This window comes from Gemmatimonadota bacterium (assembly GCA_026706845.1).
Lineage (GTDB): Bacteria > Latescibacterota > UBA2968 > UBA2968 > UBA2968 > VXRD01.
Genome location: JAPOXY010000135.1, coordinates 1 through 57,671 on the forward strand (window position 1 = coordinate 1; position 57,671 = coordinate 57,671).

A 57,671-nucleotide genomic window follows, 5' to 3' on the forward strand; every position below is an offset into this window, starting at 1 on the left:
CCGACCCAATTTGCCCTCCTGGATGCGCACGGCTCGCCGCAGTTCGGTCATAAATCCGGTCAGTACGTCGGCCCGGTACTGAAACCACGTCCGGTACTGCTCGAAGTCGTCCGAGTCGATTTCGCGCGGATCCATTCCCGTCTCCGCCATAAACGGCTCGACCAGCGCCGGGTGGTATAGCAGCATTGGCATCTGCCGGCAGAAGTCGAGCACCAGCCCATCGACGCCGATTCTCTGGCACTCGAGCAAAATATCGATTCGCTCGCGCCGCACTTCCGCCAGCGCGTAGCACAGCCGGCTGGCATCCTCGTTGCCCGGCCTGGTCACCTCCCTGAAGGCCGGATTGTCCAGCGCGAATTTGGACGTGACCCCTATCCAGTCTGCCCGGCCATAGTGGCGGTTCATCCCCAGGCGGCCCCACAGTTGCGCCCCACGATCGCGGCACAGCGCCAGCGCGTGCCGCAGCGGACACACCTCGTCCATCACCTTGCGAACAAAGCTCCAGGATATGCCTCCGACCTGGTCGCCATTTTCGCACATCCGCGTGATATGGGGCAACTCGGACCAGTAGTCCACCACCGAACGTCCCAGATTCCACACCAGATGGTCGCAGCCCGCTTGCAGGTGCAGATCGACGCACTCGTCCAGTGCTTTAGGCCCCGGGCACGGCTTGTCGTAGTTGGCGTAGTAGCACATCCACTCCGAGATGCCGAACACCGGTTTTTCGTTGCCGCTTGCCTCGCGCAATTCGAGTTGCTCTTGTGCCATCTAAGGTGCCCTCCTGATCGGGTGTATTTATTGAAAGCATTAAGCGGACCATCGCGCGGTGCCGATGGCGTAATACTTGTGTACAAAAGGTGGTTTGGTGCGCGAAGCGTACCACAGGCGCAGGGAGCCGTCGGCCAGGCGCAAGAGCGAATGGCTGGTGGTAAAGTGCGATTCCCAGGACCGCGAAGGGTCGGGGCCGAAGATCGGATTGTGAGGGCTTTTAGTCCAGTTGAGGCCGTCTTTGCTGATGGCAAATCCGATGGAGGTTTTCATGACCTCGGGCGGATAGCTGCTATAGCTGCCGTACCACATCAGATAATAACCGTCTTCTTTGAGAACGGCTGGATAGACCAGACGCTGGAACTCCCATTCCTGGTCCAATTCCAACACCGGCTGAGGATGGACTTGCCACTCAAAGCCGTCGTCGCTGGTGGCGGCGCGTATGGTCCAGGGGTCGGCGGTCACATCGGTGTACCACAGGCGGTAGCGGTCGTCTTCCCAAAACAGGGTGGGGGCGTAGGCGTTTTCCAATAGGGGAGTGGAGGGCGTCTCCCAGCGAAGCCCGTCGTCGCTGGTCATGGCGTGCAGGGTGTGGCGTGTGTCGCCAGAGGGAAAATCGGTCGAGGAAAAAAACATACGCAGCTTGCCCGCCTCGCGCCGCAGGGAGCCGTCCGGGTAGCGTACCAGGGTGGGGGTGAGGATGGAGTGGTCGGTCATCAGGGTGCAAACCGGGGAGGCGGGGTGTCGTGTAAAATGCAGGCCGTCGTCGCTGGTGGCCAGCCCCAGAGCAAAAACCCGCAGATCTACTTCGCCGCGCGAGCCGCTGTACCACATGTAATAGCGCCCGTTTTCCAAAGCGACACAGGGAGCAAAAATGTGGGTGTCGTCAAATTGACCGGCTGCGCCCAGGGACAGACAAGGTGCATCAATGTCTCGCTCCCAGGGTTGTGGATCCAGCCATTGGTTTTTGTCCATGATCTATTTCCTCATTTCACCTCGCCGTATAATCCCCCTCCAAAATACAGGGGAGACCATCGCGGGCCATCAGTGCAATTCGCGCCAACCCATGCTGTAAAAAACTCGGTCCCATCTGCGACTCATACCAATCAATTCCCGATGCACCCCTCGGCAGATCGCCGTCCATATAAATGGCCATAAGCTTATCGGCAAGGGCCATGCCCCCGTCCAGCCACCTGGTTTCTCCCGTCAGATCATATAAATCTGCCAATAGCTCCAACCCCAATCCGGCATCCATCGCCGGTACGGCAATGTCATCCGGGAAATCGGTTTCCAAATAGCTCTTTCCAACCGCGACGGCCCACTCAAAAAGCCCTTGATGGGGCCGAATGCGATGGCCACACAGGGCAAATAGTGCGGCATAACAAGCGGGCCAGTTTCCATATACGCTGCCCCAAATCGGCATCGTTCCTTTCGCTTCGTTGGAACCCCGGTGAAAGGAATTCACATAAATACCCCGTTCCAGATCGTGGGGGGCTTTTAAAAATCCGTCGATATAAACGGCGGCCCGTTCTCTCATGCGAGTGGCCAGATCTGGTAACGCACCTGCAATCAACTCGGCGGATTCAAGCAGGCTCACCCCCAGGGAGAGCGTCTGCCCAGGCGCATTGATTTGATAAAAATCCACATCGTCCTCGGGCGATCTGCTCTCCGTTTGCAGCAGGCCCAGGTCGTCCCGTTTCTCCCACCAGTAGTCCAGCATGGTTTCGATCTGTTGTACAAAATCCGTTCGACCCGTCTTCAAGTAGGCAAATGCCCAATCGAAAATGTAAAATCCCCCGTGCCTCGGGAAATCGCAGGACCGCTCGCCCCGGGCATAGGGGAGTTTCTCATCGATATATGCATGCCGGATGTATTCCAGCGGCTCTCCTTCGGTCCAATGTCCGTTGATCCCCTCGGCAAAGCGCTCGACGCATGGCGGATTGAAGACATATAGTTTTTCCCATAGCCAGAGCGGTGCCTGTCGCAGGTGATCGTGTGTCGTCTTACTGGGGCTTGCTCCTTCCCGCAACTGATAGCTGTCTGCCACCCGATCTTCCAATAGGTGCCAGTACGCGTGTTCTCCCCAGGGGAAAATACCCGTTATTGTATCTGTACAGTGGGTCGCAAACCGCTGCAAATACCGGTCTGCCGCCTGTGCATAATCCGGGCGGTCCAGCGCCTCGGCAAGCGCGTACATCGTCTTTAGCGCCGCCTGATCGTGGATCAGGTTGCTGCCCAGATGTGACCGATCACCGTCCCGCTGTCCCGCAATTCCCGGTGGCATTTCCGTCATCATCTGATGGGTCGATCGATCGATAATCGAGGGGAACAACCCCTCATAGGTCGCTCCCAATGCGACCAGAATATCCAGCGATCGGCATACCTTCTCAAGCATGGTTTCGGGGTTCATCAGCGTCCTCCGGTCTAAAAAAAGAATTATATAGGGTCTTTCAGGGGTCAGGTCAAGCGGTGTAAGGTGCGGTTGGAGCGGCCTTACCTGGCCAGACCCCCCTCGACCTTCTGCTCAAATTCGCGCATCTGATCCGCCCCATCTAACACGCCGATTTCCATGTTGAACTCGCGCACCTCGCCCGGTTCAATGTACTGCAAGGTTCCGTGCTTGCGGTTCCAGGCGCGACCGAGTACCGAGCAGTTGCCCGGTTCAATGCCGGTGACATAGGTGCCTTTGTGGAAGTGCTGCCATTGGTTGACGATGGGGATCTCGCTGCGCTTGAACTGCCAATACAATCCCAGGCCGAGCTTTTCGTTGAGCAGGCCGATGTGGACGCGTCCCCGGCGGTCGGTGTGGGGCCGATGCACGTACACATCGTCGTGGGCGCGCGGTTGCGGCCCTTTGGCCACGGTGTAGTCTTCGGGGCCGACGGGGCGGTCCTCGGTCCACTCGGTACTCTCGCGGCTGTGGAGGACGAGGCGCGTTCCTTCGTCGAGGAGGGGGAAGCCGGGGTTGCAGTGATACACGAACATGAGGGGCGAACGGTCAACGGCGAGGTTTTCGATGCGGTCGCGGATGTGGATGCTCCGCTCGCCGAGCACGGTCGAAATCTCACGCGATAGTTCTAAATTCTCGGCAAAGACCTCGGATTGACGCATTTGGCCGCGGATGCGCACGACGTAATCTGCGCCCTCCCAGCCCGTCTCAATGCCGACGTTCTTCGCGGGTATGTACGAGAGGCGACCGTGCAGTGGCATCTCGATGTTTTCTTCTTCGGGATCAACTTCTGGGTGGCCGACAAAGTCGAGGCCGCAAGAGGTTACCAGTCCGCCGAACCAGCCGCGTCCCCATTTGAAGCCCTCTGGCTCGTAGAAGGCCGGCCCGACGTCTCCGGGGCCGGAGCGGAAGCACAGCGACTGGCCCTTGTAGTGGGCCGAGGCAATGTCGAGGGCGCGGCCGGGCAAGACGGAAAACCCCAGGCCCGAAGCGTTGAATACGTCGATGAGGTCGGCGCCGCGCTCGAATCCTTCGCTTCGCTCGGCGCGGCGGGCGTACATGAGTTGGCTGATGTCGCCGACGCGGTTGAGCAGTTGGCGGCGAGTGAAGTTGCGGCCAAAGAGCCTGGGCATGGGGGACCTCCTGTAGCAAATGCTAATCGGTTGTTAATGATCAAGGATCTGAAATTCGACCTGAACCGGTTTATGGTCGGATGGATAAACACCGTTGACATTGTAGTCCACGACCTCATACGAGCGGACCTCAACGTCCCCTCTGAACAAAATCCAGTCGATTCCGTTGCCGCCTTCTATACTGTCTTTCAGTACGCCAGGCTCTCCCGAGCCTTTATCCCCGACAAATGTTCTATAGACATCGCTCCCCGGTCTTGCGTTGAAATCTGCCAACAGAAATACAGGGCGCGGCCTGGTCCACTCACCAAACCGGTCGAGCGCACGGATCCGCTCGACGATTAGTCTTGCACTGTTCAGTCTTGCCAGAGCCATTCCCTCGCCTGGGGCCAGATGCGTGTTGAAGACATACAACTCCTGAGTATTTTCCCAGTGCCCCCTGTAGTCCATTGGGTAGGGACTCGTTTCTCTATCTGCCGGTCTGTTGATGATCGCGAGGCGGGCCCATGTGACCATACGAGGATTGTTAGCAGGGCCGCTACCGATGACTTCCGGCGTTTCCGATAGCTGAAAACTGCCCATTTCCCTGAGTCGGAATCTATCGCGCTTGAAGAAGATGGCCATATGCTCGTCATCATCCCCTCCTTTTCGGCCTTCTCCGATGACCACGTATTCAGGCAAATGATCCATCAGATAGTCGATCTGCTCTTTCAAGCCTTCCTGGGTACCAATGATGTCGGGATTGTGTTTGCGAATCAGTGCCACTTGCATATCGCGCCGCACTTCCCAGGGCGGCTCAAACGTGGGACTGGCATATTTCAGGTTGTAAGTCATAAATTTGATTGTCTTCTCGTCGGCCATCGGATTTCCTCATTTAGTTTTCGATTAGCACGGTGTCCATCGCCGGGACATTGATTGATCGGCCCGCCAGTTCTATGGACTCGGACACGGTTGTGAAGTTCGCAACGGCGATCACGTCGCCGGTGCGGGACCGAAAGCGATAGGCTCTGATCCCGTTCTGGTCTATTTGCAGTCTCTCCATGCCATGGCCTATGCGGCGCGCTCCAGCACGTCCCTGGCGTATGACACATGCGTAGTCTCGGGCGGTTCCACCGCTCACTTCAGGACGCAGGAATACGCGATCCTGGAGCAAGTTTTTCCACCGCTCGGGCGTATTTCTCTCCGAGGCATCTTCATACAGAAGCTGCTCGCCACACGTCTCGATCCCCAAACATCCCGCGATCTTGATCCAGGTCGAGCCGGTTTCAATCACTCGTGTACGTCCGCCGACGCCTCGTATGGTGCGACGACCGCCTTCGAAGGAGATCGGGACCCGGTTGCCGTTCAGGAAATCGTTCATGATATAGACGCCAAATCCCTCGTTCAGCGAGAGCTCGACATCCGCGACGGTCCAGTCTATCACGAGCGAAGTTTCCCCGTCTTCGAGCGCGACGACGGCGATTGATTGTCGAATGCGGCCATCCGCGTACTCGATTGCGCCCGTGGTTGTGAAGCCTTTCTCCGATGTGTGATCGCTGTGATAGAGCGGTGTGGGAATCAGACGCTCGCCGTTGATTTCGAAACGTCCTATGAAGGCGTCCTGATCCGATCCCAGCGTGTCCTCTCCGCCGGCTGGTACGACCATCCCCATCACGCTGTGTGATAGGGATCGCCAGGCGAATGAGAACAGGCCCTGCTTGCTGCGGCGAACCTGTAGCCAGACATAGGGATAGGTCTCAGTTCCGACCTGATCGCGTCTGAATTCCTCGACGGGTATCGGCGAGACATCGGGTACGCCGGCAATCACGAGAGTGCCCAGCTGCCCCATGACGCCCGTTTCGAACTGGAAGTAGCGACCACCAGCCGCGTGTGGCATTCGGGCGTTGAATCGGCCGTCTTCTGCGTCCCGCATCGATCCGTCCAGATACACGAGGTTCTGCCACAGCATATGACCTGCAAATCGGTCGCCGAATTCCTCGAACATGACGGCGTGCTGGTAGTTGATGTCGGGTTCGTGGTAGGTCCAGTCCTGGCCGGATGGATAGGCCGTAAATCCGTTGTAGAGAAAGAAACGCCTCAGCACCTTCCAGGCGTCGTGGACGCGGTGCAGGTAGTGGGGGGGAGGTGTCTTGCCCGTCAGTGTGAAGGCGAGGCGCCCCATCATCAGGAGGACGCCACAGGCGAGGTACCCCGGATGGAAGGAGCCGTGGTTCTCCACGGTGAGGTCGGGGTGGGCTGTTTGCGTGCAGACCCAGTCTTTCAGCGGACGACCGTCGAAGAGTCGCGTATCGACCCGATCGAGGTCGGTGGTGAAGGTGTTGATGGCGAATAGCTTGCCCCGGTAGAGCCATTCGTCCGCGTGGGGGTGGTCGGGAAGGAGGCAATGCGCCCAGGCGAGAAGATAGCTGTCCCAAGCGTTTTCCTCCTCCTTCGTGTCGTGCCAGCGTCCGTCCGGGGGATCGACACCGAGAAATCGGTCCGCTTCAAAGGCGAGCACGCGGTGGACGGCTTCGAGCACGTCCGGTTCCAGTTCGTCCGCAACGTGGTTGGCTGCCATTGCGATGTCCGCGATCCAGAGGGACGATTCCCAGTCGTCGCCCCACTGGCCATTCCATTCGAGCGGCTCCGTTTTTCGCGATCCGCTCAGGTGATGCGCACAGATCCAGCGGAGGCATCGGTTTAATCGATCGAGCAGGACGGGTTTCTCGATTCCGGCGAGCGACGGATCGAAGAACGCGCTTTGATGGAGGGCCGCGTAGCCTCGAAGCTCATCGCCCAGGGATCGGATGATCATTTCGTTGATCGGTCCGCCCGGGGGCTGAAATTCGTTCACATCGAGGGAGCCAAAGTAGCCGTGTTTCTCATCCTCATCGACCCAGTACTGCTCGATGTAGGGCACGTGCCGACACATCAGGTGAACGAGGTCGGCCTCGGACGGAAAAGTCGGCGCGCTCGTGTCGAGTGGGGGGTAGTCGATCATGCAGACGCTCCTGGCTCTACGGTTTCGTGTGGTTCGTCGCAGCGAAAAACGACGAGTTTGCCGCCGTCGATGCGGTTTTTCACATCCCGCACGAATTCACGGGCGAGATTGGTGTCGTAGAGTACCAGAGCGCCCGGTGACTGTGTGTGGGTTTGGAGGCGTTCCGATTTTTCACGCCAGGTCGATTGAAGCGTGTCAGATGCATCTCCTTCTGCGATAAGTATGACGTATGCCATGTGGCCTCTCCCTGTTGTAGAGAATCCCCACTGGACAACCTATCCAGTGGGGATCTGTATTTGGGACCAGTCGCAACCTAACAAGATAATTCCGTTTAGCAATCAGACAAATGAATTTTCTAATCGGAAAGGTCTTCTGTTTTTTAAAACCCGTCCGCCGAACGGCTCAAACTGTACCGGGCATTTGTGACCAGAGAGACAACATCCTCCAGAATCATATACAGACAGGGCACTAACAAAAGAATTATAGACGTCGCGAAAACAATACCAAATCCGAGAGAGATTGCCATAGGAATGAGATAATAAGCCTGGCGGGATGTCTCCAAAATAATCGGTGTCAAACCACCGAACGTTGTCAACGTCGTCAAAATAATAGGCTTGAAGCGCCGAAGCCCAGCAGTGTGAATCGCCTCAAAAGCCGAACTATGGGCACGCCTTTTATTTGCATAATCGATCATAATCAGTGAGTCATTTACCACAACACCCGACAGGGCGATCACCCCCATCAGACTGATAAGCGACAAATCATAACCGAGCAAAATATGACCGATCACAGCGCCCACAATTCCAAATGGAATCGCCACCATCACAATCAGGGGTTGGACATAGCTGCCAAATGCAATGGCGAGTAACATATACACAATGGCCATCGCCATGGCAAACCCGCCCCATAGCGCCTGCGTTGACTCGCGCATCTCAGCCTGCGTCCCCTGAAACGTCCAGGTTAATCCCGGATACTCCGCGCGGATTTGTGGCAACACATCGGTTTTAATCGCTTCCATAACGCGCGTCATCGCTCGCTTGGGTTCCACATCCATACTCACCGTCACCACGCGCCGACCATCTCGCCGATTAATACTTGTAAACGCTTCGCCACGCTCAATGGCTACCACATCCATCAACGGCACTTCTGTGCCATCGGGTGTACGCACAACAAATTCTTCGAGGTGGCGAATATCCTTTCGCTCTGCCATCGGTAATTTCACGCGCATTTCAATTTCATTTGTACCGCGCAACTGACGCATCGCCAGTGCGCCGTAAAACGCATCGCGCAACTGACGCCCTACCTCAACTGGCGTCAATCCCAAATTTCGGCCTTCCGGACGCAACACAAAATCAAACTGCGCTTTACCTTTATTGTAATTGTCACTCACATCGTGCGTCTCTTCAAACCCTTCGGCGCGCTCTAAAAATGCCCGGCTGGCTTTGGCCAACACGTCAATATCCGAATGGCTCAAATCGACGCTGATATCCTGTTGCCAACCGCCCGGTCCACTCTCGGCCTCAAACGTAAACTGACTGACACCATCAATATCCCCGATGTTATCGCGCCATAGAGAGATGATCTCTCCTGTCGTCATATCGTGTTCATCGGGCGGTTTCATCACAATTTCTACATCGATAAAACTCCCCCCGCGCACATTGGTTTTAATCCCTTCGGCCACGCGATAAAGGTTGTGCGCTTCAAACATGCGATGGGTCGATTCGGTCACATCATGTGCAACCCGCGCAGCCTGGTCCCGCGTGGTCCCCACAGGCAATCGGATACCCGCCTCAATCTCATCGGCAGAAACTTCGGGCATCATAATCATACCCATATGACCGCTGTATCCATAACCGCCCACCACCATCAGCAAAGCCATAGCAGATGCAATCGTAACGTACCGATGCCGAATGCATACATCCAGAAATCTGCGATAGTGTTGGTCGATAAACCGATTGAAATGGTTGGCAATAGATTGTTGCCAGCGATGCGTGCCATTTACCGGCGAAACAGCGCGTTTTGAAAGGTGCCCGAGGTGCGCGGGCAAAATAAATAGCGCCTCCAAAAGAGACACGGCCAGCACAGTGATCACAACCGCAGGCAATGGCCACCAGAATTTTCCCGTGGTGCCGGGCATAAACAAAAGCGGCAGAAAGGCCACAATCGTAGTCAAAATGCTGAACGTAACCGGCCTGGCAATATCATGTGTACCCGCAATGGCCGCCTGCATCGGGCTCATACCTCGTTCCCGATATTCATGTATATTTTCACCCACAACAATCGCATCATCGACTACAATGCCGAGCACCACCAAAAATGCAAACATAGAAACCATATTGATGCTCACATCAATAGCAGGCAAAAACACCAGACCGCCAATGAAAGAAATGGCCATCCCCATCATCACCCAAAATGCAAGCCGAAACTCGAGGAACATCGCCAGAATAAGCAAAACAATCACAATAGCCAGCCCCCCGTTTTCTATCAGCAAAAACAACCGATCTTTGTAATCCTCTGCACTGTTGCTGTCGATCCGATACTTCACACCAGGCGGCAGGGTGGTCTCAAAATCTGCCATGATATTTTTAACAGCCTCGGCAATCTCAAGTGGCGATTGATTCCCAATCCGATAGATATCCACACCAACTGTAAGCTGCCGATTAAACCGTTCGTGAAATCCGCCTTCTTCAAAGCCATCCGTGATCTTTGCCAGGTCCGCCAGTGTAACCCCACCACCTCCTTCTGAAGGGATAATCACAATACGACCATATTCATCGGCCCACTGCTTGCGCTCTTTCATGCGCAACAAAATTTCACCCGTACCCGTCTCCACAGAACCCGCGGGAATGTCTTCACTCGACGAAACAATCACGCGTGCCACATCGCGCAGTGTAAGACCGTATTCACGCAACCTGTGCTGAGGAATTTCAATATGCGTCCTGTATTCTGGCACATTGCCAAGCTCGACCTGTGTAATGGTCGGATCGCTCAGCAATCGATCCCTTAGCTGTTCGGCCAGACTTCTCAGCGTACCGATATCCACATCGCCATACAGCCCAATATCCATTACATTGCGCTGTTGTGCCCTCAGGCTGACTTCGGGTTGTTCTATATCATCGGGAAATGTCCGAATCCGATTGACTGCCTGATCAATATCCTGAAAGGCTTTCCCTCGGTTGGTACCTGCCACCAGTTCGATGGTCACACTCCCACGCCCCTCGCGAGCCTGCGACGTCATTTCCTTGATCCCCTGCACACCGCGCACAGCTTCTTCTATCGGCTGTAGAATCCCCTGCTCCACCTCCGCAGGTGCCGCACCCGGATAGCCCACACTGACCGAGACGATATCCAGTTCATACTGTGGATAGACCTCCTTCTGGATATGAAAAGCTGTCCAGATCCCGCCCACAATGAGGATGATCATAAACAGATTGGCCGCAATAGCATTGCGCGCCATCCAGGCAATCGGACCTCGTGCTTCTTCAAATGTATCCTGTGTCTCATTCATCACCGGGTATCTCCCAGGGTTTTAGGATCTTCCTCCCCAATGCTTTTCACACGCAATTCTGCACCATCAGCGACTCGAGACAAATTGGTCGTAACCACCCGATCCTTATCTTGCAACCCATCCGATATATAAGCATAGTCGGCATCTTGAAAAACGATCTCAACAGATCGAATCCGCAACAGACCGTCTTTCATCACCCAGACCGTATTGCCAGCCCGGATATAATCGCGTGCCAGACGCACCACATTGGGAATTTCGTTGGCCTCAATATGCGTCTCGACAAATGCGCCAATCATCAACGGAGATAGATGATCAGATCCATCTCGATGAGCAAGCGGGTCAGAAACGGAAATCAGTACCTGCGCCATACGCGTCTTTTCTGCCAAAGCACCAATGAGTCTGTGAAGAGAGCCTGTGCGATAAGCACCTTTCTTTTCGGTCACACGATTGCGAATCTGCACCAACGATCCCTTTTCTGCCTCGCTGTTGGGAAAAGAAAGCCACGGAATTTTGGAAAGCGGAATGGTCGTCACCACCCAGTATGTATCCAGACCAACCAGACGCCCGAGATTATCGCGTGGAGAAACCAGAGAACCCAGATTGGCATTGCGACTTAAAATGTGCGCGTCAAAAGGCGCTTTAATGGTTGTTCTCTGCAATTCCAGTTCAGCCTGATTCACGGCCGCCTGCGCCGCTTCTACCCGTGCCCGAGCTGCATTGAGCTGAGGTTGGCGCAGCACAAGCGCTTCAAGCTCATCCGACAGCGTTTCATCTAAAATCTGATAATCTTTCTGCGCCACATTCTGACGTCCCATCTCAATATTCAAATCAGCAGTGGCACGACGCAGATCGCTCTTTTTTTGCAAAAGTGCATTCTGATAATCTGCCGGATCAATCTGTAACAGTACCTGACCCTTTTTGACAAACCCACCCGGCGTAAAAGTTGATGACAGCGAAAGTACCCGTCCACCGACTTGTGGACTCAAGATGATATCCTGTTCTGCTTCAACCGTCCCCGTCGCCACAATCACAGGGCGATACGTACCGCGTTGCACCTCAACCACATCGACGAGCATCGCGGTTTTCTTCGTCGCCGCAACGCGAGTCGCTGTAGGCTCCGTCATAAAAATCAGCGCAGTAACACCTGCACCCACAATCAAAATACAAAAACAAATAATCAGCGCTTTTTTGCTATCCACGTTATGCCTGTCCGTTTATAATGATTTATTACGAGCAATTTCAAAACCACCTGCGAGCGCCCGATAAAGCGCAATGCGGAATTCCAGCAAATCGAGTTTCGCAGAGATCAACGCTCGTCGGAGCCTCTGTTCGTTTGTCAGCGCAGTAAGCACGTCGAGATAATCGCTGATGCCATTTAAATACTCCAGCCTTAACTGATCATACGTCTGCCTCGCCAGAGCGACCTGCGCTTCGAGACTCGCGATGCGTTCAACCTGTTTTTGTTCTTGAACCAATGCATTTTCCACTTCGGCAAATGCCGTCAAAACCGTCTGCCCATAAGCCGAAAGTTGCGCGCTTTTGTTGGCTTGATTGCGCTTGATTTCTGCCCCCCGTTCACCACCATCGATAACAGGCAGCAAAAGATTGCCTATCAGATTGCCCACCCAATCTTTAAACAGACCACCGCGGTCATCACCCGATGCCAATGCTGTCAGGCTCAAACGCGGATACCGATTGCTGATAGCAACCGCCACATCGCGATCCGCCGCCAGCAGCAGGTTATAAGCCCTTTTGACATCTGGACGTCGCTGAATCAACTCAACAGGCAAACCCGTATACGGCAGAGGTGGCAGATCTGGCAAAGCGCGATGCGTATAGGCAATTCCATCCTGAGGGGCATAGCCCGACAGAACAGCGAGTTGGTGTTCTAACACCTCGATTCTGGATTCTGTAGCGATTTTTTGTTCGCGTGTGGATTCGATCAATTGCCTTTGTCGCAAGATATCCACACTGCGAATCTGCCCACTGCCAAAACGCGCTCGAATCAGACTCAGCACTTGCTGATTGGTCTCAATCTGATGCTCAAAAAGTTCGTGCTGATTTTGTGCTTCCATCAATTGAAAATAAGTACGCACGACCTCTGCAGAAAGCGACAATGCCGCAGTCTGATAATCCGCCTCAGTCGCCCGCATTCGATAACGCGCGGCATCCACACCCGAACGAATCTGCCCCCACAGATCTATTTCGTATTCAGACGTGATGCCCAAACGGATCTGTGCATTATTTTCAGAATCGGGACGTTGAACCTCACCGCGCCCGGATACTTCCAGTGTTGGAAACCGGCCAGCCCCTTCGCGATCCACAACAGCCTGTGCACTTCGCAACCGATGCCACGCCGTCTCCAAACTGAAATTGGACTGCAATGCGCGATTGACCAGGCTGTCCATACGCGCATCTCCAAAAGCAGTCCACCACCGTTCAGAAAGCGCCTGTGAGGCATGACTGGAAAAAGCTTTGGGAGGTTCAAAAGGAAGGGTGAGATTTGCAGACCTGGGCGAACACCCAAAAACAAACACGGGCCAGATCAAAAGAAACAGGCGAACATATAGCATGTGTAAGATAATTTTCAAATGACCAAGAACATCCGTTTAAATACAAAATGACAGTCTGTAATGTAAACTGCCACAATATAATAACCAAATAGAATTACGGGATCAAGTAATCGCTTACTTATCTATGTATTGCTGACAGAGAAGCGTCAGGTGAGGTAGTGCGAGGGTGTCCTGAATTCGTGAGATTTCTCGTATTCGCTCGAGGGCTCCGCATCCCGAACTGCTTCGGGTACGTCACCGTCCCACCAACTTGGGGGATTGGGAAAGGAAAAGACGTCGTGCCAGGCAAGGAGTAGAGTTCGGCGTTTAGCCGTTTGGTTGGGCCACGCGCCGTGGAGGATGCGCGCGTCTGCGATGACCAGATCTCCTGCGTTTAAGGGGATGTCTATCGCATCGGGGTAGTCTGCGAACGCGGGATGCGATAGGTCGTCGATCGCCTGAATCTCCGATCCGTGAGCTTTGGGCAGGATGTCGTGCAGTTTGTGGCGTTTCCGATGGCTGCCGGGGATCATGCGCAGGCATCCATTCTCGCGCGTGGTGTCCGTCAGGTAGTAAGATAAGAAGATGCGTATCGGCCAGGGCGTCGCGGCTTCGGGGCTCTGCCACTTCATGAAGTCCTGATGCCAGTAGAGGGGCGGGCCATATCCGGGCTTGGACAGGATGATCACGGTGTCGTCTGCCACGAGATTCTCGAGCCCAATTTGTCGGCAGGCTTCGAGTTGTGCAGGCTGATCGATGATCTCCGCGGCGATCGGATCGGGAAACCGATTCTCGGCTGTCGGCGTTCCCTCACGCCATCGGCGTTCCGTGTTGACGAAGATATCGCTGCCCTGGTACCGGATCTTGTGGGGAACTGTCACGCGTTCGAAGATGCGGTCGGACCATGTCCTGAGCCTGTGCAGCAGATCCGTATCCATCACACCAGGTACGATGGTGTAGCCCGACTCGACCAACTCTCGCCGCTTTGTCAGCGCCTGCTCATTCGTCATGTCTCAATCCTTTCGGTTATCAGGGATATTATACCTAATTATGCGAGCTTTTGTTCAAAAAATATGTCGGTTGCACGATGGATCAAAAACATGGCAGCAGGCTCGTCAAAAGTCAGTTGGTAGTCAACGCCATCGAGCGTATCTTCAATGAGCCGTCTTCAGCCATTGAGGAGGTCAACTATGAAAGCGGATACAGAACTCCGCAAACAGCACCAGCGTGATGCGATCCTTCGAGATCGTATGCGGAAGGCATTTGACATGGCGTACGACACGGATGCTGCGCTCATCGTCCGCTGGAATCCGTTCTTTCCCCGTTTCAACGGCCATACCATCGCCCAGCAATCCCTGGACTACGCCATCCTCCTGCTTCTGTCCGACGACCGCACCTACGGGACGGACGATGCCGGTGAGGCCAACCGTATCATTCGCCGAATCCTGGACCACCAGGACCTACGACCGAAGTCCGAGACCTTCGGCAATTTCTTCTGGATGACCCATTGGGACCGGGTTAAAGACAAGAACGCCGTTTCCTTCCTCACGATCGGCCTGGTCTTCACGTACGTCAACTTCCAGGACAAGCTGGAGGATGACACAAAGGCTGCGCTCGAGCGCGCCTTTCCAAACGCGTTGCTCGGCATCCGTGACCACAAAGTCCGATGGCAGTACACCAACATCTACTTTCTCAACCTCGGCGGCCTGGTCAGTCTTGCCCGTGTGCTGGACGATCCATCGATCCACGCCGAAGCGGTGGCCGACTTCAACACCTGGGTCGAAGGCACTTCGGAGGACGGCTTCCACGAATTCAACAGCCCGACGTACACACCCGTCACGCTCTCAGGTATGGAAGCGGCGTGGGCTTACACGTCAGATGACGAGTTCAAAGACAGACTGCGGCGCACTATGGATTTGATAACCTATCAGATGGCGCTCAACCTGATGCCCGGTGGATTTCTGGCGGGTGCTGCCGCAAGGGCTTACCAGGGAGATGTGCTGAACGGTTCAATCGGGGCTGCTTCGTATGCCCACGTTAAATTCGGCACCCCTGCTCCGGCCGAGCTTGCGGTCCTGATGCCGAGCCTGTTCGACTACGTACCGCCGGAACCTGTTCGGTCCCTGGCGAACGAGATGGCGGACGGAGCCGAGATACTCGATCGGGGAATCTCGCTGGGTAGCCGACGAACCCACGTCATTACGCAGGCTTACGGGCTGGCATCTCAGAGTTTACAATCTGTGGGCGGCCACTCGCCTCCGTCGTATATCCTGCTGGTCCGGAACAGCAAGGCCCCGCGACCCAGTGTCCCGTTCCTTCCGGACGAATCCTTTATGCATCAGCCGTGCGCCACATTCCTGTCGCGTCAGAACGGCAGTCAGGTGATCGGCAGACTGTACTACGATCTGCAGGAGGAGCAACGAAGCAAATTTCTGGACGATCCTACGTTCATTTGTGAACCTCGCGTCCTGTTCGGACTAAGGGACCAGATCGAGTCCGTTCGCATCGGCAATGTAGATTGGGGCGGAAAACCCGTGAGCCTTTTGCCAGGGCAATCCGTGGCTGTTTCCTATGGAGACATCTACCTGGGTGTTGTCGTCTTGGTGCTAGACTGCGACGGTCAAGCGATTCGTAGCCGCGCGACGCTGGTCTATGGCGAAGATGGTGAACTGCGCCTGCGAATCAGGCTCCACGGGGGAGAGGACGTGCAGCAGGAAGATAACCCGCTCGTCGCTCTGCTCTACGTCGAAGTTCAGATTCCCGAGGAGAGACATTCGCTCGAGACATTTGCCGACCAATTGTCGGGCTGGCAGCTTTCCGATCAGAGCGACGGAGAGACGGTCTCCTTCTTGGCCGAGCACGAAGATGGCGCAACCATCGCCTATCCCTACACAGAGGCGGATCCGGATCCGATGGGCGATGCGCTGCACCTATCGCCCGGGCTTGTGCTTCAGCCGGGAGATTTTGTCAAGCTGGTGAACGGGGAGAAGCCTTTGTTCTTCGACTCTGCACAGCAAAACCGGCTTCTTCGAGAAGGTGTATGATTCGGTTGGTAGCTTTCATGTAGTTCTCCCGGCCGGAGACGTGGAATTTCTGAGAATGAAGCAAGTGTGGCTCTACGGTGGCGATTGCAATCCAGTCGGTTCCTGCGTCGCCTTTTTTATATCCCATCGTGCGCAGTTGGGTTGTGCCAACGTAGTCGGCACGTTGAACGGCGCGGGTGATGTGCGATATGTCCTGTGCGCGATTGGCTTCGTCGGGTACTGTGCGGCCCACCTGACCGAGATAAGTGGTGACGGTAAAACCCCGTTCTTTGACACGGTCTGCGACACGGATGAACGTGTCGTCATTTATCTGATCGACCATTTCACCATAGGCCGCACGCAGTTCAATAAATTTGATGCCAAGTTCATCGAGCACATCCAAACCTTCATCCAGATCCCACGATGGACTGGGTTCGTCGTTAACACCGGCAATGCAGACTGTTGGCGTTGTGTTCATAAAAACCTTCTTTGAGTGACTACTCCCACGGCTAAAGCCTGTGGGCTTCTTGGCGGTCAATCCGCCTGACGTTGTAGCCCCAACGTCAATATGTTTATCGCAGCAACGATAAGTCTCTTTTTCGTAAAATTTTTTTAGTGAATGCCAAACCAGAACAGATCACGTGGAGAAACAGGATAATCCTGGCGGATAATCTGTTCCATCAGGCGATCTTTCATCTCCCGGCGTAAAGCGGCATGCTCCGGATCGTTGACAAGATTCTTCTGCTCGTCCGGATCCGCCTCGAGGTCGAATAGCTGCTCGCCGTGTCTATCGGGATAAAACGTGTATCGGTATCTGGATGTGCGTACGGTGCGCGCCCAGGCTCCCAGAGTCCCTGGACCGAAGCATGGAAAAGATTCAACATACGCCTCATCCCGCCAATCGTCCGGCACCTCTCCACGGCAAAGCTCGACCAATGACCTTCCTGAAACTGCTGGCGCACTGTCGTCCAGGCGGCCACCAAAATGGCGAAAACGCAGGTGAGGCAGGGGCACGCCGGTCATGTTGAGAATAGTGGGACAGATGTCTTCCAGTTGCACGATTTCCTGGCATATGGCGTTCTTCTTCAGGCCGGGACCCACAATGATTAGTGGCACCCGAATACCGCCATCGTAGTGGCGCTCCTGTTTTTGCCAGAAGCCGTGATCACCGAGAAATTCACCGTGATCAGACACAAAAATGATGTACGTGTTGTCAAGACGCCCAGCGTCTTGCAAAGCCTTCCTGACCCGACCCAGTTGTTCGTCCAGGTGGGTAATGTCGGCGAAGTAGCAATGACGCTCATGGCTGAGATCCGGTATCAGGGGGGGCTGTCCATCCGAACCGGATGTAACAGCTATATCTTTCATCCAAGATGGTCGGTCGTCGCTCTCTCCGTGCAACACCCGCGCCATTTTCCGAAAATATTCGGGTGCGTCAGTATCGTTAAGCCAATCCGCGGGGACTGGAGCAGGGATTTTCTCCGGGTTGACGCGGTCCATGAATTCGCCTGGGGGACAAAACGGGCCGTGGGGTGCCACGTAGCTGATATGGGCAAAGAAAGACTGCTCCGAATGGGTGTCGCGGATGAAATTCAGCGCCCTTGCGGTTATCCACGATGACTGCGATACCTCCTCGGGAAACGGCAGCGTATAGGCCTTGGGAGAGTTCCTGGGCCACGTCTCGGTGGGGTGTGGATAACGCTCTTTAGCGGCGCGTATGGCCGGTCTCAGATCGACGCCGTCGGGACCGTATTCGGCGTAACCCGGAACAGCGGGCCAGGCCGTTGAAAGGGCCGCTTCATAATGTTCAGGATGCGCCTCTTTGACCCAGTCGAGCCACTCGCCAGCGCGGTCATCCTCAGTGCCGTGTACGACATCGAAACCATAGGGGTGGTAGTTGTGTACGAGGCTTTCGTGATGCGGCCTGAGGTGCAGCTTTCCGAAAGCGCCAGTCCGCCACCCTTCCTTTTGCAGCGCTTGCATAAAGGTCGGAATGGCGGGATTGAGCGCGTACCCGTTCATGATCAAACCATGCGCTCTCGAACAAAGCCCGGTGGCAATCGTTGCACGGGTAGGTGAGCATACCGGATTGCTGGAGAATGTCCGGGTAAAGGACGTGCCGTTTTCACGCAGCCAGTCCAGGTTCGGCAAGGCACAGATTCCTTTGTCCCGAGCCACTTCGAGCCACCTGGCCGACAACTGGTCAACCATAAAAAGGATAACGTTGGGTTTGTTTTGTGACTGCATAATGACCGTCCTGATGCGCTGTTTGAGCTTTTTAGTCGATAATCTTTGTTCCTACAGTCATTTTATTTATTGCATCCCAATTCCACTCTACGCCCATCCCGGGTCCATCTGGTACATCTACATTACCATCTGCATCCACTGCTTCAAGACCATCCTCATATCCTTCGAGAAAAATGTCAGAAGTCAGTTGCAAACATTCTGTATCGGGATGGACCCAAACCATTTCATAATAATTCGAATTGCCTATGGCAGACATCACATGTCTTTGCGCTGGGCCAACGCCGTGAATTTCAATATCTGCGCCTACCGTTTCAGCCGCTGACGCCAGTTTCTTCGTTCCCGTGATTCCATCTCCATTTACATTGCCCCTGATAAAATCTGTCGATCCGGACAACAGCATATTCATCTTTCCAGAGATACCCGTAACTTTTTCCCCTTGAAGAAGTGGTGTATCGAGAAACTCTTTTAGTCTCTGGTGTCCGTTCTCAGTCGTGCCGTCCCCAACAAAATAAGGATCCTCTATCCAATAAAAACCGGCTTCATCGCAGGCCCTTCCAACCTTTAAAGCATCCGCAAATGTTGAATAATAGTTAAATGCATCCAGCATTAAATCCATCTTTCCTCCGACTCTATCGGCCACAGCGTGTATCAAGTTTATATGGTCTTGAATATCAGGTCTGGGGAATGGATGGATCTTAAATCCTTTATAACCGATTTCTAAGCATTGTTCAGCAAAATCAGCGTACGATTCTGGCGTGGATAAGCCCCCTTTTAATCCTTCTTCTCCTCCGTTCATCGTACTGGCATAAGCGGGCAATTTTTTTCTATATCCTCCCAATAACTCAGATACGGAGAGGTCCGTCATTTTTCCAAGGATATCCCATAATATGATGTCAACAGATGCGTGCAACCCACCCAGATGAAACGTATTGAAATCTTGCCATATTTCTTCCCTTGCAAGCGGATTTCGTCCCAATAAGTCGTGAGCAATGCGAGAAATATCATGGCTAATCGGATAGGTTCCGACGACTCCACAATCAGTATAAATACTGGTCATGTGTTTACCCATTGAAAGATTCACGCCCGGGTTATAGGTCATCCACGAAGAATATGTGCCAGGTCCACAATCTTTGATTTGCCACTGAATCCTTTTTATTTCAATCTTCTTTATTTTAGGCGATTTCATTTCTATCTCCTGGTCTGAAACCATCGCAGGAAAGACAGTTAGCTTTAGCAGGTTTTTCAATCAACCTGCATAGGTAACGGTTAAACGTTGACAAATAACCTTATACTGAGTATGGACTTGACCCGTTTTGGTGAGTATCTTATGCTGATTTTCCGGGCGGGCAGATCGCGTCTATTTTTTTCAGAGTAGCTTGATCGAGTTCGCCGTCGGCAGCGGCAGCGTTCTGTTTTGCCTGCTCGGGTGTCTTCATTCCGGGAATGGGACAGGTGACGGCAGGATTGGCGAGGGTGAACTTGAGCGCGAGATCAACCATGTTCAGGCCTTCGGGTACTAACTCGCGCAGTGCCGCAACCTTGTCGAGTTTGGCGAGGAAATCATCGCGTTGACTTCCCCCTGGATTCCAGTGATCTCGAACCATGTCTTCAAACCTTGTATCTGCCGTGAATTTATCCGCCAAAAGACCCTGAGCGATTGGCCCTCGCAATAACACCCCGATATTGTTGTCCAGGCAGTAGGGGAGGATGTCATTCTCAGGTCGCCGGTTAAGGAGCGAGTAGTTGATCTGACACGATGCACATGCGTCTCCTGAGTTGAGCGCTTTGAGCGAATCCAGGTCGTTGGTAGATATCGCGTAGTGACGGATCTTTCCCTCTTTCTTGAGCAACTCAAAGGCTTCGACAAAGATCTCGGGATGTTCTGGGGTTCCGATGTGACACTGATACAGGTCGATATAGTCTGTATTGAGCCGGTAAAGGCTTGCGTGACAACAATTGATTATGCTGTATATCGTCTTGTACCCGAGGGGGTCTCCTTGACGGCGTCCCCAGTTGCCAACCTTTGTCGCGATATAGACCTCAGATCGCTTGCTTTTCAGCGCTTTGCCTGTATAGATTTCACTCTGACCACAACCGTAGCCATCAGCGGTATCAAACAAATTAACGCCCGCGTCGAGGGCAGCGTTGATGGTGTCGAGGGCCTGCTTTTCTTCAACCGGACCCCACTGTCCGCCGATGCCCCAGCATCCCATGGAGACAGCGCTTACATTCCACCCAGTTTTCCCAAGCGTTCTATACTGCATGATATTCCTCCGTTTATGATTTTTCCCGACGAGGCGTCACGCGCCAGTCGGTTCGCAGTTTGGCAACGCGGTCGGCTGGCGGCTGCAGGAAGCGCTTGACTCTTTCACTGGCTTTCGCTTGCAGCTCAGGCCCGGCGAGTTCCCAGGCATTGTAGAACAGCCGGTCGCTGTTTGGTACGATGCGGATGTTCAGGGTGCGCCGGGGCTTGTGAGTCTGATTTACGCCCGCGCAATGCAGTCCCCCCGCGTTTACAATCAGTAGATCACCCGGATCGCCGGTTGCCTGGATCTTGTTGCTGTCTGAATCCGGCTCGGGATCCATCATTTCGGGTTCGTCGGCTTTGAAACAATGTGTGCGCGGAACCAACCGGGTGCCGCCGTTTTCCGCTGAATAGCCGTCGAGCATAAAGAAGAACCATAGGCCGTTGTGCTTGCCTTTGTTCGTGAGACCGGGCCTGAAGTCGCGATGGAAGCGCCCCTGCCGCGCTTCCGGATGATAGCGTACGGTGTTGGCAACGAGATCTAAAAAATGGTAGGTGCCCAGAGCGCGTTCGCAGATCCCGTGAACGGTGTCGTGGTCGAGCAAATCCATGGCCGCTTTACCCCACATGAAACAGGCGCGGGCGTTCGGATTGATTGTGAAGTTGCGTTTTCCATTTCCATCAAGAATGCGCACTTCAGGCAACTTCATCCCTCCTCGCCACTCGGCGATGTAATCATCCGCAGCACGCTGGGCGATATCCCGAAGAGGGTCAAGATACTCGGGTGCGATTTGTTCCCGCAGGATGACATAACCGTTTTCTTGCAGATCAGCTACGTGTGCGTCCAATTCCCCGTCGCTCATTGGATGGACTGGTTGCATAGGTTGATCTCCTTATTGTTCGTCCACAATGTTTGTCCTTCAGTCTTTTTTTAACTCGGGAATATTGTTCGGCATAAAAGATATCTCTCGCATACCTTCGTCGCCCAAAAACTGAATTGTAACACCACCTATAGATAGCATGTGCTGCAAATCCTCAATATTTCTCACCTTCTCATTGTCCACAGACAAAATCACAGTATCGCCCAATAACCCTACCTGAGCAGCTTCTGACTCTGCTGGAACATCAATTACCAAAACACCATCATTGTGCTCTAATTCCACAGCCCCAATCACCGCAGATTCCCTACCATAATTTACCAGACTACGCAAGGTCGCCCCCATCCAGTCATACAGATCAGCATTGACATAGGTGCCCCAAAACTCAGCGTTTTTATCAAACGCTTGCCCCAGACCAGACCAGATGCGCACGTCAGATTTGAACCTCGAATCTTGCACACCAAATTGATCCATAGGGAAATTTTCAAATCCGACCTCAGATCCAAATTTCGCCCGATAATCTCCAGATGATGGATTGTAAAAACCTGGATCACATGTTTTCGAATGCACGTCCAGACCCAACGCCCTGTGATCTTCCGGAGGCTCATAAACCGCAAACAGATTTTCATCCACCAAATTATCTTCTCCCCGGCAACCCGCCATTCCCATTCCGCGCGGTGAATAAGCTTCTCGACGAACAAGAATATTTCGCCGAACCACATCGCCGCTATTGGGATACCAAACGTGTGGGCTGAATAAGGTAGAAATATTGTTCTCTACAGTTCGAAAAAAGCCTTCACGCAACTTGATACCACCTTGCAAGCACAAATTGCCATAAATGTGATAATGCCCAGACCCATCGTCTAAATCAATATCGTATCCATGCGCACATTGAATCCGATTGTGGCGCAAAACAATTGGATCGACACAATCCAGCTTCGCCATCGTGCGCATGCGGGCGAATTCTTCAGGTGTTGCCTCGCCCTTTAGCTTCATCCAGTACCGATCCCGTCCCCACGAATTATAAGCTCCGTGTTCTCGCGTGGCCATTGACGTATCAAAAATATCGTTCCATTCAATCACATGTCCACCCCAACATCCATCGTTCACATTGATCGCAGCACGCGGCACATCGTAAATACTATTATGACTGACTGTAATCTCTTTGGCCTTAGAAATGAACACACCTGCAATCTGTTTCTCTACACTGCCCAACTGCGTCATCAAATTGTCGTGAATCACACACCGGGCCGGATAATTATTGTTCTGAGGCCCTGCTTCTAAATCGACCAACTCATGTCCTTCATCCAGCATTTCAGACGGCAACTTTGCCATACTCTCATTCTCAAATGGCCTGCCATTTACCATCGGTGTTTCACCCCGCATACCTTCAGGCCACCCCCACCAATGTGCCCATCGCGACCTCACGGCAGAATTATTTCCCTCAAGTAAAACAGCACTCGCACCCGTCTTTACAAACCGACACCCGCTCACAGTGACGTCCCGACTATAATCTTGAATAAAAACCCCATTCCCACCTATGCGCTCAAACGAGCAATTTTGAACGGTGCACAATTCAGCGCCTTCAAAAACAACAGCGCCTCCCCGATACACCTTCCAATCGCCACCACTTGGTATGACATCCGTTTCCATAAACGTGTAAGACGTATGGGTCAGTGTCAGCCCATCCAGAGTGATATAACAAACGGGGTTGTCCTCCGACCCTCGAAACTCAAACAAATGCCTCAGCACCACGACTTCCACTGTTGCATCGTCAAGAGTCTGTCCTTCTTCAGGCTTGAAATACAGTGTATGAGTTTCTCGATCTAAAAACCATTCTTTAGGCGCGTCCAATTCTTCAAACACGTTTTCAATAAACATCCGCCCTTCAGCCAACACATCATACGGATTGGTTCTTCGCCCACTGTTTTGCCACCCACCTTCTACCTTCCGATCCTTCTCGTACTCAAAGGTGTAAACCCCATCTGGATCTTTTTCCAAAATACGAAAGTGCAATGTACCCCACCCCAGCGACATCATCCCGTGTACAAAAGCACCCACCGGATTGGCATATCCTTTTAAGCGCGCCGAATCAATGGCATCTTGAGAGGTCTCTGGCGAAACCCATCGAATGCTGCCATCAAAAAACCCATCTCGCGGATCAGCATTTGGATGGCGACAGCGAACCATCTTTTCACCATTGATAAAAAGCTGATCAAAATCCAAGCCCTCAGGCACCTTAGCCTTCACCAGCCCATCTCCGGCGTCTTCCCAAATCAAGTCCACAGACTCTGCTCCACTAACAACAACCTCTTCGTCCTCATAAGCCCGATAAACAATGGGCGCATCTTTCGTCCCAGAATCTTCTGCACCAAAAATGAGCGTCTCGTTCAAATAGTAAGTTCCCTGTCTCAAACACACTGTTATCGGCCCGTTTTGTTTGCATGCACGAACAACCTCTTGCGCCCGTTTTAGCGTAGCAAGAGGTTGTTCTTCGGTGCCAGAATTTCTATCGTCACCTTTAGATGAAACAAAAAGCGTCTGCCCCATAAAATCACTCCTTATCATAACCTGTTTTTCGATCTCCATCGACTTCCTTAGACCAGGTCGCGTACAGTTCCCAGGCATTAATGCTTTTCATCTCTTATCCTGTCTCTGTGGATGTGTAAAAGGGCTGATCACGATATTCGGGTAGGAACCGCTGTTGTTATCACCCATCATCACGATCCTTTCGCCCGTTGAAACCAGTCAATGAGTTGGCTTTTAAGATCGTTATAAATCTCAGGATATTGACTGGCCAAATCATTGGCTTCGCCAATATCCTGATCGAGCTTGTACAATTCAAATTGCAATTCTTCAATAGCCGGAATAGCCTCGGCAAATTGCCCGCGATGATTAGGGCCTGTACCAACCAGTTTCCAATCGTCTTTTACCGCTCCCATTTTCCCAAACAAATCCCAAAACACATACCGTCCTGGCAAATCTTCTTGCCCATGTGATCTCAAATGCGCAAGCAAACTCACTCCATGAACTGGATGCTGTCCATTCATTTTGGGAATCTCAATGCCAGCCGCATCCAGCACAGTGGCAAACAAATCAAAATGCACAGCACCTGCATCAGATACCATCCCTTTGGGAATAACACCCGGCCACTGCATCACCGCAGGCACGCGGATTCCACCCTCATATGTCATTCCTTTTTGCCCGCGTAAAGGGCCATTATTGCCCGGAAATTTATCAATCATTGCACCATTATCGCTCAAGTAGATGACAAGTGTGTTATCTACGATAGCCAACTCATGCAATGTCGCCATGATTTTACCCACACCATCATCCATATGATCCAGCACCGCACAATAGTCGCGCTTGGGGAACTCAATACCGCGATCTTCATACTTTTTTAACCACTCGGCTTTGCCCGATGTTTTGGGTGCCTGTTCTCGCCACAAGGGACCATGCACAGCATTGTAAGGCACATAACAAAAAAACGGCTTATCACGATGTTTCCGAATAAAGTCAATCGCATAACCAGTAAACACATCCGTCAAATGATCTTCATGCACCATGGGCTGGTCATTGTGCAAAAGGCGACTACCATCAAAAGGCCAATAGGGGTGTGCACCACCCAAAAATCCGACAAATTCTTCAAAACCGCGTTCATTGGGCACATTGGGTGCATCATATCCCAAATGCCACTTGCCAAACATGCCAGTTTTATATCCTGCTTCCTTCAAAAACTCGGGCAAAAGTTTTACATCATCATGAATGCGCCTTGGCAACGTATCTGTTTTCTGCCCCGGCAGTGATGGGCCACGCCACATGCCGCATCCCAAAGAATACTGCCCAGAAAAAAGAGATGCACGCGTTGGCGCACAAAGTGGATTGACCCTCAACTGTGTAAAACGCACCCCATTTTTTGCAATCGCATCCATCGTTGGTGTATCGACCTCTGTATCCCAATAACAACCCGCATCTCCATACCCCTGATCGTCTGTAACAATGATGAGAAAATTTGGTTTTGTGGCCATAATGATCATTCCTTGAGCGCGGCAATATCCTCAGCGATCCACTCTTCCCATCTTTTTTCGTCGGGTTGCATAAATCCACTGTTGGCTCGCCGAAATACATTTGCATCTTCGCCCAGGAGGCGCAGTAGTCGACGATTGCCAGTCTCTCGTGCTCGCGCTTTGACTGCTTGAGAAATTGGTCCTGAATAATTGGCTCTGTGTTTAAGCCAGGAGTGATTCATCGTTAAAAAGAAGAGATACCGATAGTCCTTTGAATAATTGGCTGTTCCCGAGTGCACTATCGCATTGTGGAATACGGCTATATCTCCAGATTTGGGATAAAGGATGACTTCGTCAGGATGGGGTTGCTTTCTTTCTTCGGCCGTTAAAGACATGGCTTTCATGTGTGAGCCTGGAATAATACGCAGGGGACCATTTTCATCTGTGAGATCCTGTAAATAGCTCAGGGCATTGAAGAGTAAGGGCCTTTGGTAAACGCCTTCTTGAGGAAACTCGGCGAACATGTCCCGGTGAAAACCCAGTACCGGGTTTGTGTTTGGGTCCTGTGGTGCCGTGCGCCGGTATGTGATGGATTCGAGTTGGACATGCGGGCCCACGATCATTTCAGCAAAGTCCAGGAGGCGCTTATTTGACAAGGCAGAGAGAATGAGATCGGGTTTGTGTTCTAACACATCGACAAAGACCTGGGGTCGGCTGCCATCGGGATTGGGGAGGCGATCACCGATTTCTTCAAATGAATCTCGCATGGCTTTGACCCAGACATCGTCCAGCATCTTTGGGAAAAGTGTAAATCCAACTGTTTTGAATTCTTCCAGGTGTTCTTCGAGAGATTTGGGATCTTTTTGCATTTCAGCCTCCTGGTGTTTCAGTTTTCAATGGGTTTGTTGCGCGAATCTGTACTTCTAATGGGCGCCGATCACCACCAGGTCACGCGGTGGTAGCGGGAATTCCTGGAGCATGACGCGGTGCATCATTTCCTTCATCAGTTGCTGACGCGCCTGCTGGTACGCCGGATCATGCACGACGTTGACCAGTTCGTCTGGGTCCCTGGTGAGATCAAAGAGTTCTTCCCCGTCATCGCGCCCTGGCGTGACCGAGTAGCGGAACTCGCGGTTTCGCAGTGTCTCTTTCCAGGGGAACTTCATGATCCCCTCATGGAAGGGCGACTCGCACAGGCCGCCAAACGACTCGGAGAATGCCGACTGCCGCCAGTCCGAGACCCGCTCTCCCTTGCACAGAGGCATCAGCGAACGGCCGGCACATAGCGGATGGCCATCGCCGACCCCACGCCTCGACAGGGGCCTCGGGTGCTGTGCCAGAAGTGTTTCGTGCATATCCAACACGGTCGGGCAGATGTCCTCGTGCTGCACGAAGAGGTCGCAAGTGCTGCCCTGCTTCAGACCTGGTCCGGCTACAATCAGCGGGATGCGGATGACGGCGTCGTAGTGTCTGGCGGATTTTCCACCCAGATTGTGGTCCATGAGCATCTCGCCGTGGTCAGACACAAAGATGAAGTAGCTGTTCTCCATTCTGCCGACCTGTTCCAATCGCTCCAGGATGCGGCCGATCTGTTCGTCGAGGTGGATAAAATCGGCAAAGTAGAGCTTGCGGTAGTAGCGCCAGTCCGGTATCCGGTCAGGCCCATTCCAGTGGTCCGTGCCGTAACCGACAGGGTCGGGGATGAGATCCTCGTTGACCATATCCAGGAATCGCGCAGGTGGATGAAACGGGGGGTGGGGCTGCACATAGCTGATGTGGGTGTAGAGGGGTTGATCCGCGGGCGTTTCATCGATGAAATTCAGGGCATGTTCCGTAATCCAGTTGGTCTGCGAGATCTCTTCCGGGAAGGGTAGGGGGTAGTAGCCTTCGGTTCGGGTTTTGTTCCCTCCGTCATCGCCTTTAGCCCATGCCATTTTCTTTTTTGCCCGGCGCATCCTTTCGGTCAGGTTGATCTTCTGTTCGCCATACGAATCGTAATAAGGCAACTGAGAATTCCAATTCGCCGGGGTTGCCATGATCGCATCATAGTGTTCGGGATGCTCCTTTTCGATCCAGTCGTGCCACTCGCCAGTCCGGTTGTCTTCGGTGTTGTGTACCACATCCCAGCCGTACTCCCTGTAGTCCGGGTACGGGTAGTATTCTGAGTCAAACGGATAGAAGTGGATCTTGCCGAACGCGCCGGTTCGCCATCCGGCCATCTGCAGTGTCTTCATGAAAGTGGGGATGTCGGGATTGAGTCGGTAGCCATTGGAGAGCAGACCGTGGCCCCGGCTGGTCAGGCCCGTGGCAATGCCCGCCCGAGCCGGACAGCAGACCGGGTTGTTGGAAAACGCATTGGTGAAGGTCACGCCCATGCTCTGGAGGCGTTTCAGGTTGGGCAGGTCACAGATGCCATTCATGGCCGCTTCCAGCCACTTCGCCCCCATCTGATCGACCATGAAGAAGATGATGTTGGGTTTATTTTGTAACTGCATAAAATGTTCTTACCTCTATAGCAGAAATCAGGATTGGAAAATCGTCCCGGGCCATGGGTAAGCGTTGGATCCAGCATCATCATCGATGGGGCCTTCCGGCAGTGTGGCTTGCCAATCCATGACCTGCTCTGACATCTGTTGGACCACGGTCTCTTCAAATTTGGCGTGATTGATGAGTTCCATCGGGTCTGCAGGAATGTTGTACAGCTCGACACGGCTTCTGTCCGGGTTGAGAAGCAGCTTCCAGTCACCCTCGCGGATTGAAAGGATCGGGCTTTTGTGAAGGCAATGGCCGTGAACCCGAAATCGCCACTCCCACATCAACGGCGTCGTGCGATCTACCGAGTTACCTCGAAAGGCGGCTGTCATATCCTCGCCCTGCAGACCAATGTTGTCGGGAATATCTATGCCAGCGATGGTACAAAAAGTAGGCAACAGGTCTATGGCACATAAGGGCGTCGTGTTGTCAACTTTGCCTTTTGGTCCGCCGCTGCCTGGCCACCGAAGAATGAAAGGGGTTCGCACACCGCCTTCGTAGAGGCTTCTTTTTCGACCTCGAAAGGGACCAGAAGAACCGACGCCACTGTGTGACGCATTTCGAACGTGGATATCCTCAGGGCCGTTGTCAGCTGAGAAGATGACAATCGTGTTGTCGGAAAGGCCCAGTTGATCCAGCCGATCCATGAGCCGTCCTATGTGGTAATCCGCGTTGGTAACGACAGAATAGTAGATGCGTAGTGCACCTTTGTGTTTGTCTTCCAGGCCTTGAGCGGTAAGATTCATATAGGGTTCCATCTGCTCCTCTGTAGGATCCAGAGTGGCGTGGGTGTCAAGCAACCACGCTTGAACAAAGAAAGGCTCATCTTGATGTCTTTCGATGAAGGATATGGTTTCATCTATGATTACCTCTGTAGATTGAGATCTGCCTTCGGGAATCTCAATGGGGGGTCCGACCGCATTGAATGTTTTGGATTCGTCAATTCCATAAGCCGTGGTATTGGGTGCTTCTTCGCCGCTTCCCAGGTGCCACTTGCCAAAGTGTCCAACAGCATAGCCACTTTGTTGCAGGAGACCCGTGATGGTCGTTGCATCGGGATCCAACCAGTCTGGCATGCCGCGTAGGGCGTTCTGCTCGTGACGAGCAAAATGGCCATGTATGCCCCAGTGGGCAGGAAATCGACCCGTCATGACCGCTGCCCGGCTGGGTGAGCACACCCCCGAGCAAACATAGAATTGTGAGAAGAGAATGCCCTGCGAAGCGAGCCGATCCAGATTTGGCGTTTTTACAAACTGGTGGCCGTAGCAACTCAAGTCACCCCACCCCCAATCGTCGGCGAAGACAAATACGATATTGGGTCTTTTCGATTCAGCCATTGCGGTTCTCCTTTCAACGAGGGTCGCCAGCTTCAATTGTTCGTTCCAGCAGCCTGCTGCGCATGGCTTCTTCCCGATCTCGATAATCCGGGTTTCCTGCCAGATTCACCAGTTCGCCCGGGTCGTTCTGCAAGTCGTAAAGTTCAGAACGATCATTCACATAATGTGCGTATTTCCACTTCTCGTTTCGAACCATGCGACCCCGAGAAAGGAAGAACGTTCCCGACTCAACCAGCGGCAATTCAGGTACGGGTTCAGTCCGACTTATGCCGGCTTTCAGCGCGTCCAGTTCTGCTTCTGGTCCTCCCTCTGGCAATGGCTGACGGCTACCAACTTCCGCATAGGTGCAGTCTCTCTCTGGGACCATACCTGACATCATTTCGGTCACACTTCTACCCTGAACACCCGGCGGGATCGAGATTCCGCTACTCTGGAGTAATGTGGGCATCAAGTCGATTTGCTCAATTTGCAGTGCGTTCGTTGCACCATCCCGTGCATGTTCCAAACCCCTTACGATCAATGGGACCTGGACAATGCAGTCGTAGAATGCAGCAGTTTTCCGAATGAGTCCGTGTTCGCCCAGGTACTCACCGTGGTCACCTGTGGCAACAATGATGGTGTCGTCCCAACGACCAAGCGCTTTGAGTCCATCAAAGAATTTGCCCAGGCATTCATCCAGGTGCCTGAGCATGCCGTAGTAATACGCCATTGTCTGGCGCAGTTGCTCGTCATCCATGAGATGCAGCCACCCGCCGTGATAATAGACTTGCTGAACGAACGGTTTTGAGTCCAATTCACTCTCTGGTCTATGTGGGAGAGGCATGTCCTCGGGTCTGTACATCGTGGCAAAAGGTTCGGGAGCCCGATAGGGCGGATGAACATCGGAAAAGCTCAACCACACAAACGAAGGCTCGTCACCCTTCCGTTCAAGATAATCGAGGGCATGATTCACGTTGGCTCTTGCTGGCGTTTCAGCAGGACCGAAAGGGTAGGTTCCGCCATACCAGATTGGATTTGGGTGATCTCCCCAACGGAAACGTCTTGTTTGTGATTCGAACACGGATGGGTTGATGGGTATTGCAGGCCCAGGAAATGGCTTCCCATAGGCTTCTCGCTGCTTGTGCCGAAGTGGCGACTCTTCAATACACGCTTCAAATCCTGCAGTTTCGGCATCTGGGAAACAGTGGTTTTTCCCAAATAGGCCACAGCCGACGCCAGCATCTTTCAAGAGCCCTGGAAGATGAAACCCTTCCTTTTCTTGCATCAACAGCGTGTTGTCTCTGGAACCAGTAACGCTGGGATAACGACCCGTGAAAAATGCGACCCGTGATGCGACGCAGAGCGGAGAAGGTACGGTGCAGTTTTCAAACCTGATGGCTTCGCTGGCAAAGCGATCCAGATGAGGTGTCGCTCCGACGGGATTGCCATAGCATCCCAATGCGCGAGCGGCAAGATGCTCAATGGTGATCACCACAATGTTTTTCATCTCTTAGCTCCTATCGACTTCCTCAGACCAGGCTCTGTACAACTCCTGCAGGTGCTCAACGACCCTGGGATGCTGATCAATCAGATCTTGACTCTCGGAGGGATCTTCCTTCAGGTTAAACAGGCAGGTATTCTGGAGAAGCTCTGTGCGTTCAACGATCCCATCGCAGGGCTCTCGACCTCTCCTGCCACCTTTATGCAACAGTTTCCAATCACCAGAGCGCACGGCATAACTGTCGCCCCAGCGCCAGAAGAGGTCTCGCTCGTCTGCGATTTTTGTGACATCTTTTGGAATGGGGTGACCATCCAAACCTTCTGGCTGATTGATGTCTGCCGCCTGTAAACAGGTCGGAAGAATATCGAGCGTTGAGATCGTCCTGTCACAGATCGTTCCAGATGCCGACTCATTTGGACGGGCGAGGATAAATGGCACGCGAATCCCGCCCTCCCAGAGCGTAAACTTGCTCCCGGCAAGCGGCAGATTGCAGGCACCGGTGTTCGGTGCGCCTCCGTTGTCTGAAAACATAATCACGATGGTGTTGTCGGCAAGCGATAGCTGATCCAACGTGTCCAGAAGGCGACCGATATTGTCGTCGAGGCAATTCAGGTTCGCCAGATAGTATCTGCGAAACTCGTCGGCATTGATCTCGCCGAGGATTCTATACCTTTTGAACCAGTCCCCATACCCGCCCATGGTCTCCGGGTCGTAGTTTGGAATCTCCCTTACGCCGTGCTTGTCGAGGTATCGCCTGGGCACCTGGTGAATCAGGTGATGCACGGAGTTGTAAGAGAGCGTCACAAAGAAAGGTTCTTCCTGGTGGCTCTCGAGAAAATCGATTGTCGCGTCGGTAAAGATCTCCGTCAGATAACCTTCTCCAAATTCTTTGTAATCCCGGTTGTGCATAAGCGGTCCAACAACCGCGCTGTGCCCTTTTGGATCGGGCGTGCGATCTTCGATGTCTTTGGTGAGGAGGAAATAGTCGTGGCCGTGTGCTGAGAATCCGAGAAACTCGTCATAGCCATGGTTCAACGGATATTCGTGAGCCTCGTGATCGTGAAAGCCCAGGCCGTAATCGTTCTTGCCGAAACGCGCTGTGGTATAGCCGTTAGCCTTCATGATTTCGGCGATGTTCTTTTCTGTTTCAGGATGTCCGCATAAAAAGGAGGATTTCGGATCCCAACGCACCTGGTGTCGCCCTGTATTCCACCCGGCACGCGAAGGGCTGCATACGGGAGCTGTCACATAGGCCTGTGAAAAGAGAACGCCGCGCTCAGCGAGCCGGTCCATGTTTGGCGTTTGCACGTCTGGCGCATGGTGTTTGAATGCGGTCAGATCGCCGTAGCCCTGATCGTCTGTAACAATGATGAGAAAATTTGGTTTTGTGCCCATAATGATCTACCCGGTAATCTTGAACCGGTTGTCGATTTTCCCAGGTCGCCAGTTTTTATTTCGTTTGAAACGCCTGGATTTTTACCAGAATGTGGAAGAACTCACGCAAACCCGCCGAGAAGCTGCTCTCTGGTCATTATCTTGACTGGTGGCAGGTTATCGACCATTCCCGCGTCCGTGCGTCGAAGCTCATCAATGGTCCCTTGCCGAAGTTGGGCAAGCAACTCGTGGTAATCGGATTCCAAAGCGAGGTTTTCCAGTTCCTCGGGGTCATTCTCGAGATCGTACATCTCTTCGATCTCCCCGGGGACGAGCCAGCGGATATATTTGTACTTTCCCGTGCACAGAGATACCCACCAGGGGATAGGAGGATTGCCTATTGGCTCGCCACAGCCGACATCGGTGTCTTCGCCAAAATAATGACCCGTACACTCCATCAGCAGCGGGCGATCCCATTCGGCGTTGGGATCGGAGAGCAATGGTGTCAGGTCCTTCCCGTGCATCTTCCAGGGTTGTTCCATGCCGATCAACGAGAGAAAGGTAGGCGGGATATCCTGGCCGCCGATTGGCACATCGCATACTGTGCCTGCGGGAATCCGTCCCGGCAGCCGCATGATCATCGGCGCTTTGATATTGGCATCATAGGGTGCCACCTTGAGTCGAAAGCCGTGCTGTCCCCAGGCAAATCCCTGGTCCGACGTAAAGACGACCAGGGTATCATCTAATTGCCCCATCTCCTCTATGGCGCCGATCACCCTGCCAACCCCTTCATCCAGAGCGCGCACGCCCCGGTTGTATTGTTGTTCCCAATCGGTGAGGGTCCGTCCATCCCGGATGCCTACAGGTTGGCCCTGATCTCCCTCGCGCCAAACACCATAGTCCCGCATATGTGTCGCCTTGGTCGGGCGCGGCGGATAGATGTCTTCTGGCGTGGGGACCTGGGAAACATCTGGATAATCCTGGAGATGGCGGTCAGCCACTTTCCAGGGGCCGTGTACTGCGTCATAGCACAGCCAGAGGTGCCAGGGCTTATCCGGTTCTTCTGCCCGTCCACGGAGAAATTCAAGTGCATACTCCGTGTAGTTATCGGTAGAATAGCCGCCAACCGGTTCCGGCGGTCCCCCGTTGATACTCATGCTCTGATTGACATAATAGGGCCCGTATTTCTCGGGTTGGCTGTGGTCCCAGATGGCAGAAAAATCCCAGTACCGACCGTGACCATGATCGGGACCTGTGTGCCATTTGCCGACGATGCCTGTGTACCAACCATTCTCACGGAGATTCTCGAGCCAGTACGGACACTGGTCTGGATCGCGGACATAGTTTGGGTAGCTCGTGGGCAGGTGCATGCTCATCACGCCATGCGGCAATTTTCCGGTCAGGTACGTGGCGCGTGAAGGCGCACACCAGGCACTGGTATAGCAGTTGGAAAAACGCATCCCCTCATGGGCGAGACGATCGATGTTTGGCGTACTGATCCACGAATGCGCCTCGGGATAGCAACTCACAGACCGAAAGCTCTGATCGTCGGTGAAGATGTATAAAATGTTGCTCGGACGGTTCAATTGATCATCGTTCATTTTGGTTCTCCGTAATCTATATGGTCAGGTAACCAGACCATGGTTCGCTTCTATTTTCTCTTGATTGCAATATGAAAATCCTATGCCAAATTGGGTCGCAAATCCATTAGCTCAGCGTTTTACCTGGGTATAGGGGCTTGAAATATACTGCTTGTAGCCGTTAACATCTCGTCCATGATTGCTGAAGAAATCGATCCGAGAAAACCCCTCCTTTAACGGTATGGTTGCAGTCCAGGCACCCGTCTTTGCATCGCGTTCCATATCCATCCATTGGTCTTCGGGGATTTGCTCGTGCAAGAAGGGGGCGGAACCTGCCGGAGCGCGATCATAGATCCACCATATGCGTCCGTTTATCGGCTGAGGTCCTTCATTAAAACGCACGCTGACACTTAGTTTGTCCTTGGAGATTTTATAATTTGACTTCGGAGGCTGTAGCAAAGGCTCGCCACCAAAGAAGTGATGCCAGAGGAAGGCGTCTTTATTCTGTTCGTCCTTTGCAGCAGCGACATGCGGCGTTTGCGAGTGCCCACCGTTAGGTTCGTAATAGACAGGCAACTGGGGATGGTTTTGCGCTCCCCAGAGAATATCGTAGGCGACATAGTCATGCGTTCCCGGCTGAAAAAGAATATCAACGCCGCGCGCCATCAGACGATCCCAATTCTCCGTAACGCTCACCCCGGGCCGTAAGCGATCCGCAAAGCTTTGCATATCGTCCAGGGATTTCCCCATTTTCAGCGCCATCTTACCCATACTGCGCTCAGATCCCACCATAACGCCTTGATACAATTTGGCGCGTTTTGGATCCAGGTCGATATCGCCGGCCTTTACAGCCTCAAAGAATGCTTTGTTTGCCTCTTCAGCTTTCGCCGTTGCTTCCCTGTCGGCTCTTCGAGTCGGCGAAAAGTAAGCAAACGCATGGTTGGAGCATGTCGCGGTAAAACGCTCGTCATGTATCAAGGCGACCGCAGGCGACATGCCGTTCTTGGAGCTGCCCGAACCGGCCACTTTGCCTTTTTCGAAGTAGTCGGTTTCCGCATACGCCGCGGTGGTTGCCCGCATTAAGGTCATCGACCAAATCCAGAGAGTCGTGTATCGAGGATTCAGGTCTTTCATGAACCTGCGCATCATTTTTTGCTCCAAACCCTGTTTCCCCGGAATCTGCCTAAACGCCTTGACGTGCGTCTTAACGAGGCCAACGCCACCTGCCAGCAGTTTTGCCTGAAAGTCGGTTGGGCGCGAGTCTTTCATCAACGTCTCATAGGGATTGGCTCCCGTAATGCTAAAGCCCTTCGCCTTGCCTTCGAGCGGCACAATCATACGCACCGGGATCCGATAATCTTGTCCCGGCCACCATTCGGCGACATTGATTTCGATGAGCTTTTGTCGCGTCGTGCCTGTCACCTCATCTACATGCCAGTCCTTCAACGTCTTTATATCCAGCGTGCTTTCGTCAAGAATCTCTTCACTATTGAACATGTCGCAATTCATACCAGAATCCTTTTCAGAATCGGCAGCAAACGCTACGGAAATCGCAAAAGTCGCGAGAATAACCAGCGATGCCATTATTCTAATTCTATCCATTGCCTTCTCCTTTGCAAATTTGGTGTGACTCGCTAAGACCTATTTTGGTTCCAGGCTGTCTCTTAGACAACCGGCCTGATTTCAGACGCTCCGTCTCGCCGATGGCCTCGATGCGAAAGAAGCTGCAACCGTGCGAACAGCCTCGCTCCAATCATCCCAAAGCCCCGGACCTTCCGGGCGAGGCTCTGGCGGGGGAACTTCTGGCCCAAGTTCAAGTTCGTGGAGTTTTCTCACGTTGGGCGGTGGCGATGGTCGTGGCCCTTTGACATAACGGCCGTTATATACTCTGTCATATACAGATTTTTTGTAAGCATCATAAAGAATCATCTGTCGAATCTGCGGAGGATTGCTGTAGTTCCGCGTTGCCGAGTGGAACATTCGCCCGTGCCACAAAACCACATCGCCCTCGTCACCAAAAAACTCAAAGGGTTCAATGTCGGCGAGTGCGTCCTTGAGTCCTGCAGGCTGCGGCAAAACAAATGCCGCAGCGCCGCTTTCCGGATGGGGCGAATGTAGAATTGAATAGCGGGCAAGATCTACAGAGTCCGGCTCTGCTTCGTAGAGCAAGCGGTGACTGCCGGGAAAAAGGGCGATGCCACCTCCACCCTTGGGAACCTGGTCAACGTATGCGCTTGCCACCAGATGCACCGGCTCGGGATCAATGTGTGCACCGGCACGGACGGCATCCGCCAGAGCAGGTGAGTCGCCAGGACGCTCTCTCGGCAGCACGCAATACATACCGCGCAACTCCTTGCCACCCCAGACTGGCCAACCACGCAACCGACTTCCACGCGGATCTGGATCGGCCGCGGAGGAAGTTACCTCTGGTGTCACAACTTCACCTTCGCCGAGAAGTTGCTCAAACCACGGGAATACACGGCGTGGAAGCAAGTTGATTAAGTCCTCGTCGCCAGAGAGTTCACGCAATCGCCAGCCGTGGTCACCGGTGCGATCATTCATGCCATCAGGCGTGCTTTGACGATCTGCCTCCGGAAGACCGTTTAGCCAGGTTTGAGGATCGTCTCGGCGCAAATGACTTGAGGTGTTTCCCGCCCACAGCCTGTCCCGCGCTGCAGCACAAAGTTTGGGGTCGAGAATATTTCGTTTAACGAGGAATCCGTTCGTAATAAATTGTTGGATCTCTTCTGTACTCAGTGCTGCCAATGCTGTATTCATGGAATAAGCCCTCTTTCTTCAATATTGAACCATTGTACTAACTTCAATACTGAACCATTGTACAAAAAAAAGAGTTGGATTTCAACAATTCTTAAAAGACAGGTACTTACGGAAGGCGATGTATGTTATTTGGAATTTTGCTCGGAAATCACCCTGAACAAATTCGCTTGCTTCATGTCCGTCCCTTGTTGTAGTATGCATCCGGATCCTGCCCCTGGACACCAGCAGTAGTTTTGGTGATTTCAAATGCATTGAGGAGGAAGAAAGATGAAAGCAAGACCATTCAAAGGTGCGAAGATAGGCAGGGGTCTGACCATTGCATTGCTATTGGCTTTGACCTCGGGCAACGTCGCGGCCCAAAGCCCCACCGAGCTGCCAGCCAAAGATTTGAGCACGATTGATTTGTCAAAATCGGAAGGTGCTAAATACTTTCTCATAGTAAAGGCTTATGCCGATTATATGATTACCCGCGGGCGCGACCGTTACGGAAAAGAACATTCGCCCCTTTTTGCCACAACGCTTAACCGGGAAACCGGAAATGTATATCGCGAAAATCCTCCCGATGCACCCAAAGGTATCCGCAATGGCGATCGCACTTGGCGTGGTTCAAATACGTCAAAAGATAATGGTTTATACAGCATACTTTATCACTTGACGGAAATCACAGGAGATGACAAGTATGCACGGGAAGCGGATAAAGCAATCAAATGGTTTTTTGCCAACTGCCAAAGTCCTGAAACGGGATTTATGGCCTGGGGAGAACACATCGGTTGGGATTTTTTTACAGAGGCGCCTATTAAAATGGGTACTCGATCTTTGACACACGAGTACAAAATTTTCAATTATTGGGACAAGGTGTGGGAATTTAATCCGGAAGCTGCTGAAAAGTTTGCACTGGGATTATGGGAACACCAGATTTATGCGCACGAAGGACCAGAAGCGGGCGAGTTTAGCCGACATGCCAGTTATGACACACATAGTCCTGGAAAAGGAAGAGCTTTTCCCGCACATGGCGGCAATTATATCTATGTTTGGACAAAAGCATATCGGGAAACTGGCAAAGAAGTTTTTTTAACCGCCATTGAAACCGTATTGAATTATTATGAGCGAAATACAACCGATAAAGGTGCGATCTTATATGCATCAGATTTTCCTGAGCAATATTCTTTGAAACAAAGTATGAATCTGGCATCCAATCTCTATCGCGCAAAGGATTTTATGCCCGCAGACCTTGCAAATAGGATGAAGAAATTGTCAGAAGGAACAGATTCTTTGTATTTAAGTTTTGATCACGATCCGTCAAAAGGCGGAAAAGGATTTCTTGAATCCGCCAACCTTATGACCCTTGTACCGGGGAATTTTCGGAGGTCAAGTACTGGAACGGATGCCTGGACTGAAATGTGGTCGGCTGGTTATGGGGTGGGATCGGGAAGTACCGAGCAGGCAAACAAATGTTATGCGCGGTATAAACTAACAGGTATTGAAGGCTATAGAATCCTTTTTATGAAAGCGGTGAATGCCTATTACAACGAAGATCCTCCGCCGTCAGCAGTACTTTATCCCAGCAATTATTCCAGCATATTTAATATGATGATGAGTGCGTATGAATTAACAGGGGCAGAACGTTTTTTAAGCAAAGCAAAAACGTATATGGACTTATCGGTAGAAACTTTTTTGAGTGATCAATCCCCTCTGCCAAAAGCATCAAACCAAAGTGAACATTATGAGGCCATAACAGGTGGCCCAGAATTAATGGAAAATGTGCTGCGTTTATGGATGGTAATGAACCCTCAGGATCGTGCTGGAGAATAGAGCTATAATCAGAAATCCCAAAAATACAGAGGGGATTCTAAACACTCGGCAAAGGCACAGTATCTCCTGTTTCATGTTGCCACAATCGAATCTTCGCCGCCATATCGCGAATGCGATCGCGATGTTCAGGAACATCAAACAGATTGTTTTCTTCATAAGGATCTGTATTAAGGTCGAACAACTCACACTGATCACCAGCACACAAATTCAACTTCCAGCGATCACCCGTCACCACAGATCGCCAGGGCAATGTCGCCATCAAGTTAATGCTTGGATTCCCTAAATTGCGATCGCCAATCCCATTCCACTCCATAAATGCAACGTGATCCTTCAAATCGCGCTCACCGGTGAGTGCACCAGCCAAACTCTCCCCTTCACACTGATCTGAAACTTCAACGCCCGCCAGATCCAAAAGCGTCGGCACCAAATCCGCATGCCCAAACACACCATCGATTCGTTTCTGTTCCTTATTCAACCACGGCACACTGAGCAAAAACGGCACTCGCGCAGACTCTTCGTAAAACGTCCGCTTTTCCATCATGGCATGATCGCCCACCATTTCCCCATGATCACTCGTGTAAGCAATAATCGTATTCTCCAGTTGCCCTGTCTCTTCCAATGCCTGAATGATCCGCCCCACAGCATCATCCACAATCTTCATATTTCCGAAGTATTGCGATCTCACTTTCCGCCATCCCAATTCCGTACTTAAATCTTCACCTGCCTCCTTCTTCGTTGCATAATGCTCTGCTCGCACCCGATTAAATCGCGAATGTCCTTCAGGCTGTTTCAAAAACGTCGGGCCAACCGGCAATTTCTCAGGATCATACAAACCGTCATACGGCCCTGTATATGGAGGGTGCGGTTCAAACGTACTGCACACCAGTAACCAGGGCTGATCGACATTTTCTCGAATAAACCGATCCGCTTCCTGCGCGACAAACGCCCCGACCTGTTGTTCCGCTGGCAAACGCGCGCGATCTCCTGCAGAAAATTGTTTCAAGTCCGGTGCCAAATGCGAGGGTGGTTCAACGCCCTGCGCCACCAACCACTCATAGTGGGAACTCATCGGCGCATCTTGAATCGTATTCAAATGCCGCAAATTATCCTGAATACTGATCCACTCATCAAACCCATGTTGGCGAACGGTATCGTTGCCCAAATGCCATTTGCCCATATATGCCTTGCGATATGTATCTGGCATCATTTCCGCAATCGACTTTGTATCTTCTCGTAGATGAATCCCATTCGCCACACATCCGTGCGAATGAGGGTACAACCCAGACATCAGCGTACCCCGCGATGGCGTACACACAGCCTGACCAACATACGCATTCTCAAAAACAAAAGACCGCTCCGAAAGCGCATTCAAATGCGGCGATTGAATCCAATCATTGCCGTAACACGACATGGTATCTGTGCGTTGCTGATCTGTGAACACAAAAAGAATATTCGGTTGATTCATATCTATCCCTCAAATTTGTCGTTCAAAATGCCGATCTTCTGTCGTTCGCGGTATTCCCTACTTGTTAAACCAAAGAAGCTGCAATCCGTTTTCGCTCACAGTACTTTTTAATTTTCGTTTACATTTGTTTCCTGCGAAATGCGTGGGGATTTACCATTTCATATCCCCATTGATCCAACAATTCCTGCCCGTTCTCAAACGCGTCGTTCTGTTCCTTCAACAGATCTGAAAGCAAACCTTCCAGATGCGTTTGAACAGATTCTACCTCAGGCCGACCACAAAGGTTCTCCAACTGATAAGGATCTGCCTCATTGTCATATAGCAACCAGGGCCCCTCCAGGTCACGCACATAAGTATAACGGCTCGTGCGAACGCCTCGATATTCCCTGCCACCATGTTCATAAGAATAATTGGCAAACGGAACGTAGCATCCAAAAAGTGAAGCCTCCAAAGGCGCATCGGCTTCACCGAGCATGTGTTTGGCAAAACTCACCCCTTCGACGCCTTCCGGTACAGGCGCGCCTACCAGATCCAACAACGTCGGCATCATATCTGGTATGCCAAAAGGGGTGTCGATTTGACGACCAATCCCATCTGGCAAACGCAACAGAAAGGGCACAAGAATAGATTCATCCCAGGGCCGTATTTTCCGATCATGGCCTTGCGACCCATTCATTTCACCGTGATCAGAGGTAAACACAAGAATTGTATCCTCTGTCACCCCGAGGCGTTTAAGTGCTTCTTCAACACGCCCAACACAGTGATCAAGTGCCGTAATATGCGCATAATAACCCCACATATCATTCCGGGCAGTCGCTACACTCTCAGCAGGCACATTGTCTCTCAATACGATTTCATCTTCATTGTAGAGCGCTCTGTATTCTTCCGGCACTTTGTGGAAAGGGTTATGAGGCGGGCCGTAGGATACAAACAGGAAAAAGGGATCGTCTTCATCCTGCCTGCCCTCCAGATACTCAATCGCACAATCGGTCTGTGCAAACGCATCGTATCCTTCCCACTTTTTCATAATGCCCGAGTCATCATAATAGGGCGAATCGTAATAATTGTGCGAGCATTCGTGCGCGCGCCAAAAGTCAAAGCCCAACCGTCGCTCAGGTGGGATGAAATTTTGCTCGTGGGTATCTCCGTCCAAATGCCACTTGCCAATGTATGCGGTGTCATAACCGTGTGACTTTAGAACCTCAGCGAATGTGGTTGTATTGGGCTCAAGCCGAATTTGGTTTAAAAAGATCCCATGCGTCAGTGGATATTGCCCGGTCAAAAGACAGGCACGAGCTGGACAACAAACCGGGCACGTTGACACAGTCGTATCCAACCGAATACTCTTTTGAGCCAGGGCATCGAGATTGGGTGTCTTAACATTTGGATCTCCCGCATACCCCGTCGCCTGTGCGCGCCACTGATCGGTCAAAATGAATACAATATTGGGCTTCTCTTTGTTGGCCACAAAAACCTCCCTACTTAATTGCACAACAATCAGAATGCAATCACGATACGAAAAAGTTGTCCATACCTCATGATAATCAAACAAATATTGATAATCAATATAGCCCACAAAAACAAAAAATGAAGAGTATTTGCCGTAGTTCAGAAATTAACTTATTATGGGACATGGCAGAAAAGGCTTGTAAACCATCGAATGAGGAATACTCTATGGCTCTAAACGAAGATCAGCTCACCTTTTACCGACAAAACGGCTACTTGCTGGCCTCCGGCCTGATTTCTGATCAGATCGCGGCTCAAGCCGAAGCGGCGATGTGGAAGCTGATGGACATGGACGCGGGGGATGCGTCCACCTGGTCGACGGTGCCGGAGACCGCCGATACGTATAACAAAGGCAGCGGTGCGGTGATCTTTAACGGGGTGCAGGATCCCGATTTGATGGCCTGCGCCACAGACGACTACCTCAACGCTGTAGCGCAGCTGCTGGGCGAACCGATTGATTCGTTGCACTCACCCGAAGCGATCTTTGCACTAAATTTGTTGGGGCGTCCGGGGCAATGGACCATGCCACGGCACCCGCACATCGACGGCCTCAACCCGAAGCATGTGCCCAAGACCTTTCCCGGGCCCTATCGCATCACCAGCCTCCTCTATCTAAGCGATATCGAACCGCAGGGCGGCGGGACCTGTGTTTGGCCTGGTTCGCCCAGCAAGATACGCGCCCTGGCTGAATCCGATCCGGTCAAGTACGAGCACCTGAAAGATCTGAACAAGGATATCCCCTCGTTAGATCTGGAACCCGGTATCGAACTGACACCGAAGCGCGGTGATATCCTTTTTTTTTCACACTTGTTCGGCCACAATGGGTCGGTCAATACTGCGGCTAAACCACGTTTTATGATGCGCTTTTTTTGTTCGTGCGAAAAATGCTACACGACCTGGCCCAAGGCGGATCATTGGGGTTTTTGGACGCCATAGGCCTCATCCCATAATACCGCGTTACACAAAAGCGCGTCAACGAATCACAGAAATATCAAAAATATTTGATTCCTTCTTAAACAACCGGTCTGATCTCTGGCGCGCCATTCTCTTCGCACCACGGCGTAAGTGGGCTATCTCCGCCACCAGCTTTGTAACCCTCTATCTTTGGATATCTTTCACCAACCAGATATCGGCCCAATTCATCCAGTTTATCCATAAAGGCAGGCTCCTGGCTTCGATAATCCAGCGGCATCACCCAACGATAGCCATAACCAATCATGATCGCCTTTCGCATGTTACCCGATGTGTTTATCCCTGCTGCATGCCCGGTTCGATTTTCAAAGAATAGGCAATCACCCGCCTTTAAAGAAGCTTCAACATAACCTTTTGGTCCAGGCTCTCCTTCAGGGACTTCAATGGGGTTGCTATGGCGATTGGAGCCAGGCGCAACCAGCGTCATACCCGAGTTTGGTTCGGTCAGATCATTGAGATAAAACGCGCACTTTAACAACACACGGGGCACATGATTTCCCAATACTTTTGTCGCTGCACCATAATCGCGATGCCATCCGACCCGCCGAACTTTCTTCGAGGGATCGGAAGAGCCTCTATAAGCAAGTTGTGATACCATCAGTTGGATATGTGCACCCAAAAGCTGTACCGCAACCGACAGCGATTTGGCGTGGGTTAGCAGTGGAATAAAAGCATCATCTTTCACAATACAATTCTTAAAGCCCAGTCGTCCCGTGCGCATGTGTTGGTCGTCACTCGCAATCAACCGATCAGCAGCCTCAACGACCCGGTCAATCATGTCCTGATCGAGCACGTCGCGCACGATGAGATAGCCTTGCTCATCAAATTGCCTGATTTCTTGTTCTGAAAGCGCATGCCAGTCCAAATCAATCGACGATTCTGTCATCTGAGCCATTGTTTGCTCTCCTTTCATTTTGGCGCGGTGGTCATTCTCCCGTAACATTCGGAATGAGTGCCGACAAGCCCAGGTTTGTTAGCCGCTCGATTTCCTCCTGGAGTTCGTCGCCCTCCAGCGGACCCGCGTAGGGGGCCTGCTCGAAGCGACATGGAGACTCCACCAGGCGTGGGTCGTCGTTCTCCCATAGGAGACCCATGAGTTCGTTCGCCAGGTCTTTGCGGATCTGATCGTAGTCCGGGTTCGTGGCGACATTGTTCATGTAGTGGGGATCGACCCGAAGGTCGTAGAGTTCCTCTCGAGGACGTTTACCGAAGCCGATCTCAAAGAGGGGCTGTACATCTTTGTCGGCGCGGTGGTGAATCATCCAGGCCTTGGTTGGACCCCCATCCATGTCGGAATACGCCGGGCGCGAGCTGGCCAGGAGACTGTCCCAGGACGGCGCCTCCGCATTGGGGTCGTCGAGCCCTCGGGGATCCCCCACAGGCCAACGGTCGGGCTCAAAGTTGTGGATGTAGAGAAAGTCCCGGGTGCGGATCGCACGCATCGGATAGGGCATGCCATCTCTCGCCATGACATTGTGGCGCTCCCGGCCCGTAACGACGGCCGTGCGCTCTGCTTCTACCTGTCCACTCCTGTTGCTTTCGAGCACAGGTAGAAGGCTGCGAGCCGTCATGCTGTCTGGGATGTCAACGCCCGCGGCGTCGAGGAAAGTGGGCGCCAGATCCATCAGGTTGACGAAGTCATCGACGACGCGGGCAGAAGGGATGCGTTCTGGCCACCGGGCGGCCAGCGCTACCTCGCAACCGATGTTGTAAAGGTTGCACTTGGCGCGCGGGAAGCCCGGAATGCCGTGGTCGCCGCTGACGACGATGAGTGTATTGTCCAGTTCGCCGATGGCCTCGAGGCGATCGATCAGGACACCCAGACCCGCATCTACCGCCAGACACTCTCCCAGGTAGTCGTTTACGTCTTCACGGATGTCGTGGACGTCGGGGAGGAAGGCCGGAAGGCGACCTTCCAGGTCGTCGGGCTCCAGCCCCCATAGCGCCTTGCCGGAGCCGCGCTCCCAGGTACGGTGGGTGTTGGTCGGACCCCACCAGTAGCAGAAGGGCTTTTCCGCTGGCCTCGCCTCCAGGAAGGCGTCGAAGTTCTGCCGCGTCTCTTCGAGGAGCATCTCTTTGGCCCCGTCGATTCCGAGCTCAGATGCCCGTTCGGTCGCGACGTGAGAGAAGCGGTTGTACAGCCTGCCAGCCGGCTCGTACCGCGTGCGCTCTGCGCCGTAGGGGGCGTTCATGGTTCTTCCCGGAGACCAGACCTTGTACGTGTACCCGATGTGGTAGCCATTTTCCTCGAGAATGAGGGGATAGGTCGGAATGGTCTCGTCCCACACAGCGCCCTGCAGGATGGCGCCGAGGCCCGTCTGCCAGAAGTACTGTCCCGAGAGGATGGAACTCCGGCAGGGCGTGCAACTGGGCGCCGGAACAAAGGCGTTTCGGAAGAGCACACCTTCCTCGGCAATCCGGTCGAAGTTTGGGGTGTCGAGGAGTGCGTTAATCGCGTTTTCGCCCTCGACGGGACGGTATGCGCTGGCATAACGTCCCCAGTCGTCCGCAAAGGCAAAGAGTATGTTGGGGGGCATCAATTCTCCATTCAACAATTTTTAAAAGTTAGCGGACAGTTCGATTCTCTTCATCACCCGCTCCAATACCCACACCCTGACGATGCCATCCCGCTGCCCACCAAGCCCGCTTGTGTAATTGTTCTTTTCGAGTTGCGCATTGTGTTCCGGTCCGAACATCTCCTGTTTATTTATGGCCTGCTCCAGGGCGGGAATAAGCGGTTTCATGGGCTGGAGTTCTTCGCGACTGCGGTATGACAGATAGGCACCGGCTCGTAGCCTCGCCCAGAGGATATCGCTCGACAGCGCGCGCTCAAAAGCAGGCAGGGCCAGGGCGCCTTCGCCTGCCCGCACCAGATAGTCCCCAGCGGCCAGGCTGACGCTGATTGAGGGATCGTCAAGAAGGGGGGACAGGCGCTCGATCATCTCGCGTTCCACACCGAGCGAGCAAAGGCCGGTAACAGCCCAGAAACGCACGGCGCAGTCGGGATCACCAAGTCGTTTTGCGAGTTCTTCCTTTGCTTCGTCACCCAGGCGCGCCAGGTCTGCTGTTTCCAGAATACGCTCGTAATTATCACAGTGCGCCCCGACTGCATGGCTAATGCCGTTGTACTGCTCTGCTCGCGCAGCAATTTCTGGTTCATCGATCAAGCCTAGATCGCGGGTCTCGATCATCCAGCCGAACAGGTTCTGTCGCAACCCATCCTTCACATTGCTGTAAGCAGGATCATCTGCCAGGTTATTTATCTCTTCGGGATCGTTCTCGATGTCATACAACTCTTCGGCGGGTTTGTGATCCTGCCAGATTTGGAACTGCTGGTAGTGCTCAGGCAACCCGTCCTGTTTGATCATGACCGGCGGGCCGAGCATCAGAAATACGCCGTCGGGGTCGTGGACCTTCTGTTTGCCCGGTAGGCAAGAGGTCTCCCAGAAGGCGCGTTCCGGAGTTCCTTCCTCTGGCACTGTGGCAAAGAATCCGCCGTCTGGATAGAACGAAGCGTATGGCTGGTGGGGGAGGAAGTTGCGGAAGTAACGGTATTTTTTTGTGCGGATTGTGCGGATTACTTCTGGGTTGTTGTCCAGCCGATCCCTGGCACTGCAGACGAATTCTCTCGGTTCATCTCTGTTGGGACCGCACAGGTTGCGGCTCTGGATGTGTTCGGCAATAGGGATGCCTGATAGCTGCAGGGTCGTCGCGCAGAGGTCCATGTGCAGGACGAGTTCATCAACCGCACTGCCGGGTTCTGCCGGGGATAGGTGCTGATACTTCTCCGGGAATCGCATGATCAGCGGGATATTCAGTCCGTCGTCGTAGGCGTGGATTTTGCCTCGGGGATAACCCGTGCCATGGTCTCCCCAATAGACCACAATAGTGTCTTCACTGTGCCCCTGCGCTTCAAGCTCGTCCAGGATCTCTCCTACTTGCTTATCGACGTTGGTAAGGGCGTCGTAGAAGAGCGCCATTCGTTCGCGGAACAGGGGGGTGTCGGGAACGAAGCTCGGAACCGGCACATCATTCGGGTCGTGCAACTCGTCGTCGCTCAAGAGCGAGGAACGCGCTTTCCGCGCATCCTCGGGCGTCAGTTTGAATACACTGGCGTGGGAACTGCCCAGTCTGTAATACATGAAGAACGGCTTGTCTTCAGGGCGATTCTCCCAGAAATCTTCAGCGTTGTAATACTGTTCACGCTCCTCTTTGGAGACGTATAGATTGATGTCATTATCCGGCTGCGTGCAGGCGTAACCGGCGTCCGTCAGCATTGTGTTTAACAACTCAACCCCTTCAGGGCGGATGATCGCGCTGCGGTGATGATGCGTGCCCAGTGTCGTCGGATGCATGCCGGTATAGATGCCCGTGCGCGACGGTGAGCAGATTGGGCCAGCGGTGAACGCGTTGGTGTAGCGCACACCTTCTGCCGATAGGCGGTCAATATTCGGGGTATGCGCGTATTGATCTCCGTAGCAACATTATTTCCAGGCTCTGGAGTCGTGATTACTGATCAAGTGGAAATTGGGTCTGTCTTGTTTTGTCATATATCTGGTTCTCCAAATGTATCAGACGATAAAAATGCGAACTGCCAATCGCGTTGTAACCTCTCACCATTTTTGATCTATAATCAGAAATCCTTTCGCTTTACACAGTTCACTGTCTTTCCACCCGTAAAAGAGGAGCATGCCATCTCTTACATTTCCTTTTGGATCTTTGATCGGTTGAATATTGTTAAATTTCCAACCGGCATACTCCGGGGCACGTGGCGTCAAATCTCTCACTCTTTGCCAGGTGAATCCACTATCTGTGGAGATCCACTCTTCAATATCTCCTCCACCTTTGGAGTCCATGTTGCCACGTTTTCCTTTTATAAATTTGTGATCACCTACTATCAGATAAGCATGCAGCGTGCCACTTTCATCCTGCCTGAGATAGCAACTGTTCCAATCATCAGTGGCAGGGGTGATAACCGTCTGTATCCATTCATGGTTAATATACCTCACATAATAGTAATTGCACCTGTCGGGCACGTCTTCTGATAGCACATGCAAAAAGGCCGGATTGTCATTTTCATCTATGACAATATCAGGTGGAACGCCTGCGCCTCTCCAATCGGTATTCCAAATCTTGCATTTGTCATTTGCAGTGCCAATGTCAATGGGCGTTCTGACTGTCTCGCCATCAAAATTCGCAACCTCATGCGTTTGAAGGTTGATTTTTACATAATAGAGATTGTATTTGAGCCCGAGATTCTTTTTGGTTCCATAACGGGGATTGTAAAACTTTTCTGGGATATCCTTCTTATTGTCATCATAAGAACAAAATACGGCGTGCAAAAACTTTCCATCTTTACTCGGAAAGCAAGTGTGATAAGAAGACCACTCATTCAAGTCCATCGGATTATCTACTGTTGCCGTTTCTTCCCCCATGTTTAAATCTGTGACATCATTTTCAGGCCCTGACCAGGTTTTACCTTCATTGTCTGAAATTAAATATGACCACGAACTTCTGTGCTCTCCTGTTCGGAAATAAACCACTTGTCTATTATTGTATATGTGATAAACCGTAGGGTAAGAAAGCGAGTTTCTTATTTCAGGGGCTGGAGACCAGTCTTCTACACTGTTTCCAATATCCGCTACCTTTTTGGATATTAAATGTGTTCCTGGCGTTTTGTGACAACCTGACAAAATATGTAAAAAGTCATCATTATCAGCCCAGATTATGGGGCAATAATGCTGGTCGTTTGAGCCTTTGGTTCCCAGCTGTATGGGGGATGAGGAGGACTTTGTCTCGGGGTTAAAAGAGATAACAAAAGGATATGTCTTTTCCCTGACCTCAGCATCCATTGGTGCCCCGCCATTATAGACGATATATACTCGATTGTTGATAAAGATGGCTTGAGGGCGCTGCCTTCTGTCATAGATCATTTTTAATTGTCCCCCACTTCCAAAGGGAACAACAGAAAAATCCGTTTGTTTCTCAGTGTCCACAGCCTGACCTCCAAATGCAATCGGTGAAATAAGAAGGACTCTCAATTTTCAGGAGTGCCACCATTTACTTCCTGGTGGGGGTTCCTTCAGGATCTACTGTAGCGCCTGTTACAAATAATAAGGCATCTTTGGAAAGCTTCTTGCCGCCCACGTACATACCCCATCGAAAGGTACTGCGACCACTGGGTCTTTCCCAGTCGTGGCGTCCTATAAATTCTCCATTGATGTAGCATTCAGATGTATGGCCGTTGTCGCGAATGCGGACATCAAAAGACTTGCCTTCCATGTTCTTTAATACTGTCTTAGAAGTCGCTCTGCGCGGCTGGAATACGACGTCACCATCAGCGGTCATAACCAACATTATAGACCAGTCTTCACCGCTGTTTTTCACCTGAAAGATGCCACACCCCTGCGCTTTCACAATCGTGTAGGTGCCAATCCATTCATGCCAGGTACCGCGGTTCCACCTCTTTTTGCTAAATGCCTCAATCCGGGCCGCATTGGCACGTGCATTGCGCACATTGTGCTCGCCATCAAAAAGGCGAAATACCTGTGTGTTTCCGTCCTCTTGATACCATCGCGACCATTTGTGAAACTCACGTCGAGGAATCAAACTGTTGCCCGGTGTGTGAATATTGATTTCACTTTCTATAGGGCGAAAGGCATGAGGACCTTTTTCTACCACCTTGTTATTGACGTCAATTATCGAACCTGTTATTCCCGCAGAGGAGTTCGTACCGATCGGAATCTGTTTCTCTTCGAGAATGGACGACCAGGAAGGATCACTGCCCTGCCTGGTGTAAAGGACCTGATCGGGGTCGTCTGTTGTAAAATCCAGGATCTTCTTTCGCGTTCCCTTGGTGATGGTGACAACCCCGCTGTTCCACTCAGCATTGAGAAAGGGGCTTTCAAAGACTTTCTTTGGCGCATAGTCGATTGGCTTGCCATTGATTGAGGGTACGGCTTTGGCGCTGGTATCAAAGGTCAACTGATCGCCATAGATGGTTTTGTAGCGCAGCACCGTCCCATCTATATGAACTTCACAGGCTTTTACCTTTTTTTTGAAAGCGTCGAAACTCGTGACATCGCTCCTGGCCATGACTTCAATGATCACTGGTGCGTATTCATCATTGGGGATCATGGTCGCGTTTTCGGGAACAAAGCGATCCGTTTCAAACTCGCCATCCATCCACTTGAAACCGCCTGTGGACACGCGGATCGCCGCATAAGCGCCTTTGGCCTCCACATAGACCACGCCATCCTCTTCTACTGGCGCGCTCAACCCGCTCTTCGACATCCAGATGATCATCTCGGCACCGTCCTTATGGTGCTTGAGCTTCTGGGTAATCAAGCTGCCTTTGCTCTGCACGGACCACTGTGCATTCAGGGCCACCCGGTTGTCTTTGGGGCGAACGATGGGAACAATACGCGCATCGTGTTCGCCGGCAAAGATCACGCCTTGCCAGCGGTTTTGCACACTGATCGCAGCCCAATCCTCCAGGGGCCTCGCTTCCGTCATTGGCGTTCCCATGATGAAGGCGGGATCACAGTAGCTGTAGCGCAGAATACCCCCTCCATCGGTTCGCATCCTGGTCGGCACTTGTGTATCAGCAGTCTTCAAAGGGCGACCCGTTTTTCCCAGACCCTGGGGACGCTGCCGCACCTCGTAGCGTCCTCGTCCTGCCACGTCGATTGCGATATCGGCCACCACGGCTGGTGGTCGGTAGTCGCTGAGAGCCGCGTTCACGTCATGACCATAAACAGCAGGCTGCTTGCCGATGCCAAAGTAGAACCAGGCCAGCGGCGCATTGCCATGATCCCGATTTTGCTTAAGCCCTTTCCAGAAATAGATCCGCGACCGCCCACCACCTTGAACGCCGTCAATCTGTTCCTGCGCCCAATAGGCAAAATAAAGATCGAGCAACAGCCCGGCTGACCGTCTCACCTGCGGGTCACCAAAGTCGTAGAAATTGTAGAACCCCTTGATCAATGTGCTGTTATAATCGTCGCACATCATCTCGATGCACAGGCTTTTGCGCGCACGTTCACGGCAGTAAACCACAAAATACGCATTCCAGGCCCGATAATGTTCCGCCGCCGTAGCGCCGTCATCATACTTGAGATTCTTGTATTCGGGCCGATCTTTCGCGATTTTGGCAAATTGCCAGCAGACCGTAAAACTCATGGCATGATGATTCTCTGACAGGTAGATGTGCCAGGTCTTAGATTTCTCGTATTCCGCCTTATCAAGCCGGGAAACCTTCCTGACGTATTCCCAAATTGGCTTGAGAGCGAGGGCTTCGGTCTTTTTGGTGATGCGATTACTACCGTTGGCGCCGTACATCTCAATCAGCCGCATGACGATCTCCGCATGCCAGTGAAAACTGTCGCGATCATTGATGTCCATGGGGTTGTCGAGATAATGCTGGGCATTTTCGACAAGTGCGGCATTGGCTTCTTCCAGCATCTCGTTCAGGTAGAGGCAACGTGCAGCAAACCCCACCATGGAATAGGAATAGGCCCGCACATAATTTCCTCGCCCGGGATCGAGTGGCTTCTGTTTTTTTGCTCGCACCAACGGCTTGCCGGATTCAGCGCGAAACATCGCATCCACTCGCTGGTCAAAGCCAGCTACGACCGCTTCGGGGGTAAAATTCTTCTTCACTGGTTCCGCTCCTTGTGTCTGCCCAGTTATAAGTATAACGATCAGCATTATGCGGTTTATAATTCGCATTATAAACACTCTGTTAATCCTGGTGAAAAACTTCCTGTAGCGGTATGCAGACCGGCGAGTTGTCGGGGTTGGTGTCCATGATATCGGCCATGTAGGCCCACCATTTCTTGACGATTGCGGTCTCCGGCAACTCATCTGCAGTATTGTCGTCGGCCAGCTTCTGCACGGCAAAGAGTGTCAGTGTCTCTTCATCGAGAAAAATTGAATAGTCCGAGACGCCAGCTTTGCCCAATTCTTCAGCCAGTTCGGGCCAAATTTCATCGTGGCGCTTTTTGTACTCGGCTTCGTAGCCGGGCTTTAGCTGCATCTTGAAAGCATTGCGTTGCATGATATTTTGCTCCTGACTTTGAGGTTGAAGGGTGTTAGTATTCGTCCCTTGAATTGTTGTTAAAGTCGAGGTTGAGTTTGTAATCGCCTTTGCAAATTTCAATCTGGCCGCTATCATAATTGGATTGGATATAAGGGCTGTCGAAAACTTTTGGGTGCTCATAATCGACATACTTTCCACCAACTGTAGGCACATCGCTTGTATTGGCCGCATTAAATACCATTTCTGCCATTTCAGGCGCGGCACTCTTGTAAACGACAACAATGCCTGTTTCTCTTGTTACCACGGTTCTATAGAGTGTGAGTTCGCCCTGCAAAATCATACGCTTAAAACTTTCCAATGTTGGGTGATCTGCCTTGCGACCTGCTTCTATCAGAACGGGACTGTATCTGTTGGTCAGTTGCACAATCGTCTGATCGTTATTGAATCTATAGCTGTCGTTTCTAAGAACCACATTGCCCCGGTACCTGTCGGTCCCTTTTGCCCAGGCTTTGGCATCGGCCTCTGCTTCCAAAAGAATAACCCGTATTGCCACATAGACATTTCTCTTCTCTGCAAATATCCATCCATCTGCTTCATCAATACGATCCCATCCGTTGCCTAAAAATAACCCGAATTCCCGATCATACCGATTGTCATTGGCTGGATACCAGTCTGGATTGGATTGTGCCCAACGTCTTCTTTGTTGGGTGATCAGCACTTGCTTATGCTGGACGCTGTGATACACCAATTCCATATCGTAGATATTTTCACCTTCGCGTTCTCCTTCTGGCGTATCCAGTGCAATGGTTGCCAGACGGGTATTGGGATCTTTGGTCACCAGACCTTGCCAGCGCCCGGCAGTTGATAGGTGGTTGTAAAGCGCATAAGGGTGATCCATTTGAGTACCCAGCACATAATCTGGCGTTACCCAGGTGTATTTGACAAACCGCGATGGCGTATCTCCCATCACGGTGCGCTCCGTGCCCAATGGACGGGGGCTGGTAGGTTCTTCTTCTCCAATGCCCCGAGAGAGATATGCAAATGACCCGAGCCCTTTTCGATCCAGAGCCAATTCCCATACGATTCTTGGCCAGGCATAGTCGCTTAAGAGTTGTTGCGGATAGTTGAACGAGGTTTTGCCCTCACCACCCAGATAGAAAATGGCGAGATCCGACATAGAATCGTATCCACCAGCAGTCTTGTGGTGGCGCGTTTTGGGACCACCTCGTAAACCTGCAATTTGTAGCTGTGCCCAATCGGCCCACATCAGATCTAAAAACATGCCAATTTTCTTTTTTAGCCCCTCATCACCACAGAAATTGTAGAGCATAAGAATATAACTGATGGTGTACTTCATATAGGTAGGCGAACCATTTTCAAGAAAGAATCCCCGCTTTGCACGCTCAGTGAAATAGTCATTGAGATAGGGCAACCAGGCATCGTAATGATCGGCTGCGTTATAAGATTTTCCATCCGCCCAATTTGCACGCCCACCACCGTGTCGATCATTGCTGCCCTGCCCACAATAGCCCGATTCGCCGTATCCGATGCCATCTCCATAACCGAGGTCGGGATAAATGCGGTCAACATACTCGGGTTCATTGGCAAAAATACGCGCACTTAAAAGATTACAGGCTTTTGTATTCAGGTCGTGATTCTCACTACCCGCGATCCACCAGGTGCTCTTTTTTGCGACAGAAATATCATTTTTGTACCTGGTTCGCGCCCATAGTAAAGCCAGCAAAGTTCGCTCTGTTTCAGGCGTGAGTCGATTTGGCATCTGTGTACTTTTAGACCCAAACCAATTGTAGAATGTAATCAGCCTTGGATTGCGCCACAGGCTGTAGAGACTCTGCCCGGGTTGTATGCCTTTCTCCTCACATTCTGCGAGATTTGCCAGTTCGATTTGAAAATCTATCGTCAATTCTTTGTTGACTTCGTTTAGATTTTGGTTGAGCCACATCTGATCAAACATCTGACGGTCTTTGCCCGAGAAGTCTGATTTTGCACCTGCTTCAAAGGCTTGTTGAATGCGTTGTGGACGCGTTTCCAATTCTTCTGCCATTAATTCGGTGATACGCTTGTCGATGGGTGAATCACCAAATTCCAGAAGGGATCGAAACCAACTGTTTTTAGCATCTGCTTCAGGCATATTATTGCTCCACCTCGCTCACACTGAGCAGTCCCCGGCGTCTGTTGTACCGGTATCAAATGTCCATCCGTCCCACATGTTGTCAACGGTCGCTGGCACATCCTCTCGAAAGTTTCGGGTATCGACCCACCACTGACGGTTTGGTGCTGGTCCATGCGACAGGTTAAAATATGGCGTCATACCATCTCGTTGATACTCACAGGGAACAACGAGACGCACGACAGGTCGATCGCGGTCAGCAGAGCGATTGACACCTCCCCCGTGAATAAGGCGAGGATGCCAGAAAACAACGTCCCCTGCTTTGCCGGAAAACTCCACTGGCGCAATCTCTCTCAGCACATTGTCACGGGCTTTGCTATATGGCTCTGCGAGGTCGGGGTCAAGGGGACCGTAAACAGTAGTGTGATACAAGTGACTCATGTAATGTGACCCCGGCCAGATTGTAAAGCCACCAGAGTGCGGAGGCACCGTATCTACAAAAACCATTGCAGACAATTGAGCCGCTGTATGGTCTCCATGGGGGGCCAAACGACTTTCCGAATTTGGTGGTTTTGGAAATATACAATAGACCCCTCGCACCCGGTTTGAACGTTTAACCGGCTCGCCGATGAACAATGAAACCAACTGCCGCATACGTGGGTGGTTGGCGATCTTATCGACAAAAAAAGGCTCTGTACCAATTTTACGCGAGCGCATCTTCCAGGTGCCGCGCGCAAATTGTCCTGCCTTTTCGGCATCCGCCGCTGTCCACTGCCCGTGTGGCGCATCGAACCACGTTTGCACATCGTCGCGTTTGACAATCTCACGCGGCACATTTTCCCACACATAATCCACGATCCGGTCAAACGTCTCCTTCTCTTGCAGAAACCCGCGTTTCACAAGAAAACCATTCTCTTTGAAAAACGCGACTTCGGCTTCACTGAGGGTTGGGTCTCCATTCACAAATTCTGGATCGGGCAAGAGGGCGGGGTCTCCGTTCGCTAATTCTGGATCGACCAATACCTGGGGATCACGGATGACGACGTCTTCGGAAATTCTGAGCGCGTGTAAACCGCTCCCTTCAAATGGCGGCACTAAAAGATTGTAGATTTGTTGCGCTTTCTCTTTCTGATTCATGCATGCCAATTCGGCTTTCACAGGCTCAAAATCCATATTTAAATAAAGGTAAGCAGCGAGCCTCAGACATCTAAATGCGGGCTCTCCAGAAAAGGGTTGAATCTGTGGAAGTGTCCACTCGCGATCGCCCACCCAGTAGGGATAAAGCCAATCAAAGGCGCGTCGCATGGATCGCCCATCGGTAGATTCATAATTGGCGAGATCAATACCCCACTGTCGGCCAATTTCAGCGAGTTCTAAAAGAAGCTCCAAATTCATACTCGCGTATCCAAGTGCCTTTGTGCGTGCGAGTTCCAGAGGCTGTTGACCATCTGGCTCAATCTGATCGGCAATCCTTCTTTCTCCCACCCCTTTTAATATCATTCGCGCAAGATCTGATTGCCCCACAAAAAGCGCGAATGTCACAACCTGAATATCATAAGAACTCGAATGGTTATTGCCATGACGCGCTTCGTCAACCCCATAAGGATGCTTCAACATCCATTCGAGAAACGCGTGAAACCAGGCCTGCAAATCTTCCATATCTTTTTGGGACCAGTTCTTAGAGTCGCGCAAAAAACTGACCGCAGGGAGCATCTCGCGTGCAAATGCCGCTGTCTCAATAAGCCCGATACCTCGCCCTTCGCATATCCCGGGTATGGCCTGTCCAAACAACAGGTTTGGGTTCATCTTGGTTTCGGGATTCATAAACCATGTTCGCAACAACAATGCAGCATGCGCCGCGTAGTCTTCTCGCTGTGTAAAACCATACGCTAACCCCAGCGTTTTCACCGTTGAAATGAATTTTGCCAACAAAGGGCGGTCCGTTTTCTCGACCTCGGGATTGACCTCGCCATCTCGTCGGATATAAGGCAAACCGTCAGGCTTATCGGGGTCTGGCCACCAGTAAGGTCCAACACTCATGTAATCGTGTTTGTCACTACTGGCAGGCAAGATCGGTTTGTTCACAATGGTCAGCGGTTCCTGCTTCAAAGCGGCATCCGCTTTCACAAGCAGGGCTTTAAGGGCTTGCCCACACGGGTTATCTTCCCGTTTGCTCAACGAGCGCGCCCGCTTGATATAATCGGGATCTACTGTAAATATGGGTTCAGCAGGTGAAAACGCCTTGAGCAGATCAGCTTCTTTGTCTGGATACATGTGAATGCTCCTGTTTTAAGTTGGTTATTGTAAATCGATTTCCAGTTGCAAATAATCGTACATAACGCCAAAGTGAGGATAGTTCTGTCGTTGTCCGCGGTGTTTTTTTAGTGGGAGGAGGTCGAGTGTCAACACATTCTCTCCTGCACGCAACAGCGACGCATCAAACGCAATAAAGTGCTCACTGAAGCGCCCGTAGATGCCACTGCGAGGAAGCGCACTGTCGTTCTCCAAACCGGTAATCTCGTCCAGAGGTTTGCCATTGAGGCCGATAGCGATACCCCCATCGCGATTCACCGCCGCCAGGGCGATTGTGAGGGTCGCACGTCCGGACACTGGCTTATCATCGTATTGAAATCGGATCTTCCAGGCAGGCAGTCGCCAGTTGCCTTCTCCAGTCCGGTCAGCAGGCTGTATGCGGGGTTGCCATCCGCCTTTCTCTTCCCAAATTGCCATCTGTGCATAATTCCAGTCGCTTCGCTCTTTGCTCTTTCCGACCGCGAAATCGACATCCTCGGGAAAATCCTTCTGGTAATTGAACCATAGCCCCCAGTGGCGATGGTCATCTCCGCGTCGAAATTCAGCAGCAGTTCGGTCTGGTTTTCCGACACGCCAGAGCAACTTGCCGAAAGAACGGGGTGACCACTGCAGACTGCCGAGTTTGACTTCGCCGGTTGCGTCGATCGTGACGTCATCTTTTCTAAACTCGCCAATCATGTCAGGGGCAAATGCATAAAGCGTATATCTTCCTTTTCGGACAGCCGGTATTGCAAAGGAACCATCAGCCGCCATCCTGGCGCGGTAGATGTAGTTCTCTGCGCCTTGCTGCTGCCAGTCCAGTCCTCGATATTCCTGGGGCCGCGCCAGAACGACCCATCCATTGCTGTGGTGTGTCAGACCCGTATCTTTGAATTGTCCCGTAACCACAGCCCTGTCGATCGGGTACTCCGGATGTTGTAGCCAGCTGTAGGGCCAGTGCTTTCGGTGTTTTTCACCCTCGCGCTTTGCATCATACCACAAATGCCGGGCATCTTCACCTTTGTTCATATAAACAAATACCGGCCCGAAGATCTTCTCCCATTTACCGCTGACGTAATCCCCTCTGCTGCCGTAGTGGTGAGAATAGAGCAGCTTCAGGATGATCGGACCCCGATCAGTCGCGTGGCTGGTATTGTGTTGTTTTGTCGGACCGCCGCAGAGGTATTCATTGCTCGGCGTGACCATCCACACGCCCTGCTTTCCATTGTGCAAACCGTGTACAAGAGCCTCCTGAGTTGGAGATGACCAGTTATACTTTGTATCCACTTCTCCCGATTGGAGCGCATGTGTGGCATCCATCACCATGCCCTTTGCGCTGGATATTGCCTTGCTATCCGGAATCACACCAGAGAGTTTGTCATTGACCCTGATATTCACCATCGAATCGTTTAGGCGCATCCCAAAACGAAGCTGTGTCAGTACGGCGTCGCCCGTATCCCCGGGTTTGCTGGCCACAACATAATAATAGAACCCCGAATCACCCGCTCTCAAGACATAATGGAGTTCCATCTTGAACGGGAAACCTGCGGGTTGTTTGGGGGTGAATGAAACATCGATCATTTCC

The 57,671-nt window shown here is 52.2% G+C and carries 40 protein-coding genes (1 of these 40 running past the window's edge); 3 read left to right on the forward strand and 37 right to left on the reverse strand.

Going from position 1 to position 57,671, the window contains the following annotated elements:
* The 11 genes from OXG87_12935 to OXG87_12985 all read right to left on the reverse strand — a co-directional run.
* A partial coding sequence (locus OXG87_12935) for a hypothetical protein (GenBank protein MCY3870457.1) occupies positions 1-768 on the reverse strand: 768 nt, incomplete at its 3' end.
* Positions 769-807: 39 nt separating this feature from the next.
* Positions 808-1,743: a hypothetical protein gene (locus OXG87_12940; GenBank protein MCY3870458.1), complete on the reverse strand. Its 936-nt coding sequence runs from the start codon at positions 1,741-1,743 to the stop codon at positions 808-810.
* Between the two features lie 16 nt (positions 1,744-1,759).
* Positions 1,760-3,178: a hypothetical protein gene (locus OXG87_12945; GenBank protein ID MCY3870459.1), complete on the reverse strand. Its 1,419-nt coding sequence runs from the start codon at positions 3,176-3,178 to the stop codon at positions 1,760-1,762.
* Positions 3,179-3,261: 83 nt separating this feature from the next.
* Entirely contained in the window at positions 3,262-4,350 is a 1,089-nt protein-coding gene (locus OXG87_12950) for an aldose 1-epimerase family protein (protein ID MCY3870460.1), read from the reverse strand.
* 33 nt (positions 4,351-4,383) lie between these two features.
* On the reverse strand, positions 4,384-5,181 hold the full coding sequence (locus tag OXG87_12955; GenBank protein MCY3870461.1) for an endonuclease/exonuclease/phosphatase family protein: 798 nt from the start codon (positions 5,179-5,181) through the stop codon (positions 4,384-4,386).
* Between the two features lie 40 nt (positions 5,182-5,221).
* Positions 5,222-7,327 carry a hypothetical protein gene (locus OXG87_12960; protein ID MCY3870462.1) on the reverse strand — a complete coding sequence of 702 codons (2,106 nt, stop codon included), beginning with the start codon at positions 7,325-7,327 and terminating at the stop codon, positions 5,222-5,224.
* Positions 7,324-7,563 carry a hypothetical protein gene (locus tag OXG87_12965; protein MCY3870463.1) on the reverse strand — a complete coding sequence of 80 codons (240 nt, stop codon included), beginning with the start codon at positions 7,561-7,563 and terminating at the stop codon, positions 7,324-7,326. Before OXG87_12965 ends, OXG87_12960 begins: the two co-directional genes overlap by 4 nt.
* 143 nt (positions 7,564-7,706) lie before the next feature.
* Positions 7,707-10,835, reverse strand: a complete 3,129-nt coding sequence (locus tag OXG87_12970; GenBank protein ID MCY3870464.1) for an efflux RND transporter permease subunit — start codon at positions 10,833-10,835, stop codon at positions 7,707-7,709.
* The gene (locus OXG87_12975; GenBank protein MCY3870465.1) at positions 10,835-12,034 is read right to left on the reverse strand and encodes an efflux RND transporter periplasmic adaptor subunit; all 1,200 of its coding nucleotides are present in this window, start codon (positions 12,032-12,034) and stop codon (positions 10,835-10,837) included. Before OXG87_12975 ends, OXG87_12970 begins: the two co-directional genes overlap by 1 nt.
* A gap of 15 nt (positions 12,035-12,049) precedes the next feature.
* Positions 12,050-13,426 carry a TolC family protein gene (locus OXG87_12980; protein MCY3870466.1) on the reverse strand — a complete coding sequence of 459 codons (1,377 nt, stop codon included), beginning with the start codon at positions 13,424-13,426 and terminating at the stop codon, positions 12,050-12,052.
* Positions 13,427-13,554: 128 nt separating this feature from the next.
* Positions 13,555-14,397, reverse strand: a complete 843-nt coding sequence (locus OXG87_12985) for a phytanoyl-CoA dioxygenase family protein (protein MCY3870467.1) — start codon at positions 14,395-14,397, stop codon at positions 13,555-13,557.
* 180 nt (positions 14,398-14,577) lie between these two features.
* Between OXG87_12985 and OXG87_12990 the strand changes: the two genes are divergently transcribed.
* Entirely contained in the window at positions 14,578-16,431 is a 1,854-nt protein-coding gene (locus OXG87_12990) for a hypothetical protein (protein ID MCY3870468.1), read from the forward strand.
* Here the strand turns inward: OXG87_12990 and OXG87_12995 are convergent.
* From OXG87_12995 to OXG87_13065, 15 genes are all read right to left on the reverse strand, one after another.
* Positions 16,355-16,888: a hypothetical protein gene (locus tag OXG87_12995; GenBank protein MCY3870469.1), complete on the reverse strand. Its 534-nt coding sequence runs from the start codon at positions 16,886-16,888 to the stop codon at positions 16,355-16,357. The genes OXG87_12990 and OXG87_12995 overlap by 77 nt on opposite strands.
* A 134-nt stretch (positions 16,889-17,022) precedes the next feature.
* Positions 17,023-18,657, reverse strand: a complete 1,635-nt coding sequence (locus tag OXG87_13000) for a sulfatase-like hydrolase/transferase (GenBank protein MCY3870470.1) — start codon at positions 18,655-18,657, stop codon at positions 17,023-17,025.
* 31 nt (positions 18,658-18,688) lie between these two features.
* A complete protein-coding gene (locus OXG87_13005; GenBank protein MCY3870471.1) occupies positions 18,689-19,843 on the reverse strand; it encodes a mandelate racemase in 1,155 nt (384 codons plus the stop codon).
* Positions 19,844-19,982: 139 nt separating this feature from the next.
* Positions 19,983-20,921, reverse strand: a complete 939-nt coding sequence (locus OXG87_13010) for an aldo/keto reductase (protein ID MCY3870472.1) — start codon at positions 20,919-20,921, stop codon at positions 19,983-19,985.
* Positions 20,922-20,934: 13 nt separating this feature from the next.
* On the reverse strand, positions 20,935-21,783 hold the full coding sequence (locus OXG87_13015) for a phytanoyl-CoA dioxygenase family protein (protein MCY3870473.1): 849 nt from the start codon (positions 21,781-21,783) through the stop codon (positions 20,935-20,937).
* 39 nt (positions 21,784-21,822) lie between these two features.
* The gene (locus OXG87_13020) at positions 21,823-24,330 is read right to left on the reverse strand and encodes a PDZ domain-containing protein (GenBank protein ID MCY3870474.1); all 2,508 of its coding nucleotides are present in this window, start codon (positions 24,328-24,330) and stop codon (positions 21,823-21,825) included.
* 170 nt (positions 24,331-24,500) lie between these two features.
* Positions 24,501-25,808 (reverse strand): sulfatase-like hydrolase/transferase, encoded by a 1,308-nt coding sequence (locus OXG87_13025; protein MCY3870475.1) that lies wholly within the window; start codon positions 25,806-25,808, stop codon positions 24,501-24,503.
* Between the two features lie 5 nt (positions 25,809-25,813).
* Entirely contained in the window at positions 25,814-26,656 is an 843-nt protein-coding gene (locus OXG87_13030; protein MCY3870476.1) for a phytanoyl-CoA dioxygenase family protein, read from the reverse strand.
* A gap of 54 nt (positions 26,657-26,710) precedes the next feature.
* Positions 26,711-28,282 carry a sulfatase-like hydrolase/transferase gene (locus OXG87_13035; GenBank protein MCY3870477.1) on the reverse strand — a complete coding sequence of 524 codons (1,572 nt, stop codon included), beginning with the start codon at positions 28,280-28,282 and terminating at the stop codon, positions 26,711-26,713.
* Between the two features lie 27 nt (positions 28,283-28,309).
* The gene (locus OXG87_13040) at positions 28,310-29,656 is read right to left on the reverse strand and encodes a sulfatase-like hydrolase/transferase (protein MCY3870478.1); all 1,347 of its coding nucleotides are present in this window, start codon (positions 29,654-29,656) and stop codon (positions 28,310-28,312) included.
* Positions 29,657-29,669: 13 nt separating this feature from the next.
* Positions 29,670-31,142, reverse strand: a complete 1,473-nt coding sequence (locus OXG87_13045) for a sulfatase-like hydrolase/transferase (protein MCY3870479.1) — start codon at positions 31,140-31,142, stop codon at positions 29,670-29,672.
* A gap of 3 nt (positions 31,143-31,145) precedes the next feature.
* Complete coding sequence (locus tag OXG87_13050; GenBank protein ID MCY3870480.1) at positions 31,146-32,531, reverse strand: sulfatase-like hydrolase/transferase; 1,386 nt, start codon at positions 32,529-32,531, stop codon at positions 31,146-31,148.
* 101 nt (positions 32,532-32,632) lie between these two features.
* Positions 32,633-34,111: a sulfatase-like hydrolase/transferase gene (locus OXG87_13055; protein ID MCY3870481.1), complete on the reverse strand. Its 1,479-nt coding sequence runs from the start codon at positions 34,109-34,111 to the stop codon at positions 32,633-32,635.
* 111 nt (positions 34,112-34,222) lie between these two features.
* Positions 34,223-35,692, reverse strand: coding sequence for a hypothetical protein (locus OXG87_13060; protein ID MCY3870482.1), 1,470 nt, complete (start codon positions 35,690-35,692; stop codon positions 34,223-34,225).
* An 81-nt stretch (positions 35,693-35,773) separates the two neighbouring features.
* Complete coding sequence (locus OXG87_13065) at positions 35,774-36,868, reverse strand: phytanoyl-CoA dioxygenase family protein (protein ID MCY3870483.1); 1,095 nt, start codon at positions 36,866-36,868, stop codon at positions 35,774-35,776.
* Between the two features lie 267 nt (positions 36,869-37,135).
* Between OXG87_13065 and OXG87_13070 the strand changes: the two genes are divergently transcribed.
* On the forward strand, positions 37,136-38,680 hold the full coding sequence (locus OXG87_13070; GenBank protein MCY3870484.1) for a hypothetical protein: 1,545 nt from the start codon (positions 37,136-37,138) through the stop codon (positions 38,678-38,680).
* 37 nt (positions 38,681-38,717) lie between these two features.
* Here OXG87_13070 and OXG87_13075 read toward each other — a convergent pair whose 3' ends face one another.
* Complete coding sequence (locus OXG87_13075) at positions 38,718-40,145, reverse strand: sulfatase-like hydrolase/transferase (protein MCY3870485.1); 1,428 nt, start codon at positions 40,143-40,145, stop codon at positions 38,718-38,720.
* A 118-nt stretch (positions 40,146-40,263) separates the two neighbouring features.
* Complete coding sequence (locus tag OXG87_13080; protein MCY3870486.1) at positions 40,264-41,613, reverse strand: sulfatase; 1,350 nt, start codon at positions 41,611-41,613, stop codon at positions 40,264-40,266.
* Between the two features lie 206 nt (positions 41,614-41,819).
* Between OXG87_13080 and OXG87_13085 the strand changes: the two genes are divergently transcribed.
* Positions 41,820-42,587 (forward strand): phytanoyl-CoA dioxygenase family protein, encoded by a 768-nt coding sequence (locus tag OXG87_13085; protein ID MCY3870487.1) that lies wholly within the window; start codon positions 41,820-41,822, stop codon positions 42,585-42,587.
* Positions 42,588-42,663: 76 nt separating this feature from the next.
* Here the strand turns inward: OXG87_13085 and OXG87_13090 are convergent, their stop codons facing one another.
* The 9 genes from OXG87_13090 to OXG87_13130 form a co-directional block, all read right to left on the reverse strand.
* A complete protein-coding gene (locus tag OXG87_13090) occupies positions 42,664-43,518 on the reverse strand; it encodes a phytanoyl-CoA dioxygenase family protein (GenBank protein ID MCY3870488.1) in 855 nt (284 codons plus the stop codon).
* 31 nt (positions 43,519-43,549) lie between these two features.
* Positions 43,550-45,160, reverse strand: a complete 1,611-nt coding sequence (locus OXG87_13095; protein MCY3870489.1) for a sulfatase — start codon at positions 45,158-45,160, stop codon at positions 43,550-43,552.
* 21 nt (positions 45,161-45,181) lie between these two features.
* Complete coding sequence (locus OXG87_13100; protein MCY3870490.1) at positions 45,182-46,900, reverse strand: sulfatase-like hydrolase/transferase; 1,719 nt, start codon at positions 46,898-46,900, stop codon at positions 45,182-45,184.
* Between the two features lie 336 nt (positions 46,901-47,236).
* Positions 47,237-48,619: a BNR-4 repeat-containing protein gene (locus OXG87_13105; GenBank protein MCY3870491.1), complete on the reverse strand. Its 1,383-nt coding sequence runs from the start codon at positions 48,617-48,619 to the stop codon at positions 47,237-47,239.
* Positions 48,620-48,683: 64 nt separating this feature from the next.
* Positions 48,684-51,284, reverse strand: coding sequence for a hypothetical protein (locus tag OXG87_13110; protein MCY3870492.1), 2,601 nt, complete (start codon positions 51,282-51,284; stop codon positions 48,684-48,686).
* 82 nt (positions 51,285-51,366) lie between these two features.
* Positions 51,367-51,681, reverse strand: coding sequence for an L-rhamnose mutarotase (gene rhaM, locus OXG87_13115; GenBank protein ID MCY3870493.1), 315 nt, complete (start codon positions 51,679-51,681; stop codon positions 51,367-51,369).
* 34 nt (positions 51,682-51,715) lie between these two features.
* Entirely contained in the window at positions 51,716-53,815 is a 2,100-nt protein-coding gene (locus tag OXG87_13120) for a hypothetical protein (protein ID MCY3870494.1), read from the reverse strand.
* A gap of 18 nt (positions 53,816-53,833) precedes the next feature.
* On the reverse strand, positions 53,834-56,068 hold the full coding sequence (locus OXG87_13125) for an alginate lyase family protein (GenBank protein MCY3870495.1): 2,235 nt from the start codon (positions 56,066-56,068) through the stop codon (positions 53,834-53,836).
* A 24-nt stretch (positions 56,069-56,092) separates the two neighbouring features.
* On the reverse strand, positions 56,093-57,671 hold the 3' portion of the coding sequence (locus OXG87_13130) for a polysaccharide lyase family protein (GenBank protein ID MCY3870496.1). The gene runs 356 nt beyond the window's last position; only the last 1,579 of its 1,935 coding nucleotides appear in the window; its start codon lies off the right edge, out of view — the gene reads right to left on this strand; the stop codon is at positions 56,093-56,095.

What these genes read in the sequence shown, in the direction of transcription:
- OXG87_12940 (MCY3870458.1), bottom strand. Translation starts at nt 1,743, where the DNA reads ATGGACAAAAACCAATGGCTGGATCCACAACCCTGGGAGCGAGACATT.
- OXG87_12945 (MCY3870459.1), bottom strand. Translation starts at nt 3,178, where the DNA reads ATGAACCCCGAAACCATGCTTGAGAAGGTATGCCGATCGCTGGATATT.
- OXG87_12950 (MCY3870460.1), bottom strand. Translation starts at nt 4,350, where the DNA reads ATGCCCAGGCTCTTTGGCCGCAACTTCACTCGCCGCCAACTGCTCAAC.
- OXG87_12955 (MCY3870461.1), bottom strand. Translation starts at nt 5,181, where the DNA reads ATGACTTACAACCTGAAATATGCCAGTCCCACGTTTGAGCCGCCCTGG.
- OXG87_12960 (MCY3870462.1), bottom strand. Translation starts at nt 7,327, where the DNA reads ATGATCGACTACCCCCCACTCGACACGAGCGCGCCGACTTTTCCGTCC.
- OXG87_12965 (MCY3870463.1), bottom strand. Translation starts at nt 7,563, where the DNA reads ATGGCATACGTCATACTTATCGCAGAAGGAGATGCATCTGACACGCTT.
- OXG87_12970 (MCY3870464.1), bottom strand. Translation starts at nt 10,835, where the DNA reads ATGAATGAGACACAGGATACATTTGAAGAAGCACGAGGTCCGATTGCC.
- OXG87_12985 (MCY3870467.1), bottom strand. Translation starts at nt 14,397, where the DNA reads ATGACGAATGAGCAGGCGCTGACAAAGCGGCGAGAGTTGGTCGAGTCG.
- OXG87_12990 (MCY3870468.1), top strand. Translation starts at nt 14,578, where the DNA reads ATGAAAGCGGATACAGAACTCCGCAAACAGCACCAGCGTGATGCGATC.
- OXG87_12995 (MCY3870469.1), bottom strand. Translation starts at nt 16,888, where the DNA reads ATGAACACAACGCCAACAGTCTGCATTGCCGGTGTTAACGACGAACCC.
- OXG87_13000 (MCY3870470.1), bottom strand. Translation starts at nt 18,657, where the DNA reads ATGCAGTCACAAAACAAACCCAACGTTATCCTTTTTATGGTTGACCAG.
- OXG87_13005 (MCY3870471.1), bottom strand. Translation starts at nt 19,843, where the DNA reads ATGAAATCGCCTAAAATAAAGAAGATTGAAATAAAAAGGATTCAGTGG.
- OXG87_13010 (MCY3870472.1), bottom strand. Translation starts at nt 20,921, where the DNA reads ATGCAGTATAGAACGCTTGGGAAAACTGGGTGGAATGTAAGCGCTGTC.
- OXG87_13015 (MCY3870473.1), bottom strand. Translation starts at nt 21,783, where the DNA reads ATGCAACCAGTCCATCCAATGAGCGACGGGGAATTGGACGCACACGTA.
- OXG87_13020 (MCY3870474.1), bottom strand. Translation starts at nt 24,330, where the DNA reads ATGGGGCAGACGCTTTTTGTTTCATCTAAAGGTGACGATAGAAATTCT.
- OXG87_13025 (MCY3870475.1), bottom strand. Translation starts at nt 25,808, where the DNA reads ATGGCCACAAAACCAAATTTTCTCATCATTGTTACAGACGATCAGGGG.
- OXG87_13030 (MCY3870476.1), bottom strand. Translation starts at nt 26,656, where the DNA reads ATGCAAAAAGATCCCAAATCTCTCGAAGAACACCTGGAAGAATTCAAA.
- OXG87_13035 (MCY3870477.1), bottom strand. Translation starts at nt 28,282, where the DNA reads ATGCAGTTACAAAATAAACCCAACATCATCTTCTTCATGGTCGATCAG.
- OXG87_13040 (MCY3870478.1), bottom strand. Translation starts at nt 29,656, where the DNA reads ATGGCTGAATCGAAAAGACCCAATATCGTATTTGTCTTCGCCGACGAT.
- OXG87_13045 (MCY3870479.1), bottom strand. Translation starts at nt 31,142, where the DNA reads ATGAAAAACATTGTGGTGATCACCATTGAGCATCTTGCCGCTCGCGCA.
- OXG87_13050 (MCY3870480.1), bottom strand. Translation starts at nt 32,531, where the DNA reads ATGGGCACAAAACCAAATTTTCTCATCATTGTTACAGACGATCAGGGC.
- OXG87_13055 (MCY3870481.1), bottom strand. Translation starts at nt 34,111, where the DNA reads ATGAACGATGATCAATTGAACCGTCCGAGCAACATTTTATACATCTTC.
- OXG87_13060 (MCY3870482.1), bottom strand. Translation starts at nt 35,692, where the DNA reads ATGGATAGAATTAGAATAATGGCATCGCTGGTTATTCTCGCGACTTTT.
- OXG87_13065 (MCY3870483.1), bottom strand. Translation starts at nt 36,868, where the DNA reads ATGAATACAGCATTGGCAGCACTGAGTACAGAAGAGATCCAACAATTT.
- OXG87_13070 (MCY3870484.1), top strand. Translation starts at nt 37,136, where the DNA reads ATGAAAGCAAGACCATTCAAAGGTGCGAAGATAGGCAGGGGTCTGACC.
- OXG87_13075 (MCY3870485.1), bottom strand. Translation starts at nt 40,145, where the DNA reads ATGAATCAACCGAATATTCTTTTTGTGTTCACAGATCAGCAACGCACA.
- OXG87_13085 (MCY3870487.1), top strand. Translation starts at nt 41,820, where the DNA reads ATGGCTCTAAACGAAGATCAGCTCACCTTTTACCGACAAAACGGCTAC.
- OXG87_13090 (MCY3870488.1), bottom strand. Translation starts at nt 43,518, where the DNA reads ATGGCTCAGATGACAGAATCGTCGATTGATTTGGACTGGCATGCGCTT.
- OXG87_13095 (MCY3870489.1), bottom strand. Translation starts at nt 45,160, where the DNA reads ATGCCCCCCAACATACTCTTTGCCTTTGCGGACGACTGGGGACGTTAT.
- OXG87_13100 (MCY3870490.1), bottom strand. Translation starts at nt 46,900, where the DNA reads ATGCTGACGGACGCCGGTTACGCCTGCACGCAGCCGGATAATGACATC.
- rhaM (MCY3870493.1), bottom strand. Translation starts at nt 51,681, where the DNA reads ATGCAACGCAATGCTTTCAAGATGCAGCTAAAGCCCGGCTACGAAGCC.
- OXG87_13120 (MCY3870494.1), bottom strand. Translation starts at nt 53,815, where the DNA reads ATGCCTGAAGCAGATGCTAAAAACAGTTGGTTTCGATCCCTTCTGGAA.
- OXG87_13125 (MCY3870495.1), bottom strand. Translation starts at nt 56,068, where the DNA reads ATGTATCCAGACAAAGAAGCTGATCTGCTCAAGGCGTTTTCACCTGCT.